Raw genomic sequence first — 48,669 nt, forward strand, 5'->3', positions numbered from 1 at the left:
AAAATTGTATTTTGAAAGGATTAAGGAATAACTTATGAAATATTCATTTTATATTAGCATTATTTTTTCTTTGTTTAGTACATATTGTTATAGCCAATCCTTTGATATAGATGAAAAATATCGGGGAGATCTATTTTTTAGTAAAATAGATATGCAAAAATTGGGACAAGATTGTATACGACATTTAACTCCCCCATGAGTGTTTAACCGCATTAGATATAAAGCGCTCATTAAGCCGTAAAGGTTGCCTGTAATATAATGCGGTAGTTGAAATGACATTTAAAGCGATTAAAACCGAATTTGTTTCAAACACGGTATTTGATTCAAAACGCGTGGACATGCCATTATTGTTTTTTATTGCTAAAATATTTTTTGATAAGGAATGCCTTAAATTTTTCATCTATATCTAATTGAACAAAATCATCATAACTTAATTCATGATTACCATAATAAATCTTGTTATTATCATAACCAAGCTCTGTGGTTAAAGTTCCCTCATCACAAGTTTCTTGAATAAGGAAAACATTAAATTCCTGAGCATTTGCTCCGAGTACTTCTCTATCAATAAAATAGATTCTATTATCATCTTTTATATAGTTACCAATTATTTGACTTTTTTGTGGTTCAAGATCAAGTATTCGCATTTGGATATCTGTTGCAAAGCTTTCAACAGCAATATAAATATGCTGATTGTCACTATAATATATGGAATTATTAATTTGATGAAATTCTTTCGCATTAATGATATCTTTCAACTCAATTATTTTATTGGTTTTTAAATCCCTAGCCCTACTTTCATAATTATAATGTTTCAAATCATCTGTGCGCCAATAACGAAAATATTGCAAATAATAATTACCTTTATTATCTGTATATAGAATATCTTTTATATGAGAATATGGAATAATAGCAGCTTGTTTAGCAAAATATTTTGCTTTTAATTTTGCTATTTCTTCTGGTGCAAAATAATATGTATTAACTAAATTTTTAAAACAGTCATAATTACAATTTTTGCTAAACCAATAAATATTGTTTTTATCTGTAGCAAATATATACACTTGTTGGTCTTTTATTGAAGGTATAAGGGATTTTGATTCCGTGGTAAATGAATTTATATCTGCTTGAATAACTTCAACTCCGTCACAGTATATTTTATTTGCTGCACGTAAATAACAACCTCCTAAAACTTCATAGTCAGCTATCGAACTGGCAATAAAAAATTGTTTTTTTTGCGGATCAAAAATATAAACATAGTTTTTATCTTTATAATAATAAATATCATGGCCATTTTTTAAATAGTTTGTGTCTATAATTTTTAATTTATCTGCAGGGAAATGATATAACTTAGCAAAGGTATCCACATCTATTATATCTTTTAAAAACACTAATTTTTGCGTTTTGGGATCGATGATCTTGGAAAAATGTACAATGCTTTCATCTATTGGCTGTGATGGTTCAGGGATATTAATTGTTAATTCATTATTTTTGTTATAGGTTAATAAATCAATATTGGGTTTTGGGTTTGATATTTTATCTGCGTCATTTTTATCACAGCCATAAACAAGTAACGATAAAAAGCAAAAAAATATTACTCGACAGCCTAAGTGTTGCATAAATTACTCCTTATTGAAAACCTAAAATTATGTTATTCCTTTTTTTTAAAATTAGATTAGTATTAGCTCAGACCTAAAATCGTTTTTATTGCTATTTTAAGTTCGGAAATTATTCGTACAAGTTCAAATTGAGTTTGATGGTCACAAATTATTTTATAGCCATGAAATATATGAGTAACATTGTTTTATTAGACTCAGAGTTATTACTATATAACTTAAAATTATAAATGATTAATTAATAATATTGTTACCACCTTGCCATAAAATGATATGATTCTCACCGTTTTAATTTTTATAGAAATGAATATGATGAAACGAATAAAATTTTTGCTTATTATTTTAAGTAGTATGCTGACTTTAACAGCTTGTTCTAAACCAGATTCTACCGAACATTGGATAGATAACCCAACAGCTAAAGAGATTAAATTAAAGATAGATGATAAGGAATTAACTATTCCAGCGAAATCAGGCATTAATTATAAGATTGAATATGGTAAACATACCTTATCTTACAATAATGATTCAGTTAATTTTTTTGTGAAACCTTTATTTTCTAAATCTCTCAAAAATATTGTACAACCTAAAATTACTGGTTTTATTAATCCAACGCAAAGTAACTATATTTTTTATAAAATAGTCTATATTGATGACTCTAGTTCAGTAGCAACTGATAAATTTATTGAAGATATACAAAGGAATACTGAATATAAAACGCAAGTGATATTTGATGGTGAATTGCAAGAAGTGGAGGTACCTTTTACAGTAACTAATGAGCTATTTATTGAAAGAGATAAATATCCTTGGGAATTTTTTCTTGGAGAAAAAGTGCCAGATATTGTGGAACAAGATAAGGTAGCTACTGTGAAAGGAAAAATATTTCGGGAAGATGAATTTTATGAATATATGAAAGATGATGTTGATTTCGAAAATCATATTAGTCTGCCTTCTAATCCTAAAAAATTTAATCAACTTTCTAAAATTGTCATTCCTGCTATTGATTTAGATAATATTAATTGTCCTGAAGGACGAGCCGATGTCGAGAAAAAAATAGCTACTTGGAATCATGTTTTAACTTTAACAGGTAGTGAATTTGCTAAGGAATATGACGATATGACATCAATGAATAATAGGGTTGCTACAAGTGAGATAAGCAATAAATGTTATCAAGATTATCAGAACGAAAGTTATACAACTCAAGTGGAAAAAATTACTGATATTTATAATCAAAATCATAATTTAAATTTCTTTATAACAGATTGATTTTTATAATCAGGTAAGTGTATTGTTTAATGAAAAGATAATTATGGTAAATTATACCTTTCACAAAGGTAATACAGAAAATTATCATCTAATATTATTTTAATGAAAATGTGATTAAGATGCACGGTTTATAAAGATACAAATATTATTTGCCAGATTTACTAAGTAATTAACCTAAAAAGCCAATGATAAAATAACAATCATTGGCTTTATAAACTATGAATTTATTGAAAAACAGGTCTATATAAATGTAATTATAGGCTTATCTTGCAATGTTATTTATTCTTTTATATATGAGTGATATTAAAATATTTAAATTCACATTTACCCTGACTGTTTTGTTTTGATTCGGTAGAGGCAAAAATACCAATTTTAGCACCAACCCATTTACCTTTACCGGCGGCAAAATTACGTACGATTTGTTGCCATTCACTATTTTGTTCCTGGTAGTAAAATTGACATATGCCGTTTAATCCTACCGTAACTTTAAATAGGCAATTTGGTGAACTTAAAGTTGTAATTTTTTCTCGATACTCATCAACTTTACCTGAATCTTTCATCCAACCATAGCGATAATATAAACTATATTCTCCATTGTAATAACTTATTACGAGCGCTGCATAGCGTTCACCATATATAATTAACCCTGCAAAATCACCAGATTGTTCGGCATTTAAATTTAATTCTGTTTGCGCTGTAAATTGAAACGATGAAAATTTTTGCAATAACAAGTTTGGTGCAAAATAGAGTGTTTGTTGTTCATTACGATAAGGAAGGGGATAACAATTTAAGATTAATGCTTGATTATTATCGGTTAACCACTGCTTTTGTGGATTTGCTTGCCATTGCCATTGTAACCCATATTTCCCATGTGCAAAACTATCACTTGTTTGAATTGTATAGTCATCGGTATTACTAATAGATAGCGGTTTTTTCCAAGTTAACACGGGTTGCCCTGCATTATTATCTTTGATTTCACCGATTCTTGGCCAATCATCATCTGCCCAATACATCGGTTGTAAATGCACAATTCGTCCATACAAATTTGCATCTTGAAAATGGACAAACCAACACTCTTTATTATCTAATTCAACCCAGCCACCTTGATGCGGTCCATTAATTGCTGTATTACCTTGAAAAAGGACATTACGGGCAGTCCACGGACCTTTTATGTTTTTGCTACGTAATACTGTTTGCCAGCCAGTTTCAACCCCTCCTGCTGGTGCAAAAATATAATACCAACCATTTCTCTTATAAATTTTTGGACCTTCCAGTGTTGGCAAATCAGCAGTTCCGTCATAAATGATTGTACCTTCATCGATTAGTGCTGAACCATCACTTTTCATTTCAAATAATTGTAATTTATGTTTTATACCACTGCGGCTTTGTGCAAAAGCATGGACTAACCATGCACTGCCATCCTCATCCCAAAAAGGACATGGGTCTATCCAACCTAGAGCTGATTGTACACAATGAGGTTTACTCCATTCCCCCCATGGATCTTCGGTATGACACATGAAAATACCTTCATCAGGGGTACTAAAAAATACCCATAATTTATGATCATGATAGCGAATGGAAGGTGCCCAAACTCCTTTACCTGGCTGAACTTGGTCATAACCAGGTAGATCAAGTGATGAAAAAACATGATTGATAATGTGCCAATTGACCAGATCTTTTGAATGCAATATCGGTAATGCTGGCATATGATTAAAGCTTGATGACACCATAAAAAAGTCATCATCAACTCTAACTATGTCCGGATCAGAATAATCGGCACAAATAATAGGATTTTTATAAAAATTAAGACTCATACAAATACCTTTTAATAAAACAACAGCAATAACATAAATAACTAACTTATTGGTTACTTTCTAAATTCTTCTGTCTTGCTAGTAGATCACTTTGAATTTTTTCCATCATCTTGTCATCTAATTTATAAAAACGCATTAACCACCAAAGTAATAAATAGGAGAATGCAGGCCCAATTGTTAACAAGCCAATAATTCCCATTGTTGCTAGTGGGGTTTGTACATCAATACCGGCTTGATAGCCTAATAATCCTAAACAGATACCTACTAAAGCACCTGCGACAGCCATACCTAATTTTAAAGCGAATAGATTACCTGAAAAAGAGAGCCCTGTTGCTCGTACTCCAAATTTCCATTCACCATAGTCAGCTGCATTTGCCATCATATTCCATTTAAATGGTTGATACATTGAATGGAAAAAGCCTATTAAGAAATAAAGTGGAAAGACGACAGATAACCAAACTGGCGGGATAAAAAACATGATTACACCGATAGCAAATAAGATTAAGTTAATATTTTTGAATAATTGAATAGCGGTAAAACGTTTAGCGAAAAAGCCCGCCGTCATAGCACCTAAAATTGTACCAACAACTGAAGTTGATACAAAAGCGGATTTCATAGCTGTACCTGCTGCTGAGCTTATACCTCCCATCATTAAATAAGTTGCATAATAAAGTGTTGCTGAACTACGCATTACTCCAGCCATACTGGAAAAAAATGTAATAATTGCAACAATACACCATTGATCATTCGCTAATAAACATTTTAAGTCTTTTTTTACACTGACCTTCTTATCTTCAATAGGCATAACACGTTCTTTGGTCGTGGCAAAACAGAAGATTAACATGCCAATAGCCATGACTCCCATAACCGCCATAGTTAGTTGGAAACCAAGTTGTTTGTTTTCCTTACCAAACCAATCGACTAAAAATAAAGTACCAATAGATACCATTAAACCTGAGGCTGAAGAGATAGTAAAACGAAAAGACTGAGCAGAAAGGCGATCTTTTTCATCACGTGTAATGACACCACCTAATGCACAATAAGGAATATTAATAAAGGTATAACACATCATTAATAATGCATAGGTAATGTAGGCATATAAAAGTTTACCGGAATCACCAAAATCAGGAGTTGTGTAGGTCATAACAGCCAAGACTGCATAAGGAATAGCAAACCAAATTAACCAAGGCCGAAATCGCCCCCATCTGGTTTTGGTACGATCGGCAATCATACCTGTTATAGGATCGATGATTGCATCAAAAATACGAGTTGCAAGAAACATTATTCCTACAGCTGCAGCTGAAAGCCCATAAATATCGGTATAAAAAAAAGTTAAGAACATTGTTACAGATGAATAAACAATTCCACATGCTGCATCACCCATTCCAAAACCTATTTTCTCCATGACTGATAACTTTTTATTATTATCCATCACAATCTCCTTATCACAATATAAAAACAATTTATAAATTTCTATTTATTAATAATTTATTAGTACTTACAAATTATCAAAAAATAACGGTAAATTGAGTTTATAAAATTAGTTTTTAAAACAATATTATGATTTTACGTACTGCAATTACGTTATATTGTTAATGTGATAGATATCACAATTTTCTTTATGATATTTATTCGTCGATGTGATCGCTTTTTGGATAAAAAATTGGGCAATTTTAAGTGCTAAGTTTAAAAGAGTAAGTAATTAGAACAGTACTATTGCCGCTAATCAAAAGATAGAAGTATTAGATTGATAGCCAAATCAATGAGTTAAAACCTTTAAGGTATGGGTTATTGATTGAGTAGCTTTGAATGCTTAAATTCGCTTTTGATGACGCCATAGCCATTTTCCACTGATTAAACGATAATAGAAGAATATGCTGCGTATAATCCAATCAAGGAACATGCCAAACCAAACGCCAATTACCCCAAAACCGAAATAAACGCCTAAAAAATAACCAGCTACAATTCGGCACATCCACATACTACCAATTGCTACCCACATAGTGTAATTGGCATCTTTAGCGCCTTTAAAGCCATATGGCAAAACAAACGAGGATGCCCAAAATGGTGTAAATAATGCATTAAACCAAAGTAAATATTTAGCAATTTCGATTACTTCTTTATCATTTGTGTAGAGTGAACTTAAAAAGCCCGCAAAAGGAATGGATAGAAGTGCCAAAAAGCATAATAAAAAAGTCGTTAAATGAAAGATGAATTTCAACTGCCGGGTTGGTTGATAAATTTGCCCCATACCAATACGTTTGCCAACGATTATAGTTGATGTTGCACCTAAAGTGTTACCAGGTAAATTCAATAAGCCTGCAATTGAAAATGCAATAAAATTAGCGGCTATGGTTGATGTTCCCATTCCTGCTACAAACGTTTGGGTTAACAGTTTGCCGATATTGAACATGACTGATTCAACACTCGCGGGAATTCCAATACTAAGAATATCTATAAGAATTTTACCATTAAATGAGTGAAAGTAACTGCGAAAAGGTATAAATAAAGCTCTGCTTGGTTTGATTGTTAACACCAGTAATATAAAAAACATACCACAATAACGAGCAACCGTTATGCCTATCCCTGCACCTACAAACCCTAGACCGTTCCAATCAAAAATACCATAAATTAAGATATAACTTATTATTAGATTAAGAATATTCATTATGATATTTAAATACATGGGTAATATGGTATTGCCTGCTCCCCGCAGCGCACCACAACCCACTAAAATAAATGCTAAAGCAGGGTAACCTAATACTGTTAGTCTAAGAAAGGTTAAGGAAAGATTTTTTACGTCAGGATCAGCCTTTCCAGCAATGAGATCAATAATCCAATAACCTGAAAATTCTACTAAAATGAATAGCAAAATCGAAATTAAGACCAATAATGTTATAGATTGTCTAGCGGCAAAAACCGCTTTTTTTTTGTTATGGCGACCTAGACTAAAAGCGACCACCACGGATGTTCCAAGCGCAACTGCCATAAAAAATGACATAATAATCATATTGAAACTTTCGGCTAATCCTACAGCAGCCATTTCAGCTTTGCCGATCCAACTTACTAAAAAGGTACTAAAAATTCCCATTAATATCACTGACAAGTTTTCAATGAAAATAGGAAAAGCTAAAGGATAAATTTCTCTCCATAGTAATACATTGTTTGAATGCCGTTTTTTATATAATTGTGACTTTTTTATGCATTCAATAAAGTGTACATTCAATTTTAGACCTTAACTTTGATACCTTGAAATGTGGACGCCATTATAACTCCATTATTTAATAAAAATGAATTTATGTTTTAAAAATAATTGATAAATCTTATAAATAAGTACTATTAATGTTGAACTTGAATGGTGAATGGCTTCACTATATTATAGCGTGGATAAAAAACTTTAATCATCAAAGTAAATTTGAGTCTTTATGCTAATTAATGCCAAAACTATTCTTGAAAAATTAAATCCACATAATAAAGTGAATTATGATTCGGTGTTAAAAGAGGTCATTACAGATTGGCAATCGGGATCAATACGACCTAAATTGTTAATACATAGTTGCTGTGCGCCTTGTAGTACCTATGTTTTAGAATATTTGGCTCAATATGCTGACATTACTATTTATTTTGCTAATTCGAATATTCATCCTCGGGTCGAATATGAATATAGAAGCGTGGTTCAACAAAAATTTATCACTGATTTCAACCAAAAAACGAATAATAATGTTCAATTTTTGCAGGCACCTTATCAACCAGCAGAATTTATAAAGCAAGTTGAACATTTACGTGATGCACCAGAAGGTGGTGAGCGTTGTCATATATGTTATAAAATGCGCTTAGATTTAGCTGCAATTAAAGCGCTAGAACTCGGATTTGATTATTTTGCGAGTGCTTTGACTTTAAGTCCTAAAAAAAATAGCCAAAAAATCAATGAAATTGGTTTTGAAATTCAAGAGATTTTTTCGGTTAATTATCTTCCTTCAGATTTTAAAAAGAACAATGGATATAAGCGATCAATTGAACTTTGTAAAGAATATGATGTTTATCGTCAGTGCTATTGTGGATGTATTTTTGCTGCTAAAGCGCAGGGAATTGATATGAAAAATGTAATTACTCTGGCAAAACAAAGTTTACAAAAATAAAGAACAATTAGCTTAATTTTTGAGATGATTTGCATTATTAAATATACTAAAACGTATGCTATTCCTGAAACTTTTTGTCATAAAGTGCATTTAGAAGTAAGATTATTTTTATCTGACATATTAAAAAATAAAAAGTTTTAGATATAATATTTGATTATTTTAATGGACTAGAATTAATTAAAACAATTTTTCTAAATTTGTATCCATAGGCTAGCAATCATTTTTAACTATGAGTTTGTTTTATGTCAAAAATTTATAAGCTTGGATTAGATGTCGGTTCAACCACTGCAAAATGTGTGGTTATTGATGAACATGATAATTTTATTTATACCAATTATGTTCGTCATAATACCCATATTGTTGCAACTGTTCTTGAATTGCTTGATGAGATAAAACAAAAGATTGGTGAAAATACTGTTTTATCAGTCAAAGTCACAGGTTCAGCTGGTATGGGCATTTCTGAAAAAGCAGGTATTGCTTTTATTCAAGAAGTGGTTGCGGCTTCTGAAGTGGTGCAAAGGAAGTATCCTGATGTTCGCACTTTAATTGATATTGGTGGCGAAGACAGTAAGATGATTTTTTTCTTTCCTGATCGCCCGCCTGATATTCGGATGAATGGTAGCTGTGCAGGTGGAACAGGGGCATTTATCGACCAGATGGCTACCTTACTTAATACGCCTGTTCAAGAATTTGATCGCCTTGCTCAACAACATGATCAAGTTTTCCCCATTGCTTCCCGCTGTGGTGTTTTTGCCAAAACTGATGTTCAAAATCTGATTAGTCGTAATGTATCTAAAGAAAATATCGCTTATTCTGTTCTCCATGCAGTCTGTATTCAGTTAATTAATACTCTGGCTCGTGGCTATGATATTGTACCGAAAGTCATGTTAATCGGTGGACCTTTTTCGTTTATTCCAACTTTAGGTAAAGCCGCTTTAGAAACACTAAAATTAGATGAAGATCAAATTATCAAAACTCAACATCCCACTTTATTATCAGCATGGGGAGCGGCAATTCATGCTATTGAGCGTACTGAACTACCACTATCTGAATTCATCCAAAAATTAAATGATTCAAGTAAAATTAAAGTTAATGAATCGTTCAGATTAAAACCGCTATTTAATGAATCACTCTCATTTGATAATTGGAAAAAGAAACGCAAATATATTGAAATTCCACGAATTGAGCTTGTGAATTATCAAAAGCAGACTGCCTTTTTAGGTATTGATAGTGGATCAACCACCACCAAAATAACCTTAATTAGTGAAGATGATGAGTTACTTTTTACGTATTATGCACCGAATAATGGTCAGTCTATTACTGCGTTAATTACTGGTTTAGCTAAGTTAAAAGAAGAGATTGATGCATCTGGCAAAAATATTGTAATTGCTCGGAGCGGTGTAACCGGATATGGTGAAGAACTTTTAAAAGCTGCGTTTGCTATTGATGACGGTTTAGTTGAAACTATGGCTCATTTTGCTGCTGCCAAACATATTGACCCCGAAGTGAGTTTTGTCATGGATATTGGTGGTCAAGATATGAAAGCCATTTTCATTTCAAATGGTGTGGTGAATCATATCGAATTAAATGAAGCTTGTTCTTCTGGTTGCGGTTCATTCATTGAAACATTTGCTAAATCGCTCAACTCTAATACCATTGATTTTGCTGATGCAGCTTGTAAATCGAGTAGTCCATGTGACTTAGGGACGCGCTGTACCGTCTTTATGAATTCAAAAGTGAAACAAGCATTACGTGAAAATGCCACTATGGGGGATATTTCGGCAGGCTTAGCTTTTTCAGTGATTAAAAATGCCATTCATAAAGTTCTTAAATTACATGATATGCGCAAGCTTGGTGATCATATTGTTGTACAAGGTGGAACATTTAAAAATCCTGCGGTATTTCGAGCTTTAGAACAGTTAACAGGTGCACAAATTGCGAGTTCCAACATTCCCGAATTAATGGGGGCATATGGTTCAGCTTTAGTTGCTAAAAATCATTATCAACAAGATAGGTCTCCATCACAATTTATTGGTTTAGATCATTTAGAAAAAGCACTAGATAACAAGGCTAAACCGTCCCGCTGTAAAGGGTGTGAGAATAATTGCGATATTATGATTTATCGCTTTGCTAATGGGCAACGTTACTATTCCGGTAACAAATGCGAACGTTTTTTAAGTAATAATCAATACAAAGATAATAATTCGTTTAACATGTTTGATTATAAAAATGCGTTGTTATTCGATCGTACTACTCAGTCAAATCCAGATGCAAAAATAAATATTGGTATTCCTCGTGTATTAGGACAATATGAAAACTTTCCATTTTGGCATACTTTATTAACCCAATGCGGTATTAATGTTACACTTTCACCTTATTCAACTCATCGTATTTATGAAAAAGGTGCTGGAACAGTGATGTCTGATAGTATCTGTTTCCCGGCTAAATTGGTTCACGGTCATATTATGGAACTTATCGAACAAAAAGTTGACCGAATTTTTATGCCGATGGTGGTTTTTGAATCAGCTCAATTTGGTAATGCGGTAAATAGTTATAACTGCCCGATTGTCAGTAGTTATGCCGAAGTTATGCATAGTGCCATTAATCCTGAGTTGAAATATGGTGTACCAATTGATTATCCAGTTATTAATTTTACCGATATTAAATTACTCAAAAAAGGTTGTATCAATTACCTTCAATCATTAGGTATTGTAAAAAAAATCGCGACTAAAGCGTTTACTGCCGCTTTAAATGCGCAAGCTGAATTTAAACAAGCGTTATATAAAAAAGAGGTAGAAGTATTAAATAATGCTAAACAAACAGGACGCGATGTTTTTATATTAGCTGGTCGTCCTTATCATAGTGATAGTTTAATTAATCATAAAACCCCAGAGATATTAAACGCTTTAGGTTGTGATGTAATCACTGAAGATTCAGTATTAGGTTCAATCAATCAATTATCACCAGAGTTACAGATTTGTTCGCAATGGAGTTATCCTAACCGCTTATATGCTTCGGCAACATTTGTTGCTGAACAGGCAAATAATGTGCAATTTGTACAACTGAATTCATTTGGTTGTGGTCCTGATGCAATCGTCACCGATGAATGTAAAGCAATATTAGAATCAAAAGGTAAAACCTGCACCGTTATTCGGGTAGATGAAATTACGGCTACCGGTTCAGTAAGATTACGTTTACGTTCAATTATTGAATCTATCAGGATGAATCGTAATCAACCGCTTAAAACAACTGAACGTAAGAAAACGGCTGTTTTTGAATTACAAGACAAACAACGACGCACTATTTTGGCACCGTTTATTTCTGATTTTTATTCGCCGATTTTACCGCCAATTTTTGCTTTATCTGGTTATAAACTTGAAACTTTACCAAAACCTGATAAAAGTTCAGTTGAATGGGGATTAAAATATTGTAATAACGAAATTTGTTATCCTGCAACGATTATTGTTGGCGATATCATCAAAGCATTAAGATCCGGTAAATATAATCGCGATGAAGTTGCAATAGGTATTACCCAAACCGGTGGTCAGTGTCGCGCAAGTAGTTATTTGTCATTGATAAAAAAAGCGATGATTAGTAATGGTTTTGAGGATATTCCCATTATTTCGCTCAGTACCGGCAATATTAACGAAATTGAACAACCCGGTTTTAAAATCAATTGGTTAAAAACGTTACCCATTACTTTCTTTGCTATGTTATTTGCAGATTCACTGTCAAAAATGTACTACGCTACGGCGCCGAGAGCACGGGTAAAAAAACAAGCCGATCAGCTTAAAGAGTACTATACTAGAAAGTTGCAACAACTAATTACTGAGCGCAAAGGGCATAAAGCCATTTATGCTCTTTTAGCCTATGCAGTTAATCATTTTAACCAAGTTGAAACGCTCAATAAAGAGTGTCCGCAAATTGGTATTGTTGGTGAAATCTATGTTAAATATAACAGTTTTGGGAACCAACATAGTGTTGAATGGTTAGTTGAACAAGGTATTGAACCGGTTATTCCGCCAATGATTGAATTTTTTGCTCAATGCTTTGTGAATTATGATAGTAATATTGACAATTACTTGTCAGCAAAAAATTATGTTTCTTATTTATTGTACTTTTTTGAAAAAGTGGCACAAAGGTATATTAATAAAACTAACCAAATATTAGCTGGATTCAAATATTATCAGCCTTTTCATAGTATTCGAGATATGGCGAAAAAAGCACAAGAAATCCTTAATCTATCTAATCAATTTGGTGAAGGATGGCTTATTCCAGCCGGAATTATGACTTTTGCCGAACACGGCATTAACAATGTCATTAGTTTACAACCATTTGGTTGTATTGCTAATCATGTCGTTTCTAAAGGCGTCGAAAAACGTATGCGTGATCTTCATCCCAAGTTAAATTTATTGTATTTGGATTTTGATGATGGGGCCGGAGAGGTAAACGTCCTTAATCGTTTACATTTTATGGTTAGTTCATTAAAGTATACACAACTACAGAGAATTGTATAATGGATGATAAGTTTAAATATTACTGCTTATTTATTTTATAAAATAAATAGATAAGCGGTATTAAATGATTAGGATTATTTGTGTTATCAATTTATCAATTAAAACCGAAGTTTCAATCACTACTCCGTCCTTATGCGAAATCACTTTTTGATGCCAAAATAACCGCTAACCAAGTAACTCTAAGTGCCTGTTTAGGTTCAATAATAGTGGCACTGTTGGTTGGCTGGTTAGCACAATATCAAATGATATTTATACTAATACCACTATGGATGTTTATCCGTATGGCACTTAATGCAATTGATGGTATGTTAGCGCGCGAATTTAATCAAAAATCGAATTTAGGTGCGTATTTAAATGAGATCTGTGATGTGATCTCTGATAGTGTATTGTTATTCATTTTTACACAAATTAATGATGTCAGTGTAAGTTTAGTCATTTTTGTTGTGCTGCTCTCATTTTTAACTGAGTTTGTTGGTGTCTTAGCCGTCATGATTGGCGCTTCAAGACGCTACGATGGACCAATGGGTAAAAGTGATCGTGCTTTTATTTTTGGTGTAATTAGTTTCGGGATAGCAACGCATTTATTACCCTTGCATTGGATCAATGCCATGTTATGGATTATTAGTATATTACTTATTTATACGGTAATTAATCGAATCAGGAAAGGTTTGCAAAACGTTGCAAAATAGTATGGAGAACATTATGCGTCAACATGAAGAAAAATCATTTATTAGTCATGATGGTTGCAAGTTATTTTATCGTTATTGGCCAGCTGTTGAAAGTGGAACTAATACTTCTCAAGCAATAGTTCTTTTTCATCGTGGACATGAACATTCTGGACGTGTTGCTCATTTGGCTGATGAATTTAATCTACCTGATTATCAATTTTTTGCGTGGGATGCTAGAGGTAACGGACAATCCGAAGGTGAACGTGGGGATGCTGAAAATATTGCAACTTTAGTGAAAGATGCACATTGTTTTATTGAGCATATTACACAAGAATATTCTATCCCTCCAAAAGATATAGCCATTATCGCTCAAAGTGTTGGTGCCGTTATCGCGGCTGCTTGGGTGCATGATTATGTACCCAAAATTCGTGCCTTAGTATTAGGTTCGCCAGCTTTTAGTGTCAAACTTTATGTTCCTTTAGCAGTACCAGGATTGAAATTACTTTATAATTTTAAAGGTAATTTTTTTGTTAATAGTTATGTTAAACCTAAATTATTAACTCATGATACCCAAAGAGCAGAGTCATTTGCAAAAGATCCTTTAATTACCAGACGTATTTCGGTTCGTCTGTTACTTGATTTATATACGGTATCAGATCGCATTATTCAAGATGCTAATGCTATTACCGTACCTACACAATTATTAGTCTCAGGTTCAGATTATGTGGTCAGGCGCAAACCGCAAAGACAATTTTATGAAAATTTGGGAACGGTACAAAAAGAGTTCCATGTATTACCAGGATTTTATCATGATACCTTTGGTGAAAAAGATCGTCAGATCGCAATTGATCGAGCAAGACGCTTTATTTTAGGGTGTTTTGCTAGTGAGCCTCATCAGCCATGTTTACTTAATGCCGATCAGGTAGGGTATACCAGATTAGAGTCGGATAAGTTAGCATTGCCACCATCAGGTTGGATTAAGCCTTTGTATTGGAAGTTTATTAAAGCAAATTTAAAATATGCTAGCAAACTATCAGAAGGTATAAAACTTGGCGCTGAAACTGGTTTTGATTCGGGAAGTACACTTGATTATGTGTATCGTAATCAACCCTCCGGTACTTCTAAACTTGGACAATTTTTTGATTATATTTACTTACAAGCAATTGGTTGGAAAGGCATTCGCCAACGCAAAGTTCATCTTGAAGAATTAATAAAACTGGCTATCAATCAATTACAGCAGCAAAATAAAGTTGTTAATATTGTTGATATCGCTGCTGGGCATGGTCGTTATATTTTAGAAACGATCAATCAAATAGCAAATAAACCTAATTCAGTTTTACTTCGAGACTTTAGTGATCTTAATGTCGAAAAAGGTAAAATATTAATCGAAGAAAAAGGGTTGTCAGATCTGGTGCATTTTGAACAAGGTGATGCATTTAATCGGCAACAGCTTAGTGAATTATCGCCTAAACCAACTTTAGCTGTGGTTTCTGGTTTATATGAGCTTTTTGGTGATAATCATCTGTTAAATGAATCTTTGTCAGGATTAGCTGATGCAATACCAGTCGGCGGATATTTTATTTATACCAATCAACCTTGGCACCCACAATTAGAGTTTATTGCAAGAACATTAACCTCTCATCGTGATGGTCAACCTTGGATCATGCGTAGACGAACTCAACTTGAAATGGATCAATTAGTGGCTAATGCAGGTTTTAAAAAGGTCACTATGCTTATAGATCAATGGGGAATATTTACGGTATCACTAGCTCAACGTGTTAGCTGATTTATGGTGAACCTGTTGAAGCTCAAATTTAACCAACTTACTTTATACAAATGTGTTTGGTTGGTTGGTTTGTCGATTTTTTTCTTTGTGAGCTATAATTTTGCTAATTGGTTTACCTCAACTCGCGCCGATGTAGGAAGTTTAGTTTTTACTTGGGAAGTTTCAATTCCATTATTGCCTTGGTTCATAATCCCTTATTGGTCAATAGATATTATGTATGGTCTGGCAATTTTATTGGCCAATTCTAGACAATCCCTCAAAACTCTGTGCTTGCGGTTGTTATCTGCCCAAATTATTTGTATTCTCTGTTTTTTGCTTTTCCCGCTTAAATTTAGTTTTGAACGACCTATTGTAAACGGCTTATCAGGCTGGTTACTTGATATTTTGATGGGATTTGATAAACCTTTTAATCAAGCACCTTCGTTGCATATTACCTTACTCGTGATTTTATGGGCATTTTATAGTAACTATTTGCGTAGTTATTGGCGTTATGTATTACATATTTGGTGTTTATTAATAGGCATATCAGTGTTAACTACCTGGCAACATCATTTTTTTGATATTCCGACAGGAATTTGGGTTGGATGTTTGTGTATTTGGTTATGGCCAGATAATGGATTATCACCGTTAAAAAATTACCAATTACCTAAACAATATTTATGGTGCGGTATCTATTTTGTCTGCTACTTATTGTCATTTGGTTTAGCTATTTATTTTCATGCATGGGGACTTTGGTTGTTATGGTTGTCAGGCTCTTTCTTGCTAGTATCAGCTAATTATTGCCTATTTGGTGCCACTGGATTTCAAAAACAAGCTAACGGAAGTTTCAATTTTGCGGTAACTATTCTATATTTGCCGTATTTTTTGATTATGTGGCTAAATTCACGCTTATGGACCTATAAAAAACAAGCCATAAATCACATTTGCGAGAATATTTATCTTGGCAGAATTCCATCAAATAATCTATTAAGCCAAAATCAATTTACTTCAGTTGTTGATCTTTGTGCTGAGTTACCCATTAGTAAGTTTGCCGGCAATTATTCGTTGATACCAGTGCTCGATATGACACCATTGACGGCTAAAGTGTGCCAGAAAGCCGCATCAATTATCGAACAATATCATCAGCAAGGGAAAGTATTAGTTTATTGCGCATTAGGTTATTCTCGAAGTGCGACTGCCATTATTGCTTGGTTATTATGGAGTAATCGAGCAAACAATGTTGATAATGCCATCAATATAGTCAAGAAAAGTCGTCAAAATATTGTTATTTCAGCGCAACAACGACAAATTTTAATAAATTGGTTTTTACAAACCAAAAACAGGAAATAGTTATGTGTAAAACTCAACATAGCGAAATAACTGATAACATAAATAAAACCACATTAGTAACCTTTTGTAGTTTACTCACCATCAGTAAACCAATTGATTGCTTTTCACAGTTATTGACAGTGTTAGCTTTAGGCATTGCGATAATTTCAAGTTGGTGGACTGACACAGTATTGTTAACAATTTTATGTTGTGCAGTGTTTGTTAGCGGTTTAATGGCTAAATATTATGCTCTTCGACTTTATTTGGATAAGAAGCTATTTGATTACTTAGTTAATCACCTAGATCAATTGCCTAAAACACTCGTTGAATTGGATGAAGCATTAATAAAATTAAAATTAATCAAAAACACTCTCACTTCACGAACATTAAACGAGCGTCAGTATGGTACAGTTAAATTATTAAAGAAACAAATAATAGCGTTGGCTATACAGCTGCTACTACTGATAATTTCAGTATTTATTGGCATTTTTTATATTAAATGAAGTTATAGTATTTACCATGAATTTTATGCTGAATTAGTTATGGGGGTATTTAATGTCAAGCTATCAACGCGATACTATACTGCTTTTTGTAGGCATAGGATTATTACTGGTTGTCGCCTCCGTTATAGGTTGGTTATTAAAACATCGCATAAGTACCCCAAATAAAGTAATTGATAATCTCAATTCTCGCATCAATTCTTGGTGGGTAATGGTGGTCATCATTGGTTTTACTTTTTTATTGGGTAAATTAGCGGTAGTTTTTCTATTTTTTGTTGCATCGGGATTTGCTTTACGCGAATTTCTTATCTTAACGCCCATAACACGTTATGATTATTATGCACTACTATTTGCTTTTTATGTGGCACTACCGTTGCAATATATTTTGGTGGCTATTTCATGGTATGGTTTATTTAGTATTTTTATTCCGATATATGCTTTTTTGTTATTGGCTATTTTGGCTTCAATAACTGGATCGACAAATAATTTTTTAGAAAGAACAGCTGAGGTGCAATGGGGACTTATGATTACTGTTTATTGTATTTCTTGTGTGCCAGCACTGTTGACATTAGAAATCAATAACTACCAAGACCGCAATTTATTACTTATTGCTTTTTTAATCTTGGTCGTGCAACTCTCTGATGTATTGCAATACGTATTTGGTAAGCTATTTGGCAAACATAAAATTGCACCAAATTTATCACCGTCAAAAACCATTGAAGGTTTTTTGGGAGGAATTTTAACAGCAAGCATGATTGGGGCTTGTCTTTTTTGGATTACACCATTTAGCTTTATTCAGGCTGGTTTGATTTCTTTGCTAATTACTTTGTTTGGTTTTATGGGGGGATTAGTTATGTCTGCCATAAAACGCGATAGAGGGGTAAAAGATTGGGGTAAAGTGATAAGCGGACATGGAGGTGTGCTTGATCGTTTAGATTCAGTTTGTTTTGCTGCACCCATTTTTTTCCATATTGTACGTTATTTTTGGGTATAAAATATTTAGTTAACTTAAATTTTCAAATAAAACAATGCGATATGACATATGTATAAAAATTCACATCTAAAAAAGAGCAAAACGATTTAATTTATGATATAAATACATGCATTTAATTAACTTAAAAATATAAATAAGGACTTTAGTATGTTAAAAGAGCAAATGGTAGTAAAAAATTCAACAGGCCTTCATGCACGCCCGGTTACGACACTGGTTAAATTAGCTGGTCGCTACAAATCATCCATTGAACTTGTATATAATGAAAAAAACATAAAATTAAAAAGTATGATGGGTCTACTTGGGGCAGGTGTTAAAGGCGGCTCTACGGTTGAAATTATTTGTGATGGTGAAGATGAACAAGCCGCAATGGATGAAATCCGCGAGCTTTTTGCTACAGGTTTTGGTGAATAATTGCCAGGCTAATTCAGCAATATATTTTTCAAAAATTTGGTTCCGTCGATGACAATCGACGGAATAGTATAAAAGATATTATTCAATTTTAAATAAAGCAGATCTATCAATATAATTAGTTTAATTTTTGATAATAGAATTAAGTTCTTTATGATCTATTGACGGTAACATACAAGTGAAACCTTTAGTTAGGTAAACTAAATAAATAAATCCAATCGCCAACCAAATTAAACCAACAATCATCGCTGTTGCATCAAGACTAGTCCAAAGCCACAATGATAGTAAAACTCCGATTAAGGGTAATACGCCATATTTAAAAATAGTAGTAGCTGTATTACCTTTAAATTTACCTAAATAGCTTTTAATTACACACAAGTTGACAAAAGTAAAGGCAACCAATGCGCCAAAACTAATCATTGATACCACTAAACTAAGATCTAATACTAATGATAACAATGAAAAACTGGCCACAAAAATAATAGATAAGTAAGGCGTTCTGAAACGATGATGAATTTTATAAAAAATTTGTTTAGGTAACACGCCTTCTCGCCCCATTGCATAAAATATCCTTGATACACTCGTTTGAGCGGTCATTGCTGAAGCAAAAACGCCAGTCAAATAGGCCGCTTGAAAGAAGCTATACATAAAATGACCACTTAAATGGCTAATTTCGCCAACACGACGCACAACGTATAAACTTGCAATGTCTTCTTTACCAACTAAATCACTCCATACCGGATAGGCTAAGTGAGCACTATAAGAGACAATTAAAAAGATACCACCCGCTATTACTACAGTCCATAATATTGCTCTAGGCAGTGATTTTTGTGCATCATTTGATTCTTCAGCAAGGGTGGCAATCGCATCAAAGCCTAGAAAAGCCAAACAAAGTACTGCTGCGCCAGAAAGTAAACCACTAAAGTCGCTTGAATTTACTTGAAGTGGTTTTAACATTGCCTCTGATGTAAGATCAACATTAGAAAATGCTAAGAAAACAAACAATGCAATAAAAATCAATTGCACAATAATTAAAGTAAAATTAACGGAATTAATAAGTTTGATTCCTATAAAATTTAATAGGCTAACACTGATCAATGCTCCTAATACAAAAACATAAGCTGGTATAAAAGGAAATGTATCATGTAAATAAATGCCTAATACCAAATAATTCAATATTGGTAAAAACAAGTAATCAAGGATTTGTGCCCAACCCACTAAAAAACCAATTTTCCCGCCAAACGTATATTGCACATAAGAATAGGCAGAACCCGCAATAGGTAATTTATTTGCCATACGACAATAACTTAATGCTGTGAAAAAGATCATTGCAAGGGTGATAATATAGGCTATAGGTAAGTGTCCATTGCTTAAAACTGTAACTTGCCCATAAGTGGTAAAGATTCCTAAAGGAACCATATAAGCTAAACCAAATGCAATCAATGCAGGTGTGGTTAAAACTCGTTTCATTTTTATTGTGGACATGACTTTGCTCCTCTGTCCAAAAAAACAATAAAAAACTACTAAGTATAGTTTTGCCTTTTTACCCGCTCAAAGCGGCAGGGAATTCTCCCACATTATTATAATTATGCAAGCTAATTTTTAGCATATGCTTGTAAACAGCCCAATTTGTATGCTTTAAAGTAAAATAGCAATTAAATACCAACCAAATATTAATTGATTTATCTTTTTGGGAATGCCTCGTCGGTTTTAGCTTGATTTTGAATATACAGAACAAGGATACTGTGATTTAAGTTGATAAAGTGCAACGCAACTTATTAAACTGGTATTAATTAGTGTAGCCTATCCATAGTAAGGAGATAACAATTATGGCTAGTTATGATTTTCTAACTGCATATTGTACATGCCCACGATGTAGGACTTCGGGGACATTTGAAATAGAGGCATTTTTTCCGTCGGGAGGTTTGTTTGAATATAATTTAGGAGATGAGCTAATTAACCAAACAAAAATAAAGTTGAAAGAAAATTTTATTGCCGAAGGATATACTATATGTCCTTATTGTGATAAAGATTTTTTTATTAACATACAAGTGAGAAATAAAACTATTTACGCAATTAATATCAGCGATAAGAAAGGATATATAGATAATCCGGCCAAAAAACACTAGCCAACACAGTTCCCTGTGCTCACGTGATACTTTAGTAATATATGAGTTTTTACAATGTTAAAAACTATTCCTTGGCTTAAAGGAATATACTAATGATGATTTTAGTTTTATTAGCCATCAAAACCTATTTTCCCTCTATATAGATTATAAAATCGCTATCAATTATTTTATTACCAGCTCATAATAACCAAATTTTTTAATTTAGCTATTAAGTATTAATGTTGAATAAATAATTTATAGTCAGATAAATATGAACCTAATGGCGTTGTTTTTATCGTTACTAAAGCTTTATTACCATATTGAGTGTTCTCATCTGGAGTAAAACAGAGGAAAAAACTACTGGAAGTATATTCATCATATATTCTAATGCCATTTTTACAGTGATTATGTCTTGATAGGCTCGGACCTGGTGAGGTAATTAAATATTGTGTAATATAGGTTCTATATTCACCAGGCATAAAATATACTGCCGCGTTTGGAAAACAACAAATTGTTATCCAGCAGATTATAAAAATATTTATAAACTTTAAAAAATAGTTTTCTATCCGCTTCCAAATGCGTTGTTTATTTAGCAATGATTTTGGGGAAAAAGCAAAGATAAAACTAATAAAAAAAGAACTGATAAAAGTATAAGATTCGATAGTTGCAAAGACTATTATTTTTGATCTTATTTTTAACAAAAAAAATAAGTTAATAAGTAACATGATTATCAATAATATTACCAGAATTAATATGACTCTTTGTTTTATTTTAATTGGCTTCAAAAGATCAATCTTATAATTTTTAAAATTCTGCTCCATATTCACTATCCACTATCCAATATCCAATATCAACAATGTGATAAATCATTATGAATTACTGATTACGCTATTTTTAATAGTTAGATTAAAATAATCAGATTAATTATCAAAACTATAGCAGTGATTTTGTTTATTGGCTAAATTAATTTTGAATTATCATGAAACTAACTAAAAAATTCAATTAAGATTTTAATCGGGTATTGCTCTAAATAATTAATTATATTCTTTATAATACACTTCTAATCATAGATGCTAAAAAAAAGAGTGAAAATAGCGTACAATAGCTCAACTTTAATGTATAGAGCATTCTATATATAACAAAATTAGGAAATTATTATGACCGGTAAATTTATTGTCATTGAAGGGCTTGAAGGGGCAGGTAAAACAACTGCCATTAATACCGTTGCCACCATATTAAATCAGCATAATATTGACGATTTGCAATTTACTCGTGAACCGGGCGGAACCCCTATTGCTGAAGCATTACGAAATATTATTAAAAATGGTTTAGACAATGAGTTTTTAACCGATAAAGCAGAATTACTTATGTTATACGCTGCGCGTATTCAATTAATTGAAAATGTGATAAAACCCTCGCTTAAATTAGGAAAATGGGTAATTGGTGACCGTCATGATTTATCGACTCAGGCTTATCAAGGAGGAGGGCGGCAGTTAAATACAGTTTTTATTGAAACATTAAAAAATCAAGTTTTAGGTGATTTTAAACCTGATTTAACGTTATATTTAGATATCGACCCTGAAATAGGTTTAATGCGTGCTAAATCCAGAGGTAAATTAGATCGTATTGAACAGCAATCTTTATCATTTTTTAAGCGAATTCGTCAGCGTTATCAAGAACTTGCTAAACAAGATAGCACTATTATTACTATTGATGCAGAAAAACCAATGGCTAATGTGGTTAAACAAATTGAACAAATTTTAGTAACATGGTTACCAAAACAGGTGAATCTTTCATGAAATTAGATGATTACCCTTGGCTTATTTTACCTTATCAACAATTGACTTTAGGTATATTACAGCAACGTGCTCACCATGCTTTATTGATTAATTATGTTCAAGGTAGTGGTGAGGATACGCTTATTAAATTATTGGCCAACCGTTTATTATGTCAATCGACAGAACAGTTAGAACCTTGCTTCAAGTGTCACAGTTGTCAATTATTTTTAGCGAATAACCACCCTGATTATTATGTGATCATTAATGAACCAAATAAACAATCGATTGGTATAGATCAAATTCGTAGTTTATCAAGTAAAGTCTATGAAAAATCACAGCAAGGTAATAATAAAGTCATTTGGATTAAACGGGCCGCATTAATGACTGAAGCTGCGGCTAATGCTTTATTAAAAACATTAGAAGAACCACCGCTTAATACATATTTTATTTTAAGTGATGAACATAATAGCCAAATGTTACCTACAATTCACAGTCGCTGTTTTTCTTATTTTTTAAAAGTACCTAAACTAGAACAATCTATTGAATGGCTAAAAAAGAATCATAATTTAGCATATAGCGATAATGAACTTGCCACAGCACTATTATTGAGCGAAAATGCGCCATTATCTGCATTAGCTTTATTAGCGCCAGAAAAATGGCAACAGCGAAAAGTATTTTGTGAAAATTTATTAACTGCATTACCACAAAATAATTATTGGCAATTAGCAAAGACATTTGATCATGAACAATTTTTGGAACGCATTATTTGGTTTTGTGCGTTATTGAGTGATGCACTTAAAGCTAAGCAAAAAGTTGGGCGTTTTATTATTAATCGCGATCAAGTAACATTGGTTAGATTATTGGCAACGTATAGTTATGAAAAAATTACTGCACTTTATGATCTGTGGTTACAAGCAAGACAACATCTACTTTCTATAAATGGATTAAATAAAGAATTGATTGTTTGTAATGTGTTTGCCCAATCGGAAGTAATTAGTAACTCATATTAATGTAGATTTTTTGACAAAAAGTTTCAGATTAGGTATGCGTTTAAGTAGAAAGGATTGCAGTGAGTTATTTATCTATTGAATTTGGTTTACTTTTTATTATTTTTTTTGCTTTCTATTGGGCATGCTATTTATCACCTAAATTACAAAATAATCTATTACTAATAATTAGTTATTTGATTGTTAGTAGTTATAGTTGGCAATTTGCACTTATCCTTTTTATTTACACCTGCATTATTTATTTCTTTTCAGTCATAATATCTAAATCTGAGCGTCATGCAAAACTGTGGTTAATTGTCAGTTTGTTTGTATCGATAACTAACTTAGCCTTATTTAAATATTTTGATTTCTTTAGATATGAAATACAAGCGCTGCTCAACTTCTGGCATTTATCAATTGCATTACCTTTGATTTCAGTATTAATGCCTATTGGCATATCATTTTATACATTCCATTCTATTAGTTATTTGGTTTCCGTCAAAAATAAAGAAATACCAGTAGCTAAATTTTGGGATTTTGTATTATTTTTATCGTTTTTCCCCAGCATTATTGCCGGTCCCATTAATCGAGCTAAAGAATTTTTACCACAAATTGCAATTACTCAATCTCGCCAAATTATAGAGCCGTTTCGTGCTTTTACTCTGATTATGCTGGCAGTAATAAAAGTTTACTGTTTTGGTGCTTTGATTAATGATAATTGGGTTAATCCTATTTTTGCTAATCCAATAGAATTTAATGTTATCGATTTATTAGTTGGTCTTTATGCTTATGCCATTCAACTATATTTAAACTTCTCTGGCTATACGGATTTAGTGACCGCTATTGCTTTATTGCTCGGTTTTCGTTTACCTATCAACTTTAATTTCCCTTATTTAGCACTGAATTTACGTGATTTTTGGTATCGTTGGCATATTAGTTTATCCAACTGGATTCGTGATTATATTTATATCCCTCTTGGTGGCAACCGTTGTGGTTTTATCCGAACACAAATTAATGTTATGTTAGCAATGATATTGTCTGGTTTATGGCATGGAGCAGGAATTAATTTCATTATTTGGGGAGCTATTCATGGTTTAGGTATTGTTGCACTCAATATTGGTGATCGTTATTTAGGACAAGGCTTGGTGACAAAGTATTTACCTACCCTTGCCAGATTATTGACCTGGCATTATGTTTGTTTTACTTGGTTGTTTTTTTATTGTGAAAGCTTATCGGATGTTGGGGATTATTTTACGGCATTAACCAGTAATTTTTTAATAAAACCACATTACCCAGAAGTATTCCTGATTTTTTGCTTTATATGTGTTATTTATTCGAAGTGTAAAACTTTTCCTGAATGGTTCATAAAACAACTTTCCAAAGTAAATCGAGTTTGTTTGCCTTTTATTTTTATTTTGATAATGTGGTTAACTATTTATATAGCGCCGTCAGGCGTACCAAATTTTATTTATGCTAATTTCTAATTATGCTATTTAGTAACAATGATATATAGAGAATAATTTTTTAATAATAAGAGTCTAAATTGAGTTTAAAATTCCAATATTATAATTTTTCGAATGAGAATATTGTCCAACAGTCTAATAAATTAGAGAAAACAAACAATAATCTATTTATTTCGACTGAGAAATCCTTATCTGCTCGGAACATTTTCGTTCTATTAACTATTACCGCTATTGGGTTAATGGTTGTTTATTACAATTCAATTTTAATTTATTGGCAACAGACATATCATTTTGAACTTTTAAATACAAATACGCTAACCACACAAAACACTTTAGAAGATGAGCCTAAACCGGTCAAAATTCATGATGAAAACACCGAGGAAAATAGTTCAGTATCAAAAGATAATATTCTTGTTCAAGTGCATTCTTATATATTACCTCAATTTAGGAAAAAAAAATCTAATACAGCTGCTTTACCAAGTAAAACTGCTGACAAAAACAATAAAACCAAAGAATCAGTTGAACAAAATGCTATAAAGAATGAAACCGTTAATAACCATTCCAATCCCAATTCTCAGGAAACAAAGGATGACAATAATATCAATCAACCAATGTTACAGAGCACCGCTTTACCGGACAAAATATCAGAAATTATCGCAATTTATAAACCATTACCGATTTTTTTGACTGAAAAAGATAAGGTTTTATTTGCTGGCGATTCTTTAATGCAAGGTGTTGCACCTCATGTTAAAAAAATGTTATTTAAAAAGTATAAAATAGAAAGTGTTAATTTCAGTAAGCAAAGCACTGGACTTGCTTACCCCAGTGCTTTTGACTGGCCAAAAACAATTAATGATAACATAGTAGCAGATCCTTCAATTAAATTACTCGTTATGTTTTTGGGCCCTAACGACCCTTGGGACTTTCCGGTTAAAGGTTATGCTAAATTTGCAAGATTCAAGTCTGAGCTCTGGGAGCAACAATATCGTTTGCGAATAGCTACAATTTTACATATCGCCAAAGAACATAACGTTCAAGTACTTTGGCTTGCAGCACCTTGTATGCGTAAACCAAAACTAAATGAAGGTATGGTTTATTTAAATACTCTATATAAATCAGAATTAGAAAAAACACAGCAGCACTTTCTAACAACTAATGAATTATTGGGTTGTACATACGAAAAATTCAGTAATTTTATCGAAACGAATAAAGTTAAAATAAAAGTAAGAGTTGATGATGGTATTCATTTCACACCGTCAGGTCAAAAAATTTTGGCTAATGCCATTATGGAAAAAATCACTTTTAAAGACTTAGAGGATACCGACAGTGATTAAATTTATAAAGTATATTTTTACTATAATAATAGTAGGAATAATAGTTGGATGTAGTATTGCTGAAAGCAAAACAACAACAACAAACGTTTCAGGTATTGTTGATTTTGGTGATCCTAATGCCAAAAAATTTGTTAATCGAATAAAATCTTTAATCAGTACTAAAAAAACAGATCAAGTGGTCAATATTATACAATTTGGTGATTCACACTCTGCCGCTGATTTTTTCACTGGTGAATTTAGAACCTTAATGCAAAAAAAATATGGTAATGCAGGTATTGGCTGGATAACACCTGTTGCTATAAAAGGGCAAAATCATACAGCGGTTAGTTGGAAAAGCAAAAATTGGGATATTTTAAGTAGTAGAGTATTAAGTAATTTAGATTTTCCAATGGGAGGCTTCATTGCTAAACCGATTAATAATGTAGCCACAATTCAAATTGAGCCCAAAGTTATTTATAATAAAAATTGGCAAGTCAAATTGACATTTAAAACACATCATAATACAGCTAAATCACTTGAACTTTTTGATATCAATAATAAACAAGTAAATTTTAACTATACTCCCAAAAAAAATGTATGGCAAACAGCCACCGTTGTCTCTAAAATGCCTTTGGTAATTAAAGCTCAAAACGATCTTGAATTAGGTGGTATTTGGTTAACACGTTATCATCAGTCAGGAGTCGTCGTTTCAGCGATTGCAACTAATGGAGCCAAACAAAGTATATGGCAGAAGTGGCATTCCGGTTGGTTTAAAGAATTAGGTTTTTCACAAAGTGATTTAGTGATACTTGAATATGGTACTAATGAGAGTTTTGATGAGACATTAGATGCTGATGAGTACCGAAAAAATTTAGTAAGTAATATTCGTCAAATTCGCAAAACATTACCTAACGCCACAATTTTATTGATTTCACCTCCAGATACTATGATAAATGAAAATGAAGCGCCAAAATCATTTTCACAAATAAAAGAAATTCAAAAGCAAGTTGCTAAATCAGAAAAAACATTATTTTGGGATTGGCAACAAGCAATGGGTGGAAAGTTTGCTATAAAAGAATGGAAACAACGAGAACTTGCTAAAACAGATTTAGTGCATCAAACCTTGCAAGGTTATAAAGAAAGTGCCAGAATCTTTTATAAAGATTTAGATAAATTCATTAGAAAAAATAGGTATTAGTTTATTATTAAGAAGGAATACATCTGCTATGTCATCACCAATAATTGTTGCTGTTGATTTTGCTGACGTCAAATCAGCATGGAATTTTATAGATAGAGTTGAACCTCAAGATTGTCGCTTAAAAATTGGTAAAGAGTTATTTACTCATGCTGGTCCTGACTTTATCAAACAAATTATGCAAAAAGGATTTGATATTTTTTTGGACCTTAAATTTCATGATATTCCAAATACTGTAGCTAAAGCAGTAATGGCAGCAGCAGATTTAGGCGTTTGGATGACAAATGTTCATGCCAGTGGTGGTTCACGCATGATGGAAGCAGCGAAAGATGCACTTTATATTTATGGTAAAGACGCGCCTTTACTTATTGCTGTAACCGTATTGACCAGTATGGAATCTAATGATCTTAACGAAATAGGTATTAATGTTTCACCTCTTGAGCAAGCAACTAAACTAGCTATCCTGGCTAAAAATTGTGGTTTAGATGGTGTGGTTTGTTCAGCTAAAGAAGTGCAGAGTTTTAGAACTCGTTTAGGTAGTGAATTTAAATTAGTGACACCGGGAATTAGACCGGTAGGTTCTAATCGAGATGATCAAAGACGCATTATGACTCCTCAGCGAGCTCAAGCTGCTGGATCTGATTATTTAGTGATTGGACGCCCGATTACCCAAGCAGAAGATCCTAGCAAAGCATTGCAATCAATATTATCTACACTTGATTTGAATAAGAGTTAATCATGTTATGTCTGATAATCAATTAGTCTATTCGACCGAACAAGGTCGAATTAAACCCACAAAAACCATAAATTCTCGTCCTAAAGGTGATGGGATTATTCGTATTCAACGTCAAATATCGGGTCGAAAAGGCAAAGGTGTTTGCGTTATATCAGGTTTTGATCTTGATGATCACCAATTGTTACAATTAGCTGCAGAACTAAAAAAACGTTGTGGTTGTGGCGGTTCTGCTAAAGAGGGAACAATTGAAATTCAAGGTGATAAACGAGAAATACTAAAGATATTACTTGAAGATAAAGGATTTAAAGTAAAATTAGCCGGAGGTTAATTTTACTTCGCATAAATAACTCCCTGTTTGTAATGGGAGTTATTAATTAGAAAAATTAATTTGATCTACTGTAAGTACGCATTTTTTTGCTGATTTCACGGCGCTCTTTAGAGATCTCGGCATTTTTAATAATATAATCATCGACACGATCATCATAATCGCTTTTCATATTAGCAATAATCGCTTGCAGTTCTTCATAAGTCATATTTGGTTTAATGTAATCACTTAAGTTTTCAAGTAATAGTACACGTTTTTGGTTATCTCGGATTTTTTTCTCATTATCTGAGATTTCACGTTTTAATTTATTAAGGCGACGTGATAAACGAATGTATTCTAAAACATCTTGAAAAGATGGTGCGGTTGCTTTTTCCTTGTCCATCTATAACCCCTTATTTCAAAAAATGGAAAATGAATTTGATAATTATATACTAATAATTTTTTAAGATCATATTAATTATGTCCGAACGATTAAAAGATGTTAGTTAATCATCAATCCAATTAAACGTTTTTTTAATATTCATTTTTTTATTTATTTTTATATTATAATGTTAGTTTTTCCTACATGCTTATTTATATGGGCTAAAAATAACTATTAAGAATTAGGACAAAGTATTATACAATAGCGCGATATTTATCAAAAAGTATCAAAATGAGAGACTTATAATGAGTTGGATTGAGAAGATTCTTAGTAAAAATAACATATCATCAGATCATAAAAAAGCGAATATTCCAGGCGGTGTCTGGACGAAATGTGACAACTGTGAACAAATAATATATCAAGCTGAGCTTGATCGTAATTTAGAGGTTTGTCCTAAATGTGATCATCACATGCATATTCCAGCACGCGTAAGACTATATCGTTTTTTAGATGAAGGTTCTGATGTGGAATTAGGTTCAGAATTAGAACCCAAAGATATTCTAAAATTTAAAGATACCAAAAAATATAAAGACCGTTTAACAGCAGCACAAAAAGATACTCATGAAAAAGAAGCAATGGTAGTAATGAAAGGGACACTGTTTGGTATTCCGGTTGTTGTTGCTTCTTTTGAGTTTGCCTTTATTGGTGGTTCGATGTCTTCTGTTGTTGGTGCATTATTTGTTCGTGCTGCTGAACAAGCGATAGCTGATAAATGTCCATTGATTTGTTTTTCAACTAGTGGTGGTGCACGAATGCAAGAGGCTCTCTTTTCATTAATGCAAATGGCAAAAACTAGTGCGATTCTTGCCAAAATGCAAGATGAAGGTTTACCTTATATTTCAGTTATGACCGATCCGACAATGGGGGGAGTATCCGCTAGTTTGGCTATGCTTGGCGATATTAATATTGCTGAACCAAAAGCATTAATTGGTTTTGCAGGACCAAGAGTTATACAACAAACAGTTCGTGAAACTTTACCTGAAGGATTTCAACGCAGTGAATTTTTGCTTGAAAAAGGGGCCATAGATATGATTGTTCACCGTAAAAATATGCGTCCAAAGATCGCTGCAATTTTAGCTAAATTAATGAAATATCCTAATCCTTTTAATGAGACGACTATCGACGAGACAGTTTAATTGATAATGTCAAACAACAAACCGAATGCCATGTCTGACTTAAATACATGGCTTTGTTATTTAGAGCAATTACATCCTACAACAATTGATCTTGGATTAGAGCGCGTTAAAACTGTTGCAAAGCGACTTGATGTGTTACAACCTGCGCCTTACGTGTTTACTGTAGCTGGAACAAATGGTAAAGGCACAACTTGTCGAACTCTGGAAATGATTTTACTTGCTGCTAATTATCGAGTAGGTGTTTATAGTTCGCCTCATTTATTAAGGTTTACTGAACGAGTGCGGATTAATAATCAAGAATCAAATGAGTTAGAAACAGTTAAAGCATTTGTTGAAATTGAGAGATTGCGTGGTGATATTTCACTTACCTATTTTGAATATGCAACTTTAGCTGCTCTCTATCAATTTAAACAGGCTAAATTAGATGTTATAGTTCTGGAAGTCGGACTTGGTGGAAGGTTAGATGCTACCAATATTGTTGATGCTGATGTAGCAATTATAACAACTATTGGCATAGATCATGTCGAATATTTAGGTAATACTCGTGAAAGTATTGGACGTGAAAAAGCCGGAATTTTTAAAGCAAAAAGTGTCGCTATCATTGGTGAGCCAGAAATACCAACAACCATTTTAGAAGTTGCTAAGACTATTAGTTGTCCATTTTATGCAGTAAACCATGATTGGTTTTATCGAAAAACAGATAAAATGCAATGGCAATTTCAGTCAGCTACACAACTTTATCAATCTTTACCGATCCCAAATGTACCCCTTCCCAACGCAGCAACAGCAATTGCAGCTTTAAGTTATTCATCTATAAATGTTAATCAAGATGCAATTAAAAAAGGATTAGAACAAACAAGTTTAACCGGGCGATTTCAAAAAATACATACATCACCACTTGTTATTATTGACGTAGCACATAATCCCCATGCTGCAAATTATTTATTTAAACAATTAGAGGAAGTGAAAGCTGAACAACCATCTATTGGTAAAATTCGGTTTGTTATTGGTATGCTTAAGGATAAGGACATAAAAACTACTTTATCAAAATTAAAAGGTGATGTGTGGTATTGTGCTTCACTTTATGGAGCAAGAGGATGTAGTGCGCAAGTATTAAAACAATATTTAATCGATAATGGTATGACTGATATTACCACTTTTGATAAGGTTTCCGATGCTTATCAAAAAGCAATGCAAGAGGCTAATGAAGATGATATTATTGTCGTATGTGGTTCTTTTCATACCGTATCGGATGTATTAGCAAAATCCAAAGATTAAGTGAAGCCAATCATGGTAAAGAATCAAAAAAACGATAATCAAAATAAAGTTAGAAACCGACTAGTTGGTCTTGTGTCATTTTTACTTATCTTAGCTATACTAGCGCCGTGTATATTAACGGATAAGTCAAAATTACGAACTTCAACCACGCCTATTTTACAACCTGATGTAGTAAATCAACAAAATCAAATAATTGAACCATCAGGTGATACTATTGACAGTTTTACTAATACTACCAATAATAATGTTCCTGATATACCTTATATTCCCGATATAGATCAAAATACAGACTCTTTTATATCGTCAGATATATCAGATCATGTTGATATGTCATCGCCAACAACTCAACTTATTCCACCAGAGCAGGAATCTAAACCTTATATGATTCAACTAATTGCACTAAAAAATAGACAAAAGATAGAAGAGTTAGTCGCGTTATTAAGATTAAATAATTATAACGTTAGAGTCATACCGAAAAATCCAGAGCCAGATCAATTAATAAAATTACAGGTCGGACCTTATGCTAAAAAAGAGCAAGTTGAACAAGTGATTATTAGTTTGAATAATTTAACAAAATTAAAAGGTATCATCGTTGCTAATTAAAAATCTATAATAGCTAAAAATAGTTATAATAAAAAAATAATGAATAAATAAAAGCTATTATAGTAACATTTTTGCCTCTTTTAGATTAGCAAACGAAGAGTAAAATAAAAAGTAATGTGTAAAAATATTTAACATAGTTGGTGAGTTAATATGATGAATTGGGTTGATTTTACTATTATTGGTGTCATTGTTTTGTCAGCATTAATTAGTATTGTGCGTGGTTTTGTTAGAGAAGCTTTATCGCTTATTAGTTGGGTACTTGCTTTTTTTGTAGCTAGTCGTTTTTACTCCTATATCACGGACTATTTAACTTATTTTGATAGTGATTTGGTACGCAATGCTATTGCAATTGCTATTCTTTTTATTGCTACTTTGATTGTTGGTTCACTAGTATCTTATATCATTACTAAATTAGTTCAAAAAACTGGATTATCAGGTACAGATCGAGTTCTCGGTATCGGCTTTGGTGTATTGCGAGGAATACTGGTTGTTGCTGCAATCCTATTTTTCATTGATACGTTCACTCCATTAGCGCGTTCTTCATATTGGACTCAGTCAGAATTAATTCCTCATTTTCATTTTATCATCAGATGGTTTTTTGATTATATACAAAACTCGTCTTCATTTTTAGTTCGATAACTTTGGAGTAAATATCGTATGTGTGGTGTTGTTGGTATAGTAGGATGTAGTGCGGTTAATCAATCGATTTATGATGCACTAACTGTTTTGCAACATCGAGGGCAAGATGCAGCGGGAATTGTTACCATAGATGAACAGAATCGATTTCGACTACGTAAAGCGAATGGTTTAGTAAAAGATGTGTTTCAAGATCATCATATGCAGCGTTTACAAGGAAATTTAGGGATAGGACATGTTCGTTATCCTACAGCTGGAAGTTCAAGTCCATCAGAAGCACAACCTTTTTATGTTAACTCTCCTTATGGAATCGCACTTGCTCACAATGGAAATCTAACTAATACTGATGAACTACGCAATATAGTTTTTGAACGTGCAAGGCGTCATATTAACACCAATTCTGATTCAGAAGTATTACTTAATATTTTTGCTAGCGAACTTGATAAGTTTCCGACTTATCCACTCACCGCAGAGAATATTTTTACAGCAATACGTCAGGTCCATAACATTATAAAAGGGGCATATGCTTGCGTCACAATGATTATTGGACATGGACTTGTGGCTTTTCGTGACCCATATGGAATTCGCCCTTTAGTGATAGGCAAAAGAGTGCTTGATAATCAAAAAATCGAGTACATGGTGGCATCTGAAAGTGTCGCATTGGATATTCTTGATTTTGAATTTATGCGTGATGTACTCCCGGGCGAGGCAATTTATATAACGCAAAATGGAGAACTATATTCCCAACAATGTACTGATAATCAAAAATATTATCCTTGTATTTTTGAGTATGTTTATTTTGCCAGACCAGACTCATTTATGAATGGCGTATCTGTTTATCAGTCACGCATTTTAATGGGGCAAAAATTGGGGAGAAAAATAGCTAGAGAGTGGCAGAATGTAGATATTGATGTTGTTATTCCTATTCCAGAAACCTCCTGTGATTCAGCACTTGAAATTGCACGTATTTTAAATAAACCTTATAGGCAAGGTTTTGTGAAAAATCGCTATGTAGGTAGAACCTTTATTATGCCTGGTCAAATGACACGAAAACAATCCGTTCGCCGAAAACTTAATGCAAATCGGATTGAGTTCGAAGGTAAAAATGTACTACTTGTTGATGATTCGATTGTACGAGGAACCACATCACAAAAAATTTTAGAAATGGTTCGTTCGGTAGGTGCAAAAAAAGTTTATTTAGCCTCAGCTGCACCAGAAATTAGGTATCCTAATGTATATGGTATTGATATGCCGGTTGCAAATGAGTTAATAGCTTATAATCGTACTGTTGAAGAAATTGCAAAAGCTATTGGAGCTGATAGGGTGATTTTTCAGGATTTAACCGATTTAATTGATTCGATAACAGAACAAAACCCAAATATAAAAAATTTTGAATGTTCAGTTTTTAATGGCAAATATGTTACTGAAGGTATTAATGACAATTATTTGTCATTATTAGAACGACAACAAAATGATCGCGAAAAAAGATCTTATACGAAAGAATCTGAAAATCTAGAAATTTATAATGAAGATCAATAAATGATTATTAAATTAAAATAAAAAATAAAATTAAGTCATAATATCCTTATAAATTATAGCGTTATAACAAATAACAAAAAAGTTATTTTAATCGCTAAAAATAACAAATAAGTCACTAATAAAATATTTTTTTATTTTTTTGTCTAATTGATAATGATCACCGATAGCCTATATTTATGCAACTCATTGAAATAAAAAAATATATTTTAAATCAAAAAAGATCAAAAAAAAATTCCATAAATTACTTTCTTGTAATAAAATCTATCATGTACTAAACTATTAGTGTGAAAAAATTAAAGAACCTAAGCAAAATTCCGAAAATATAAAGATAACAATGAATGAAATATCATAACTAACAACTATTTGCTTTTAACTAAAGCATAATTATTGATATTTATTGTTGTAAATTAAATATAAGGAAATATAAGGAAATATAAGGAACAATTAAGATGCGAATAAGTCTTAATTTAATCATTATCTCTATGCTTATGATTATTACATTAAGTTATCAATGTGCTTATGCCTCTGATATAACTTCATCAGTGGCAGCTATTGATATTGATAGTAATAAAATAATTGAATTAAAGGATGGTACCAAAGTTCGCGAGATTATTAATAATCAACAACGAAGCCTTTATCAAATCGCACTTTTAAGCCATATTTCTGTTGATGAACTGCGCAACATGAATGCAGGGCGTTATGATAAAAAAGATAAGGTTGAGATTGGTGAACGTCTTGTGCTTCCTTTAAATTCTCCACTTTTACCAGCAATGAAAAATGCAGATTCCAATGTATCGGACAAATATGCTAATTTACCTAAGTTGGGTTCAGACGATAGCTATGATATCAAACAGGAAAAAGATCCGTTAGCGACCCAGATCGCTACAGCACTACAGACAATAACATCAGTAAACTGGAAAGAAATAACATCTTCAAAAAATGGTGGCATAGCTGGACATTTAAAAAATAAAGGGAAAGATTATGCCGAAAATTACGTTCGTAATGGTGTTAAGACGCAGCTTGTTGATCCTTTGCGTAATGCTACTCAAGACTTTTTAGGACTTTTTGGAACAGCCCAATTACAGTTTGATATAAGTGATAAAGGTGAATTCAATAATCTAAATTTCAAACTATTTAGTCCTTGGTATGATTCCGATAATACCTTGATATTTAGCCAATTGTCATTTCAAGAATATGAACACAATCGTAAGATTGGTAACTTTGGTCTTGGTCAACGATGGGATGTAGCCGATAAAAAATGGTTACTTGGTTATAATGTATTCCTGGATCACGATTTCCAACGTGCACACAATCGTTTAGGTGTTGGTGCAGAAGCTTGGACTGACTATATGAAATTAGCAGTTAACTATTATCATCCACTATCAAAGTGGAAAGATTCACGAGATTTTGATGATTATTTAGAACGTCCAGCAAAAGGATATGATATTCGTTTTCAAGGTTATTTGCCACAATACCCACAATTAGGTGGTTCATTAAAGTATGAGCAATATTTTGGTGACAAAGTGGCTTTATTTGGTAAAGATAATCTACAGAAAAATCCTAAAGCTGCTACCGTTGGTGTTGATTATACGCCTGTTCCTCTTTTCACCATTAAAGCAGAACATAAAATAGGGCAAAGCAATAAAAAAATGACAAATGCTTCGTTGACTATGAACTACCGTATTGGGACACCGTTAAAAGATCAGTTAGATCCTGATATGGTTCAAGCCGCGCGTACTTTAAAAGGTAGTCGTTATGATTTAGTGGATCGTAATAATTATATTGTTCTTGAATATAAAGAGAAAAAACTTAGTGTTGATTTAGGTCTTGAACGTCTTCAATTAATTGAAGGCAATGCTTATGGCGTAAATGTTGCTGTCCACAATGCTAAAGGGCTAAGTAAAGTAGAATGGATTGGAGACATGTTAGAAATTGATGCTGGTGGTGGGTTCTTCTGTCACGCGACCAGTATTTGTACTTCATCTAATTGGTCTGTTCCACAAGCGGATGCAAATAATTGGATGATTGTTGCACCTAATTATGTTGATCAAAATGGGGAACGTCTGCCATTAAATACCAATGGTAAATATACTCTATCTGTCAAAGTGGTTGACACTAAAGGACGGTCAGCGATTTCTAATTCCGTTACTTTTGAGGTTTTACCTGATTTGGCTTTACGTAAACTCTCAGCATACGCTATCGATAACGGTGGAACAAAAACAACTAGTCCAACTCAAACGGCAGATGGTTCGCATGGTTTGACATTATTGGCAAGTCTTGTTCAACTTAAAACAGCGAATGGTTCTATCGATTCTGATAACGATATCAATGGATTTAGTGATGAAGCACTGATGAATAGTTTACCGGCAACGTTTAAAACTGTACAACAAAACTGGAAAGTGACAAGTAACGGTACAAAAATTGCGCTAGTTGATGGTACATCCGGAGCAGTAACATCCTGCCCTTCAGCAGATCCTTGTGTTATTATTAAAGCTATTGAAAAAGTGAAAAATGGTCAACAAGTACCATCTAATTTTGCAACGGCGGCAGGCACAGTAGTTGTAGGTGATACTTATACATTAGATGTGGCTTCAAATGTTGAAGGTGTTGTTGATTTTGCTATGTCGGTAGATCAATTGGGTGAATCAAATAAAGTAAAAGTTGCTTTTACTGGAGGGCAAGCAAGTGTGATCAAAATTTACAAAGGCGATGTTTTAGTTGCTAGTGAACAAGGGAACGCACTTGTATTTGATGCTAATGGTCCAAAAGAATGGAAAATTGATAATGATTATCATGTCAAAGCTTTTGCTTCCGACGGTATTACAGAAATTAATAACCCATTTATTATCTGGTCACTTGTTGGTTCAAATGAAACTGCATGCCCACCATCTCATGCAACTCAATTGCCAGATGCTAATGCAAATCCTTCTGGTCCTTGGTTTAATGTTGCCATGGGGGTAAATGCTCACTATAAAATAAGAAATAACACTAATAGTTATGCAACTTCGCGTACAAGTATTTCGCCTATAGGCGGAGCTCCAACTTCTTTGTTTGATTTAAATCCAATAAATTTACCGCAGTCAGCGTGTGCAGGTGATCAAGGATTTAAATTGCAAGTAGTTGTTAACAATTAAGTCATAAATTAATTAATCAATTATGATTATTAGTTTCTGGTAATTAAAAATGGATAAACCCCAATACGGTAATTATACAAAATATAAGGGGAGATAATTCAATAAATGAAAAGTGGGAAGATTAAAAATGAAATATTTGACAATTAAAAAAATCGCGTTTGGTTTATTTTTAGCGGTTTATGCTACAAATAGCGTGTTTGCTGCACAAACCGCTACAGCTAGTAAAGCCATTCAAGGTAATGCACCAGTTCTTAGATGGGAAGCCGGTAAAACAGATCATACTGTTAATGTGGTAATTGGTAGTGATGCAGCAGGGACGTCTATTAATGAAGCTAGAAACCTAAAAGTTGGTGACTATATTGTTATCAAATATGATCTATATGATGTAGATGGTGATCTCGACAATGGTACCGTAGCACCGACCTTAAAAGTTTTCGTAAAAAAACCAGGCGAGACTGCTTGGTCCGCACAGAGAGTTACAGCAGAAACCGCTGATGGAAGGATATCATTTAAAATAACAGACGATTTTGCTGGAGTAACAAAAATCGGTTTTCAACTTTTAGAAACAACACAATATGGAGATCCTGCTGTTAATCAATGGCTAGCTGTTACTGATATTTGGGAATCAACTGCTCCAAAACAAGTTGCATATGATAAAAATGATGAGACTAACCATGGTGCGCTAACAGACCTTGGTGACGATCTTCATGGTCCTGGTCATCAAGATTTTGGTAGTATTACAAAGGGGCCTGTTGAATCAAGTAATGTGAAAATTGGTATTTTTAAATATGATACACGTAGTAACGCCCTAGCTGACCCTTTAGTCGATTATTCTCGTAGTAGTACTGCAATACCAAAATATGGAGATGTATTTAAAGCCATAGTGTGGCTTGAAGATAATCGTGGTACTACTGATAAATATGATCTAAATATAGATACTGATTTATCTTCTAACTACAAATATGAATGGAAGCTTACCGGTACTTATCAGACTGTTGCTGCCGTAGATGTTGCATTGACATCAGCACAAGGAGTAAGCACTAGTCAGGGTGCACCCACAGATTCAAACGATCTAATTAGGTTAGGCGTTGAACAACCTAGCTCTTCTTCTAAACACAATAATATGTATCCAAGTGACTATAAAGCTGGTGCACAAGGCTACAAACTAAAGGTTTCAACAAAATAACAATAAAAAGTTGTTTTATGTATAACAAACAAAACCACTCTTTGGAGTGGTTTTGTTTATAGAGTCAATTTATGCTTTTATGTTTCAGATATAATTATTAGTAACTTTTCTAAGTTTATCTGCAACAAAAAGATATTAGTCTCCTACTATATCAAATTATTAAATAGTTGTTCAGGATTTTAACTACTATAATCTGTTGGCAATCTTTCCATTATTTCTTATTCTTTATTCAATATTTGCACAAGTAACAATTATCAAATGATAAGCAAAAATCAGCTATTAAACTGAGAGACATTCAAATCCAATTAGATCAAGTTAAACAGTTATAACGTCATGTAATAATCCGCTTGTTTGTTCTAAGTACTATTATATTGCCATGAAATATAAATCATGGTGGGTTGACAATATGACAGGAATCTTTTGTTACGCCTAATCTAGCACAACGAATATAATTGGTAACGGATATGGAAAATGGATCAAATTAACTATAGGTAATTAAATATAAGCCAAACCTTTTATATCTAGAAAATGAATAATACTTAAATTTGTAGCAATTTTCTTTTTAAGAATCGCATTTTGATTCAATTAGAACTAGCAAAAATATAGAATTATTCATTATAAAATAAGCCCGTTTATGTATTTTAGTGCTATAATGCTATTAATTCTTATTGTAGATAAAGTATGTTGGTATGCAATTGGGATTGAAGCCTACTAAAACAGCACAAAAATAGAAGACCTGCTGTTTAACTGATTAATTTTTTAACTTATTAAATTTGATTATTTTATTCTTAATCAATATACAACAGTATTAATCTTGATATAGCCTACCATCTAATATCTTTATTTCGATTTGTCGCATTGAGTTATTCATTTTTCATTTTGGTTGTATAAAAGTTAAAATCTTTTCAATATTTAAAGGTATCAAAATGCATTCATATTTATTGCTTTTTTTAGCTATTATTTGTGAAGTTATTGCAACTTCTTCATTAAAATTATCCAATGGTTTTACCAATCTTATCTTTTCAATTGTTACCATTATTGGTTATAGTGCATCATTTTATATCCTTTCATTAGCATTAAAGACTATCCCTGTTGGCATTGCTTATGCAATTTGGTCAGGAATTGGCATTGTTTTAATTAGTATAATTGCTTGGCTTTTTTTAAAGCAAACGTTAGATTTAGCTGCTTTAATTGGGATGGGGTTTATTATGTTTGGGGTGATTATTATTAATATATTTTCAAAAGTATCTGGGCACTAACCATCAAATTTAAACAGATTATATATATACTGTTAAAAATGTGATTGAATATGAGTTTGTAACTTTCGTGATTATGATTTACTTTTGAAGTAAGCTGTTTAAATACTCAAAACTAATTGTTTTTATATATATATTAATAATAGATTTTGTTAATCTCTGGTTTTTAGCATTCAATTCTAGATTTTCATCATCATCAAATTTAAATTAACTACAATCAATAATAATCATTGTTCTCTCTTACTGACTAAAATCAAATGGTCACAGTTTATATTTGGATTATTTTATTTACTCACTTATTAATAATTGATCTATAAAAAAATATTGCTTAAGTATATACTCTTTCTAATCTAATAGGTTTCCATACTTGTTAGTTAAGTAAGGAACATTACAATTTTAATGCATAGTTTTAACTAATATTTCAAGGATTAAGTAGTATGATTATAGGCAATATTAATCATTTAGAATTAGTACCATATTTACCAGCTAAAATTAAACAAGCAATTGAGTATATAAAAGATAACATTAATAATAATACTCCAGTAGGACGTTATGATATTGAAGGCGACAAAATCTATTTAATGGTATCTGATAGTACTACTCGTTACATTTACGAAGCAAATCCGGAGTACCATAATAAATATATTGATGTGCAAATTGTCTTAGCGGGTAAAGAGGGTATGGCAATTAGTACCTTACCTCCGCATACAAACATATCAGATAACCAATTAACGGACAATGATATTGCTTTTGTTGAAACGCCTAACGAAGAGACCATGCTAGTATTACAATCAAACGATTTTATTGTAATTTTTCCCCATGAAGTGCATAAGCCTCTTTGTGCTATTGATAATAAAATTGCAACTGTACGTAAAGTTGTGGTAAAAATTGCATTGGATTATTTGTAATTAAAGCAAGGATAAAAGGTAATAACATGACGACCCAAATCGCTGTAATTGGCGAATGTATGATTGAACTATCCATCAAACCTGATTCAACAACCCGCAGTTTTGGTGGTGATACACTTAATACTTCAGTTTATTTATCACGTTTATTGAAGGATAAAGATTTTTCGATTCATTATGTGACAGGACTAGGAACCGATCCGTTTAGTCAAGAAATGCTCGATAGTTGGCAACAAGAAAACATCAAAACGGATTTGGTACAAAAAATGCCAGACAAAATGCCAGGACTTTATTCAATTGTCACTGATGAACAAGGTGAACGTTCCTTTTATTATTGGCGTAATGATGCAGCAGCAAAATTTTGGTTAAAAACAGCCCAAACAGCTAATATTTCCAAGCAAATTGCTCAGTGTGATTATGTTTATTTAAGTGGTATTAGTATTGCGATTCTTGATGCGGACAGTATTCTTAAATTGCTTGATGTACTCAAAAAAGTTAAGGCAAATGGTGGAAAGGTTATTTTTGACAATAACTTTCGTCCGCGTTTATGGGCTAGTTTAGATTTAGCCCGCAGTGTTTATGCAGATATTCTTTCCTATACAGATATTGCTTTTTTAACGTTAGATGATGAGGACTTGTTATGGGGTAAATTACCTTATGAACAGGTTATTGAACGGACTAAAAATTATGGTGTAAGCGAAATTGTTATTAAACGTGGTAGTGATAGCTGTATAATTGAAGCAACAGAAGGGCGTTTTGATGTTCCTGCTAATAAAATAGCTAAAGAACAAATAGTGGATACTACTGCAGCAGGTGATTCATTTAGTGCAGGTTATTTAGCTGCAAGGCTCAGTGGCAAAACTCCATCACAATCAGCCGTTCAAGGTCACTTGGTGGCGGGTACTATTATTCAGTATCGTGGGGCCATTATCCCATTAAATGTCACACCAAAATTACTCGATTAAATCAATCTGATAACAACGGTTACTTATTAATGACCGTTGTTAATTTGAATTAATAGCGATAAAAATTATTAAAATCCTTATCAATATATAAACTGCCAAAGATTACCAATATAGATATTTTAATAGTACTATCAGCAATAAAATTTAGCTTAAAGTGACAGTTATTTTCGTAAAGAAGTTTCAGGAAAGCATTATGTTTTAGTATAAATTGCATAAAAAACATATTCTAAGATTTAATAGTATATTTCAATTATTAATACTGGTATAATATACAGTTAATCTATTATTTAAATTGTCTAAAAAACATACTTAAGAAGAGATCATGTCAATTAAAGATATCGATATTCGTGGTGCGAGAACGCACAATCTAAAAAATATAAATGTGATTATTCCTCGGGATAAATTAGTAGTGATTACTGGACTTTCCGGATCAGGGAAGTCTTCACTAGCATTTGATACACTCTATGCAGAAGGTCAACGGCGCTATGTAGAGTCATTATCAGCTTATGCTCGCCAGTTTTTATCGCTAATGGAAAAACCAGATGTTGATCATATTGAAGGATTATCACCAGCGATTTCAATTGAACAAAAATCGACATCGCATAATCCTCGTTCAACAGTGGGAACCATAACAGAGATTTATGATTATCTGCGTTTGCTTTTTGCACGGATTGGTGAGCCTCGTTGCCCGAATCACAATTTACCATTAGCGGCGCAAACAGTATCGCAAATGGTCGATAGCATTATGGCATTACCCACTGAAAACCGTTATATGCTGCTTGCGCCAGTTGTTACTGAACGTAAAGGTGAGTTTGTAAAATTATTTGAACAGCTTGCCGCCAGTGGTTATATTCGGGTAAGAGTTGATGGTGATGTCTATGATCTTTCCGATCCGCCTACGCTTGAATTACAAAAAAAACATACTATTGAAGTTGTGGTTGACCGATTTCGTATCCGTGACGACCTCAAATTAAGGCTAGCAGAGTCGATCGAAACCGCACTTGCAATTACCAATGGTATTGTCAAAGTAGCTAATCTAGATGATCCAAATGCCGAAGAGCAGATATTTTCCGCTAATTTTGCTTGTCCAATATGTGGATATAGCATTTCTGAACTTGAACCAAGATTGTTCTCATTCAATAATCCGGCTGGTGCGTGTCCTGAATGTGATGGTTTAGGGGTACAACAATATTTTGATCCTAAGCGGATAGTATTAATGCCAGAAGTATCATTGGCTGCGGGTGCAATAAAAGGTTGGGATCGCCGTAATTTTTATTATTTTCAAATGATAAAGTCATTAGCTGATCATTATAAGTTTGATATTGATCAACCTTATGCCAAATTACCTGAAAAGATCAAAGATATTTTATTAAATGGCTCAGGAACGAATGAAATTCAGTTTGTTTACACCAATGATCGTGGTGATGTTGTCAAACGCCAACATCCATTTGAGGGAATTATCAATAATCTAGCTCGTCGTTATAAAGAAACAGAATCCCAAACAGTGCGTGAGGAACTTGCTAAGTATATCAGTAATCGGCCTTGCCCAACTTGTGGTGGTTCGCGGTTGTGTACTAATGCACGACATGTGTTTATTAATGATACCAATCTACCCACTATCAGTGATCTAAGTACTCAACAAGCAAAAGATTTTTTTGATAAATTACATTTAACCGGCCAACGCGCACAAATTGCCGAAAAAATCTTAAAAGAAATTAATGACCGGTTACAATTCTTGATCAATGTTGGACTTAACTATTTAACCTTATCTCGCTCTGCTGAAACACTTTCTGGTGGTGAAGCGCAACGAATTAGATTAGCTAGTCAAATCGGTGCCGGACTGGTTGGCGTGATGTATGTGTTAGATGAACCTTCAATTGGGTTACATCAGCGCGATAATACTCGCTTAATCAATACATTAACCCATTTACGTGATCTAGGTAATACCGTGATTGTGGTTGAGCACGATGAGGAAGCGATCATGGCCGCTGATTATGTCATCGATATTGGACCAGGAGCAGGTGTACATGGTGGTGAAGTGGTTGCACAAGGCACACCTAAGCAGATTATGGATTGTAAAACATCATTAACGGGGCAATATTTATCAGGTGAACAATGTATTGATATTCCAAAAACTCGTACTCCGATTGATAAAAAGCGCATGTTATCGTTAATTGGTGCAACAGGAAATAACCTCAAAAATGTTACTTTAAATATTCCTGTCGGTTTGTTTACTTGTATTACAGGGGTATCAGGATCAGGCAAATCGACACTTATCAATGATACTCTTTATCCTTTAGCTCAAAATGAGTTAAATGGTGCCGAAAAAAGCGAAATTGCACCATATAAAGCAATTAAAGGACTTAATTTCTTTGATAAAGTGATTGCTATTGACCAAAGTCCAATAGGGCGAACACCACGTTCTAACCCTGCCACTTATACAGGATTTTTCACTTCTATTCGTGAGCTGTATGCAGGTGTGCCAGAGTCTAGGGCTAGAGGATATAATCCAGGTCGTTTTAGTTTTAATGTGAAAGGTGGTCGCTGTGAAGCTTGCCAAGGCGATGGTTTAATCAAGGTAGAAATGCACTTTTTGCCAGATATCTATGTGCCTTGTGATCAGTGTCATGGTGCTCGATACAATCGTGAAACACTCGAAATCAAATATAAAGGTAAATCAATTAACGAAATTCTTAATATGACCGTCGAAGAAGGACGAGAGTTTTTTGATGCAGTACCTATGATTTCGCGAAAATTACAAACGTTAATTGATGTCGGGCTTTCTTATATTACTATTGGACAATCTGCAACCACCTTATCCGGAGGCGAAGCACAACGTGTTAAACTGGCCAAAGAGCTATCTAAACGTGATACCGGTAGTACATTATATATTTTAGATGAACCAACGACAGGCTTGCATTTTGCAGATGTTAAACAATTACTTGCGCAATTACACTCACTCAGGGATAAAGGTAATACCATAGTAGTAATTGAACACAACTTAGATGTTGTAAAAACAGCTGATTGGATTATTGACTTAGGGCCAGAAGGGGGCGATGGTGGTGGTGAAATTATTGCTGAAGGTACTCCAGAAGAAGTGATTAAGTCCAAAAAATCATATACAGGTCAATATTTAAAACCAATATTGGAAAAACATAAATAAAAATAACGATGATTATTTAAATAATTAAAAGATGAGTGAGCAATAATTTTGTTTGCTTTGGTAATGATATGATTAATGACTAAAGTTGATTGTTTATGTTAAACTGCATAGGCTAATATCAATCATGATTATTAACCGAAAGTAAATTAATTTTATGAAGAGAGGTTATTTTGACATTATACATTGTGATGATGATCATCATCGCCTACCTTTGTGGTTCTCTTTCAGGTGCAATGATTATTAGTCGTATCATGCATTTACCTAATCCTTCTGAATGTGGCTCACATAATCCTGGTGCAACAAATGTTTTTCGTATTAATGGCAAGTTACCTGCATTAATTGTATTAATATTTGATATGCTCAAAGGCGCTATACCTGTTTATATTGCTTACCGTTTGGGTATTACTTCTTTCTTTTTAGGTATTATTGGTATTGCTGCTTGCTTGGGCCATATCTTTCCTTGCTTTTTTCATTTTCGAGGCGGTAAAGGTGTAGCAACCGCATTAGGCATGATGATGCCAATTGGGGTGGATTTTTCTGGTTGTTTTATTCTGACATGGTTACTTGCTTTGTTAATCACGGGGTATTCATCAGTCGCTGCAATAGTCAGCTTTCTTTGTGCACCATTTTATGTTTGGTTATTTAAACCAGAGCTTACTTTACCAGTAACTATGCTTTCATGCTTAATTATTATTCGTCATAGTAGTAATATTATGCGGCTATTAAAAGGTGAAGAACCTAAAAGTTTAAATCGAAAGAAAGCATAACCTATACTAAAACGTATGCCTTTCCTGAAACTTCTTTACAAAATTAGACGCGATTAAATTGATACAATAGTGCAAATTGTATTTTATAGATTAATAAAACGCGTTATTATTAATAACATAATTTATTGTGAGTAATAACTAAATAAATCCATGCAAATTAGTCCTTTATTAGAATCACTTATCCAAGCGCTTCGCTGTTTACCGGGAGTAGGGCCAAAATCAGCGCAACGAATGGCCTTCCACTTATTACAACGTAATCGTTCAGGTGGTAATAACTTAGCTCAAGTATTACATGAGGCAATGAGCAATATTGGTCATTGCACCCAATGTCGAACTTTTACTGAACAAGAAATTTGTACCATTTGTGCCAATATTCGTCGCCAAAATAGTGGACAATTGTGTGTTGTTGAAACGCCTGCTGACATAGTTGCCATTGAGCAAACTGGCCAGTATAGTGGTCGCTATTTTGTGCTACTAGGACATCTTTCACCCTTAGATGGTATTGGACCAAATGATATCGGTCTTAATATCCTTAAACATAAATTAGAATCAGAATCCATTGATGAAGTTATTTTAGCAACAAACCCCACTGTGGAAGGTGATGCTACTGCCAATTATATTGCGCAAATGTGTGCTGATTTTAATGTTATTGCAACTCGCATCGCGCATGGGGTTCCGGTTGGTGGTGAGCTTGAAATGGTCGATGGTACCACACTTTCACATTCATTTGTTGGTCGCCAAAAAATTGAATTTTAAGTCTGATTTAATTAAATTACTGGGTATATTTTAAAACTTGGTTAATTTTAAAAATGAGTTTTAAATAACTTAAAAGAATACAAAGAGGAATTATATGAAATATAAAGCTGTTGCTTTTGATATGGATGGAACATTATTAACCAATGAACGCTTAATATTGCCAGAAACCGTCAAAATGATTGAGAAAGTTACAACGAAAGGTATTAAAGTTATTTTAGTTTCTGGTCGTCATCATACGATAATGCATCCTTATTATTATCAGCTTAAATTATCAACACCGGTAATTTGTTGTAATGGTTCTTATTTATATGATTTTGGTAAACAGCAATTTTTTGCAGCTAAACCGATGTCAAAAATGCAAGCTAAGAAGTTATTAAAATTGGTTAATACCTATGGTATTCATACGCTAGTTTATACTGATAAAGTTATGACCTATGAGGTACTTGATGATCATCTTGAAAGCTTTTCTGAGTGGGTCACTTCACTACCAAAATTTTTGCAACCAGAAATCAAAAAAGTAGACAGTTTTGAAAAAGTAATTGATGAAGCTAATGTTATATTCAAATTTGCGACGAGTAGCCATAATCTAACAGCGTTAAAGCAATTTTCTCAGGCCGCTGCTGCTGAAAATGAATTTTCATGTGAATGGTCTTGGTCAAATCGTGTTGATGTTGCCATAAAAGGCAATACCAAAGGTAATGGTTTAGCACATTGGGCAAAACATGAACAAATTGAATTAAGAGAAATCGTTGCTTTTGGTGATAGCTATAACGATATTAGTATGTTATCACTTGCAGGACTTGGTATTGCAATGGGGAATGCAGATGATGAAGTGAAAGCACACGCTGATTATGTTATTGGAGATAATAATAGTCAAAGCATTGCTACCGAGTTAGAAAAACTGTTTTTGTGATTTACTTAAAATTGAGATAATTTGTATTAGAAATTGTTTATCAAAATAGTGATTTAATTGTGATTAATAAACCATCTGAATAGCGGGTTTACCGTCGTTGGTTAAATAAAAATGAACGTGAAGTTGTGATGCAAACTTTATGTGATCAAATTAGTCAACGTGTGTTTTCTATCCACCTTTTAGTTTGCCTTGCTTAGGGTTTTATTGTTCGCGTTATCAAGTAATATAAAACTGTTTGTTGGTAAATAATTTGTGACAAAGTAAATAATCAAAAATCAACCATGTAATTGTGTGTGGTTATGTTAATGCTGAGGTTATGATTAACTATCCACTTACATGATTTATTGTGATAAGGGTTAGACTTTCATATGTATGATGATAAAAGACAATGTTAATTAGTTGCACAAGGGATTACCACTTGGGAAGGAATGTACAGTGAAACCAAAAGGCTCGGTTACATGCCTAATCGCGATGAAGATTTTTGGTTATATACAGTATATAAATGATATTGAAACAGAATTTTTAGCTGACCCAGATACAGAAGATTTTGCAATGAATACCAAAATTGTAAAACGTTTATATTTGATGCATTTTTTAAATGTATTTTTTTACAAGAAAAGTACAATGTGGAAAAATAAGATTTTAAAAAAAGTGGGAAACTAATTATCCCAGATATTAATCTGTATAAACTCAAACTCAAACTCAAACTCAAACTTAATAAAAATATAACTCTCAAAAATTAACGGTATTTCTAATCGGTATAAATAAAAGTTCCGATTGGTCATCACTCATTATTATTTTTTCATACCATATATTTCGCTCAATTCGCTAATATAAGCGCTTTATTGAAGTTAAGTTATTTCTTTGTTTTGGTTAACTATATGATTATTAAAACTATATTTAATATTTTTAATTATATTTTTACGCAATGCTATATATACTAAATGTTATCTGATATTATATAAGAATATCGAATTGTTATTGAATGTTGTAACTGACTAATGGCTAATAAGCATAAATAATAATAAAAAAAGACAAAGCTTGAAAAGGAGATTCATATGGCCAAAGTGATTAATCATCTTGTTAACCAATTAGGTGAA

Annotated in this window: 39 protein-coding genes; 32 read left to right on the forward strand and 7 right to left on the reverse strand. The window is 32.8% G+C overall.

The genetic code is table 11. The features are described from left to right. Positions 1–344: 344 nt before the first annotated feature. Entirely contained in the window at positions 345–1,613 is a 1,269-nt protein-coding gene (locus tag Q0K76_RS09770; RefSeq protein WP_294615068.1) for a hypothetical protein, read from the reverse strand. Between the two features lie 306 nt (positions 1,614–1,919). Between Q0K76_RS09770 and Q0K76_RS09775 the strand changes: the two genes are divergently transcribed. After that, positions 1,920–2,873 carry a hypothetical protein gene (locus Q0K76_RS09775; protein ID WP_294615070.1) on the forward strand — a complete coding sequence of 318 codons (954 nt, stop codon included), beginning with the start codon at positions 1,920–1,922 and terminating at the stop codon, positions 2,871–2,873. 287 nt (positions 2,874–3,160) lie between these two features. Here Q0K76_RS09775 and Q0K76_RS09780 read toward each other — a convergent pair whose 3' ends face one another. The 3 genes from Q0K76_RS09780 to Q0K76_RS09790 form a co-directional block, all read right to left on the reverse strand. Then, the gene (locus Q0K76_RS09780; protein WP_294615072.1) at positions 3,161–4,687 is read right to left on the reverse strand and encodes a glycoside hydrolase 43 family protein; all 1,527 of its coding nucleotides are present in this window, start codon (positions 4,685–4,687) and stop codon (positions 3,161–3,163) included. A gap of 46 nt (positions 4,688–4,733) precedes the next feature. Beyond that, a complete protein-coding gene (locus tag Q0K76_RS09785) occupies positions 4,734–6,119 on the reverse strand; it encodes an MFS transporter (RefSeq protein ID WP_294615075.1) in 1,386 nt (461 codons plus the stop codon). A 381-nt stretch (positions 6,120–6,500) separates the two neighbouring features. Continuing rightward, on the reverse strand, positions 6,501–7,898 hold the full coding sequence (locus Q0K76_RS09790; protein ID WP_363322463.1) for an EmmdR/YeeO family multidrug/toxin efflux MATE transporter: 1,398 nt from the start codon (positions 7,896–7,898) through the stop codon (positions 6,501–6,503). Positions 7,899–8,112: 214 nt separating this feature from the next. On the opposite strand from Q0K76_RS09790, the gene Q0K76_RS09795 reads away from it, so the two are divergent. From Q0K76_RS09795 to Q0K76_RS09830, 8 genes are all read left to right on the forward strand, one after another. Continuing rightward, positions 8,113–8,826 carry an epoxyqueuosine reductase QueH gene (locus Q0K76_RS09795; protein ID WP_294615081.1) on the forward strand — a complete coding sequence of 238 codons (714 nt, stop codon included), beginning with the start codon at positions 8,113–8,115 and terminating at the stop codon, positions 8,824–8,826. 242 nt (positions 8,827–9,068) lie between these two features. Further along, positions 9,069–13,343, forward strand: a complete 4,275-nt coding sequence (locus Q0K76_RS09800) for an acyl-CoA dehydratase activase-related protein (RefSeq protein WP_294615084.1) — start codon at positions 9,069–9,071, stop codon at positions 13,341–13,343. A gap of 80 nt (positions 13,344–13,423) precedes the next feature. Next, the gene (locus tag Q0K76_RS09805; RefSeq protein WP_294615086.1) at positions 13,424–14,032 is read left to right on the forward strand and encodes a CDP-alcohol phosphatidyltransferase family protein; all 609 of its coding nucleotides are present in this window, start codon (positions 13,424–13,426) and stop codon (positions 14,030–14,032) included. A 13-nt stretch (positions 14,033–14,045) separates the two neighbouring features. Further along, the gene (locus tag Q0K76_RS09810) at positions 14,046–15,797 is read left to right on the forward strand and encodes a bifunctional alpha/beta hydrolase/class I SAM-dependent methyltransferase (protein ID WP_294615088.1); all 1,752 of its coding nucleotides are present in this window, start codon (positions 14,046–14,048) and stop codon (positions 15,795–15,797) included. Between the two features lie 15 nt (positions 15,798–15,812). Then, positions 15,813–17,126: a phosphatase PAP2/dual specificity phosphatase family protein gene (locus tag Q0K76_RS09815; protein ID WP_294615091.1), complete on the forward strand. Its 1,314-nt coding sequence runs from the start codon at positions 15,813–15,815 to the stop codon at positions 17,124–17,126. A gap of 2 nt (positions 17,127–17,128) precedes the next feature. Further along, complete coding sequence (locus Q0K76_RS09820) at positions 17,129–17,608, forward strand: hypothetical protein (RefSeq protein ID WP_294615094.1); 480 nt, start codon at positions 17,129–17,131, stop codon at positions 17,606–17,608. Between the two features lie 52 nt (positions 17,609–17,660). Beyond that, positions 17,661–18,599 (forward strand): phosphatidate cytidylyltransferase, encoded by a 939-nt coding sequence (locus Q0K76_RS09825; protein WP_294615097.1) that lies wholly within the window; start codon positions 17,661–17,663, stop codon positions 18,597–18,599. A 147-nt stretch (positions 18,600–18,746) separates the two neighbouring features. Further along, on the forward strand, positions 18,747–19,010 hold the full coding sequence (locus tag Q0K76_RS09830; RefSeq protein ID WP_294615100.1) for an HPr family phosphocarrier protein: 264 nt from the start codon (positions 18,747–18,749) through the stop codon (positions 19,008–19,010). 120 nt (positions 19,011–19,130) lie between these two features. On the opposite strand, the gene Q0K76_RS09835 is transcribed toward Q0K76_RS09830, so the two are convergent. Beyond that, the gene (locus Q0K76_RS09835; protein ID WP_294615103.1) at positions 19,131–20,492 is read right to left on the reverse strand and encodes an APC family permease; all 1,362 of its coding nucleotides are present in this window, start codon (positions 20,490–20,492) and stop codon (positions 19,131–19,133) included. Between the two features lie 344 nt (positions 20,493–20,836). Here Q0K76_RS09835 and Q0K76_RS09840 point away from each other — a divergent pair, with 344 nt between their 5' ends. After that, the gene (locus Q0K76_RS09840; protein WP_294615105.1) at positions 20,837–21,136 is read left to right on the forward strand and encodes a hypothetical protein; all 300 of its coding nucleotides are present in this window, start codon (positions 20,837–20,839) and stop codon (positions 21,134–21,136) included. 215 nt (positions 21,137–21,351) lie between these two features. Here Q0K76_RS09840 and Q0K76_RS09845 read toward each other — a convergent pair whose 3' ends face one another. Next, a complete protein-coding gene (locus Q0K76_RS09845) occupies positions 21,352–21,594 on the reverse strand; it encodes a hypothetical protein (RefSeq protein WP_294615107.1) in 243 nt (80 codons plus the stop codon). Between the two features lie 678 nt (positions 21,595–22,272). On the opposite strand from Q0K76_RS09845, the gene tmk reads away from it, so the two are divergent. The 7 genes from tmk to yciH are packed head-to-tail and all read left to right on the forward strand — an operon-like array spanning position 22,273 to position 28,914. Further along, positions 22,273–22,914: a dTMP kinase gene (gene tmk, locus Q0K76_RS09850; protein WP_294615109.1), complete on the forward strand. Its 642-nt coding sequence runs from the start codon at positions 22,273–22,275 to the stop codon at positions 22,912–22,914. Further along, the gene (gene holB, locus Q0K76_RS09855; protein ID WP_294615112.1) at positions 22,911–23,903 is read left to right on the forward strand and encodes a DNA polymerase III subunit delta'; all 993 of its coding nucleotides are present in this window, start codon (positions 22,911–22,913) and stop codon (positions 23,901–23,903) included. Before tmk ends, holB begins: the two co-directional genes overlap by 4 nt. A 59-nt stretch (positions 23,904–23,962) precedes the next feature. Next, positions 23,963–25,363, forward strand: coding sequence for an MBOAT family O-acyltransferase (locus tag Q0K76_RS09860; protein WP_294615115.1), 1,401 nt, complete (start codon positions 23,963–23,965; stop codon positions 25,361–25,363). Positions 25,364–25,422: 59 nt separating this feature from the next. After that, a complete protein-coding gene (locus Q0K76_RS09865; protein WP_294615118.1) occupies positions 25,423–26,676 on the forward strand; it encodes a DUF459 domain-containing protein in 1,254 nt (417 codons plus the stop codon). Further along, on the forward strand, positions 26,669–27,853 hold the full coding sequence (locus Q0K76_RS09870; protein WP_294615121.1) for a GDSL-type esterase/lipase family protein: 1,185 nt from the start codon (positions 26,669–26,671) through the stop codon (positions 27,851–27,853). Before Q0K76_RS09865 ends, Q0K76_RS09870 begins: the two co-directional genes overlap by 8 nt. Positions 27,854–27,881: 28 nt before the next feature. Next, the gene (pyrF, locus tag Q0K76_RS09875; protein WP_294615124.1) at positions 27,882–28,586 is read left to right on the forward strand and encodes an orotidine-5'-phosphate decarboxylase; all 705 of its coding nucleotides are present in this window, start codon (positions 27,882–27,884) and stop codon (positions 28,584–28,586) included. A 7-nt stretch (positions 28,587–28,593) separates the two neighbouring features. After that, positions 28,594–28,914, forward strand: coding sequence for a stress response translation initiation inhibitor YciH (yciH, locus tag Q0K76_RS09880; protein WP_294615128.1), 321 nt, complete (start codon positions 28,594–28,596; stop codon positions 28,912–28,914). Between the two features lie 55 nt (positions 28,915–28,969). Here the strand turns inward: yciH and tmaR are convergent, their stop codons facing one another. Continuing rightward, positions 28,970–29,293, reverse strand: coding sequence for a PTS system regulator TmaR (gene tmaR / locus Q0K76_RS09885; RefSeq protein ID WP_294615131.1), 324 nt, complete (start codon positions 29,291–29,293; stop codon positions 28,970–28,972). 284 nt (positions 29,294–29,577) lie between these two features. Here tmaR and accD point away from each other — a divergent pair, with 284 nt between their 5' ends. The 15 genes from accD (at position 29,578) to Q0K76_RS09960 (ending at position 48,232) form a co-directional block, all read left to right on the forward strand. Beyond that, positions 29,578–30,468: an acetyl-CoA carboxylase, carboxyltransferase subunit beta gene (accD, locus tag Q0K76_RS09890; RefSeq protein WP_294615134.1), complete on the forward strand. Its 891-nt coding sequence runs from the start codon at positions 29,578–29,580 to the stop codon at positions 30,466–30,468. Between the two features lie 6 nt (positions 30,469–30,474). Further along, entirely contained in the window at positions 30,475–31,746 is a 1,272-nt protein-coding gene (gene folC, locus Q0K76_RS09895) for a bifunctional tetrahydrofolate synthase/dihydrofolate synthase (RefSeq protein ID WP_294615137.1), read from the forward strand. A 12-nt stretch (positions 31,747–31,758) separates the two neighbouring features. Then, positions 31,759–32,349 (forward strand): SPOR domain-containing protein, encoded by a 591-nt coding sequence (locus tag Q0K76_RS09900; RefSeq protein WP_294615139.1) that lies wholly within the window; start codon positions 31,759–31,761, stop codon positions 32,347–32,349. 153 nt (positions 32,350–32,502) lie between these two features. Then, positions 32,503–32,988, forward strand: coding sequence for a CvpA family protein (locus tag Q0K76_RS09905; protein WP_363322464.1), 486 nt, complete (start codon positions 32,503–32,505; stop codon positions 32,986–32,988). An 18-nt stretch (positions 32,989–33,006) separates the two neighbouring features. After that, positions 33,007–34,524 carry an amidophosphoribosyltransferase gene (purF, locus tag Q0K76_RS09910; RefSeq protein ID WP_294615144.1) on the forward strand — a complete coding sequence of 506 codons (1,518 nt, stop codon included), beginning with the start codon at positions 33,007–33,009 and terminating at the stop codon, positions 34,522–34,524. 449 nt (positions 34,525–34,973) lie between these two features. Further along, the gene (locus tag Q0K76_RS09915; RefSeq protein ID WP_294615147.1) at positions 34,974–37,658 is read left to right on the forward strand and encodes an inverse autotransporter beta domain-containing protein; all 2,685 of its coding nucleotides are present in this window, start codon (positions 34,974–34,976) and stop codon (positions 37,656–37,658) included. 127 nt (positions 37,659–37,785) lie between these two features. After that, the gene (locus tag Q0K76_RS09920) at positions 37,786–38,844 is read left to right on the forward strand and encodes a hypothetical protein (protein WP_294615149.1); all 1,059 of its coding nucleotides are present in this window, start codon (positions 37,786–37,788) and stop codon (positions 38,842–38,844) included. A gap of 926 nt (positions 38,845–39,770) precedes the next feature. Beyond that, on the forward strand, positions 39,771–40,103 hold the full coding sequence (locus tag Q0K76_RS09925) for an SMR family transporter (RefSeq protein ID WP_294615153.1): 333 nt from the start codon (positions 39,771–39,773) through the stop codon (positions 40,101–40,103). A gap of 434 nt (positions 40,104–40,537) precedes the next feature. Beyond that, entirely contained in the window at positions 40,538–41,008 is a 471-nt protein-coding gene (locus Q0K76_RS09930) for a YhcH/YjgK/YiaL family protein (RefSeq protein ID WP_294615155.1), read from the forward strand. Positions 41,009–41,034: 26 nt separating this feature from the next. Beyond that, positions 41,035–41,970, forward strand: a complete 936-nt coding sequence (locus Q0K76_RS09935; RefSeq protein ID WP_294615158.1) for a sugar kinase — start codon at positions 41,035–41,037, stop codon at positions 41,968–41,970. Between the two features lie 328 nt (positions 41,971–42,298). Further along, a complete protein-coding gene (gene uvrA, locus Q0K76_RS09940; RefSeq protein ID WP_363322465.1) occupies positions 42,299–45,133 on the forward strand; it encodes an excinuclease ABC subunit UvrA in 2,835 nt (944 codons plus the stop codon). A gap of 170 nt (positions 45,134–45,303) precedes the next feature. Then, a complete protein-coding gene (gene plsY / locus Q0K76_RS09945; protein ID WP_294615164.1) occupies positions 45,304–45,900 on the forward strand; it encodes a glycerol-3-phosphate 1-O-acyltransferase PlsY in 597 nt (198 codons plus the stop codon). Between the two features lie 150 nt (positions 45,901–46,050). Further along, complete coding sequence (gene recR / locus Q0K76_RS09950; RefSeq protein ID WP_294615167.1) at positions 46,051–46,656, forward strand: recombination mediator RecR; 606 nt, start codon at positions 46,051–46,053, stop codon at positions 46,654–46,656. Positions 46,657–46,750: 94 nt separating this feature from the next. Beyond that, positions 46,751–47,569, forward strand: a complete 819-nt coding sequence (locus Q0K76_RS09955) for a pyridoxal phosphatase (RefSeq protein WP_294615170.1) — start codon at positions 46,751–46,753, stop codon at positions 47,567–47,569. Between the two features lie 435 nt (positions 47,570–48,004). Next, positions 48,005–48,232 (forward strand): hypothetical protein, encoded by a 228-nt coding sequence (locus Q0K76_RS09960; protein ID WP_294615173.1) that lies wholly within the window; start codon positions 48,005–48,007, stop codon positions 48,230–48,232. Positions 48,233–48,669: the final 437 nt, after the last annotated feature.

Origin of the sequence: uncultured Gilliamella sp. (assembly GCA_945271295.1) — a bacterium.
Classification (GTDB): domain Bacteria; phylum Pseudomonadota; class Gammaproteobacteria; order Enterobacterales; family Orbaceae; genus Gilliamella.

What these genes read in the sequence shown, in the direction of transcription:
- tmaR (WP_294615131.1), bottom strand. Translation starts at nt 29,293, where the DNA reads ATGGACAAGGAAAAAGCAACCGCACCATCTTTTCAAGATGTTTTAGAA.
- Q0K76_RS09775 (WP_294615070.1), top strand. Translation starts at nt 1,920, where the DNA reads ATGATGAAACGAATAAAATTTTTGCTTATTATTTTAAGTAGTATGCTG.
- Q0K76_RS09930 (WP_294615155.1), top strand. Translation starts at nt 40,538, where the DNA reads ATGATTATAGGCAATATTAATCATTTAGAATTAGTACCATATTTACCA.
- accD (WP_294615134.1), top strand. Translation starts at nt 29,578, where the DNA reads ATGAGTTGGATTGAGAAGATTCTTAGTAAAAATAACATATCATCAGAT.
- Q0K76_RS09900 (WP_294615139.1), top strand. Translation starts at nt 31,759, where the DNA reads ATGGTAAAGAATCAAAAAAACGATAATCAAAATAAAGTTAGAAACCGA.
- Q0K76_RS09905 (WP_363322464.1), top strand. Translation starts at nt 32,503, where the DNA reads ATGAATTGGGTTGATTTTACTATTATTGGTGTCATTGTTTTGTCAGCA.
- Q0K76_RS09915 (WP_294615147.1), top strand. Translation starts at nt 34,974, where the DNA reads ATGCGAATAAGTCTTAATTTAATCATTATCTCTATGCTTATGATTATT.
- yciH (WP_294615128.1), top strand. Translation starts at nt 28,594, where the DNA reads ATGTCTGATAATCAATTAGTCTATTCGACCGAACAAGGTCGAATTAAA.
- Q0K76_RS09830 (WP_294615100.1), top strand. Translation starts at nt 18,747, where the DNA reads ATGTTAAAAGAGCAAATGGTAGTAAAAAATTCAACAGGCCTTCATGCA.
- Q0K76_RS09925 (WP_294615153.1), top strand. Translation starts at nt 39,771, where the DNA reads ATGCATTCATATTTATTGCTTTTTTTAGCTATTATTTGTGAAGTTATT.
- pyrF (WP_294615124.1), top strand. Translation starts at nt 27,882, where the DNA reads ATGTCATCACCAATAATTGTTGCTGTTGATTTTGCTGACGTCAAATCA.
- holB (WP_294615112.1), top strand. Translation starts at nt 22,911, where the DNA reads ATGAAATTAGATGATTACCCTTGGCTTATTTTACCTTATCAACAATTG.
- purF (WP_294615144.1), top strand. Translation starts at nt 33,007, where the DNA reads ATGTGTGGTGTTGTTGGTATAGTAGGATGTAGTGCGGTTAATCAATCG.
- Q0K76_RS09810 (WP_294615088.1), top strand. Translation starts at nt 14,046, where the DNA reads ATGCGTCAACATGAAGAAAAATCATTTATTAGTCATGATGGTTGCAAG.
- Q0K76_RS09845 (WP_294615107.1), bottom strand. Translation starts at nt 21,594, where the DNA reads ATGCCTGGTGAATATAGAACCTATATTACACAATATTTAATTACCTCA.
- Q0K76_RS09955 (WP_294615170.1), top strand. Translation starts at nt 46,751, where the DNA reads ATGAAATATAAAGCTGTTGCTTTTGATATGGATGGAACATTATTAACC.
- Q0K76_RS09825 (WP_294615097.1), top strand. Translation starts at nt 17,661, where the DNA reads ATGTCAAGCTATCAACGCGATACTATACTGCTTTTTGTAGGCATAGGA.
- Q0K76_RS09920 (WP_294615149.1), top strand. Translation starts at nt 37,786, where the DNA reads ATGAAATATTTGACAATTAAAAAAATCGCGTTTGGTTTATTTTTAGCG.
- Q0K76_RS09800 (WP_294615084.1), top strand. Translation starts at nt 9,069, where the DNA reads ATGTCAAAAATTTATAAGCTTGGATTAGATGTCGGTTCAACCACTGCA.
- Q0K76_RS09840 (WP_294615105.1), top strand. Translation starts at nt 20,837, where the DNA reads ATGGCTAGTTATGATTTTCTAACTGCATATTGTACATGCCCACGATGT.
- Q0K76_RS09780 (WP_294615072.1), bottom strand. Translation starts at nt 4,687, where the DNA reads ATGAGTCTTAATTTTTATAAAAATCCTATTATTTGTGCCGATTATTCT.
- Q0K76_RS09785 (WP_294615075.1), bottom strand. Translation starts at nt 6,119, where the DNA reads ATGGATAATAATAAAAAGTTATCAGTCATGGAGAAAATAGGTTTTGGA.
- Q0K76_RS09770 (WP_294615068.1), bottom strand. Translation starts at nt 1,613, where the DNA reads ATGCAACACTTAGGCTGTCGAGTAATATTTTTTTGCTTTTTATCGTTA.
- folC (WP_294615137.1), top strand. Translation starts at nt 30,475, where the DNA reads ATGTCAAACAACAAACCGAATGCCATGTCTGACTTAAATACATGGCTT.
- Q0K76_RS09795 (WP_294615081.1), top strand. Translation starts at nt 8,113, where the DNA reads ATGCTAATTAATGCCAAAACTATTCTTGAAAAATTAAATCCACATAAT.
- Q0K76_RS09935 (WP_294615158.1), top strand. Translation starts at nt 41,035, where the DNA reads ATGACGACCCAAATCGCTGTAATTGGCGAATGTATGATTGAACTATCC.
- Q0K76_RS09820 (WP_294615094.1), top strand. Translation starts at nt 17,129, where the DNA reads ATGTGTAAAACTCAACATAGCGAAATAACTGATAACATAAATAAAACC.
- Q0K76_RS09835 (WP_294615103.1), bottom strand. Translation starts at nt 20,492, where the DNA reads ATGTCCACAATAAAAATGAAACGAGTTTTAACCACACCTGCATTGATT.
- tmk (WP_294615109.1), top strand. Translation starts at nt 22,273, where the DNA reads ATGACCGGTAAATTTATTGTCATTGAAGGGCTTGAAGGGGCAGGTAAA.
- recR (WP_294615167.1), top strand. Translation starts at nt 46,051, where the DNA reads ATGCAAATTAGTCCTTTATTAGAATCACTTATCCAAGCGCTTCGCTGT.